The organism is Streptomyces sp. NPDC043908, assembly GCF_056435525.1.
The window spans coordinates 150573-207100 of the sequence record NZ_JBWKEI010000011.1; the positions used below are offsets into that span (position 1 = coordinate 150573).

Sequence of the window (56528 nt, forward strand, 5' to 3'; positions counted from 1 at the left end):
AAGGGGGGGGGGACATACCAGACCCACACAACCCCAAAAAAAAAAACACACCCTCGTCTCACCCCGCCCCGGCCAGGACTCGGGACGACCGGCGGTTCGCGGCCGTTCCTGGGGGGCGGGCCGGGTCCCTTACTGGTCGCGGCGGCGCAGATAGAGCATGAGACCGCCACCGGCCGCGGCGACGAGCGCGAGGCCGATCGCGATCTCGCCCATGTCGACGCCCTGCGAGGTGCCGCCGACGCCGCCCCGGGTACCGCGCGAGGGGGCGGTGGTGGTGCTGATGGTGGGCGTGGCGGTGGGCCGCAGGGTCGGGAAGCCGCCACCGGAGATGGTGAGATCGGTGGTTCCCCGCTCGCCGGCGCACATGAACGTCACGGTGTAGGTGGCACCGCGCCTGGCCTGGAAGTCGACCTGGGCCGTCGTGGAGCTGTTCGGCGAGATGGTCACCGTGTTGAAGACGCCGGAGGAGGCGGTGGCGGTGGAGGGGCACCCGGTGACGTTGAGCGTGACCGAACCGCCGGGAGCGACGGTGGACGGGGTCACGCTGAAGCCGAACGACGTGATGGTACTGCCGTGCGCGCCACCGCCGTCGGCGGCCAGAGCTGTCGCGGGGGCGGCGAGGGAGATCGCCGCGGCGCCGAGCAAGGTGGCGGATGCGATGCGTATCGCGCCCATGGACAATCCTCCGGGTCCCCGAGGAGCACCGCGGAACTGGTTTCCGCACCATGCGGGAAATGCACCTCGATGCCCGACACGCTAGGAGCGGGGGGCTCCGGTCGCGATCGGTGTCCGGCGAATGGGGCATGCGGTTCCCCCACCCGGCGGACCCCCCGGGGTGTCGCCGGGCGCCCGGCTCAGTCGAACAGGTGGGGGAAGAGGTCGTGGAAGGGGGCCGCGGTGGCCGAGAGGCCCCGGCCGAAGGGGGCGTCGAAGTCCCAGATCAGGAAGAGCAGGAAGGCGATGAGCACGCTGAAGAGCCCGGCGAGCAGGAGTTCGCGCCCGGTGCGGCGGATCTGGAGCGTGAAGATCAGGCCGACGGTGACCACGGCCCCGGTGATCAGCCCGAACCAGACGACCCCCGGCATCGTCGCCCCGGCGCCCTGCCCCCGTGTCGTGCGGGCCTCGTCGACGGCCGCCACCTGGTCGACCAGTGGCTGGTAGGCCTGCGCCTCGTGGTCGTTGGCGGGCTGGTAGGCCGTGACGTCCCGGCGCAGCCGGTCGAGCAGGACCGTCCCCCTGTCGCCGAGCTCGCCCTTGACCTCCATGTGGTGCCACTCGGCGTGGACGACGTAGGTGACGTAGGAGTCGACGTCGGCGCGGATGCGCTCGCGCACCGGGGCCGGGTAGACCTGGACGCGTTCGCTCACCTCGTGGAGCGCCTGCGCCTCCTGGCGGACGGTGTCCGAGGCCGCCCCGCGGGCTTCCCAGACGCCCGCGATGGCGAGACCGAGGACGATCGCGTACACCACTCCCATCATCATCGTCATGTACTCCATGACGTCGGGGGTCTGGGAGGGGTCGTCGTCCTCGCGGATGCGGCGGTGGTTGACGACGACGATGGTCAGCACGACGGCGCACGCGGCGGCCATCGCGATGGCGAGGACGATCCAGTCCTTCAAGGGGTACCTCCGGCGGGGGAGCGTGGGACGGCGCGGGCGCGCCGGGGGCCGACGGCTAGTGGGAGCGGGGGCGCAGGACCGCGACGGCGACCACCGCGGGCGCGGTGATCAGCAGGGTGAGCGTCACCGGGGAGAGCCCCTGCGAGGGCTTCTTCCGCGGCGGCCTGCGGTAGGCGGGCAGGGCGACCGGACGCGGCCGCGGCGGTGCGGCCGAGGGGCTCGGCGGTACGGGCGCGGGCGGCGGCGGGGGAGCGGGCGCGGGCGGCGGTGGCACCGCGGGCCGCACCGGCGCCGGCTTCGGGGGCGGCGGCGCGGGCGGCACCACCGGCGGAGGCACCGGCCGGGGCGGGGCCGGGGGCGGCGGCGGTGGAGCGGGCGGGGGTTCGGGCACCGGGGGCTTGGGCGCGGGCGGTTTCGGCGGCGGCGGTTTCGGTGTGGGGGGCGGAGGCGGGGGCGTGCAGACGCCGCCCCCCGCGACCGCGACCGCCCAGTCGTCCCCCGCGCCGCCCGAGACCGAGGCGTACGCGCAGGCGTCCGCGCGCGCGGACGGCGCGGGGCCGGCCAGCAGCAGGGCGAGGGCCGCGGCCGAGAGCAGCCGCTGGGCCAGGTGGGGTACGTGCACGCCGAGGATCATCCGGCCCCGCGCGCGGTTCGGCCATGAGACGGGCACGGATTCGCCTGATGGGGGGAGGTTGGCCCGCTTTGCGTTTGGAACCGCCCGGGGCGATTTAGCGCGGGCGGGAAAATTCTTTCGCAGGCGTTGAACGCCCGGGGGTCCCTGACGCGTACCTAGAGCCATGAAAGGCGCACCCCAGGCGCCACAACCAGCAGAGGATCAACGGGAGTTGACATGGCAACCTGGCGCAACGCCTCGCTCGCGGTGACGGCGGCGGCAGTACTGGCACTCACGGCGACGGCGTGCGGTCAGGACAAGGGAAGTGCCTCGCCCAAGGGCCAGTCGGTCGGCAACGCCGCCCCGGCGGCCGGCAGCGGCACCGGCTACGGATACGGGGACGGCGGCTACGGCTCGGCGTCCGGCTCCACCTCCCAGACGGCCGCCAAGGCGGCCGGGCAGCTCGCGGTGTGGGACAGCAAGGAACTCGGCAAGGTGGTCACCGACAGCGCGGGCTTCACGCTCTACCGCTTCGACAAGGACACCGCCAGTCCGCCCAAGTCGAATTGCGACGGCGACTGCGCGAAGCTGTGGCCGGCCGTGCCCGCGGGCAGTGCCGTCGCCCCTCCCGGCACCGACGCCGGCCTGATGGGCGAGGTCACCCGCACCGACGGCACCAAGCAGCTGACGATCGCGGGGTGGCCGATGTACCGGTACACCAAGGACACCAAGCCCGGCGACGCCACCGGGCAGGGGGTGGGCGGCACCTGGCACGCCGCGGCCCCCGACGGCAAGAAGGCGACGGCCTCGGCGGACAGCTCCGGCGCCGGGGAGCAGGCACCCAGTCTGCCGGGTCTGTCGGTCCGCGACGACGCCAAGCTCGGCAAGATCATCGTCGACGCCCGGGGGATGACCGTCTACCGGTTCAAGAAGGACTCCGCCTGGCCCATGAAGTCGGCCTGCACCGGTGACTGCCTCAAGAAGTGGCCGGTGGTCGCGCCCGTAGAGAAGAAGAACACCGAGGGCATCATCCAGAAGGGCTTCGTCACCTTCGACCGACCCGACGGCATCAAGCAGCAGTCCATCAACTGCTGGCCCGTCTACACCTACTCCGGCGACAGCAAGCCCGGCGACACCAACGGCCAGGGCGTGGGCGGCACCTGGTGGGCCGTGTCGCCCGAGGGGAAGCTGATCGCCACCGCCAAGTAAGCGCCCTCCCCAGGCCGTCGGCCCGTCACCGTGTCCCCCGCGCGGTGGCGGGTTCGACGTGTGTTCCGGCCGGACCGGGGCGTGTTCCGGACGATGTGACCGAACTTGTGTGTGACCAATAACGGATCGGCATTTTCCGTTTTTACTCGCCCTCCTGCCGGACGATCAGTAGCCTCAGCTCGAACACTGACCATGCACATGGCCATCACACGCCGCGGCGAGCTGTTGGAGACATAGATGGAGCGTCCTGCCTGGGCCCCTACGGGCATCGACATCTCGGTGCCGAGTGTGTCCCGCATCTACGACTACTACCTGGGCGGATCGCACAACTTCGAGGTGGACCGGGAAGCCGCGCGCAAGGCCATGGAGTTCATTCCGGGGCTGCCGAAGGTGATGCAGGCCAACCGTGCCTTCATGCGGCGGGCGGTCCGCTTCGCCCTGGACGAGGGCATCACGCAGTTCCTGGACATCGGCTCCGGCATACCGACCTTCGGCAACGTCCACGAGGTCGCCCAGAGCGCCGTCCCCGGCGCGCGGGTCGTCTACGTCGACCACGACCCGGTGGCCGTCGCGCACAGCAGGGCCGTCCTGGAGGGCAACGAGCAGGCGGCCGTGGTCGCCGCCGACCTGCGCAAGCCCCAGGACATCCTCTCCAGCCCCGAGGTCACGGACCTGCTCGACCTGGACCGGCCGGTCGCGCTGCTCCTGGTCGCCGTCCTGCACTTCGTGGAGGACGCCGACGACCCGCGCGCCGCCGTCGCGGAGCTGCGCGACGCGCTCGCCCCCGGCAGCATGCTGATCCTCACCCACGCCGCGTACGAGGGCATCCCGCTCAGCGAGGACCGGGCCGGCGGCGCGGTGGGCGTCTACCGCACCATCCGCAACCCGCTGGTCATGCGCACCAGCGAGGAGATCGCCACCTTCTTCGACGGCTTCGAGATGGTCGCGCCCGGTCTGGTGCAGATGCCCATGTGGCGTCCGGAGAACTCGCCGGAGCAGGAAGACCCGTACGCCTTCTCGGGGTTCGCCGGCGTGGGACGCATAGCGTGAGCACCCCGGCCCACGCGGACGGGCAGCCCGTCGATCCCGACGGTCCCGAGTCCCGGCTCAGACGGTTCGCCACGATCTGGAGCCGGGCCATCTTCCCGGTGACGGCCACGTCGCTGACCCGGCCCGAGTTCGAGCGCCATCTGCTGCCGCTGGCCCGCCGGCTCATCGAGGCGCTGCACCGCCGCCACTTCGACCCGGCGCCCGCGCAGGAGATCGGCGCCGCCCTGGTCGGCGCCCACTGCACCGACCCGGACGCGCTCAGCCGCACCCTCGGCGTGGTCGACTCCTACCTCGTCCTGTACTGCGGTACGGGTGGAGAGCTGCGGGCGGAGGAGGCGCGGGCCCGCTGCGCCCGCCTCCAGCACGCGCTGGCCGCCGGGTTCGCCCAGGCGCTGCGCGAACGCACCCTGCGCGAGCAGGAGGCCATCGCCCGCTCCGCGCTCAGCGCGCGCAGCGCCGCCGAGGAGGCCCTGCACACCACCGAGGCCCGGTTCCGCGCGATCTTCGAGGGCGCCGCGGTCGGCATCGGCATCGCCGACCTCGAAGGCCACGTCCTGGAGGTCAACGAGACCCTCACCCGGATGTTCGGCGGCGTCGAGGGGCAGATCCGCAGCCGCAACGTCAGCGAGTGGGTGCACCCCGAGGACGCGCCGCAGGTCTGGAAGCTGTACGAGGAGCTGGTCCGGGGCGAGCGCGACCACTACCGGGTCGAGAAGCCGTACTACCGGGGCGACGGCACCGTCCTGTGGACCAATCTCACGGTCTCCCTGCTGCGCGACGCCGAGGGCCGCCCGCAGTACCAGCTCGCCCTGCTGGAGGACACCACCGAGCGGCGGCTGCTGAACCTGCGGCTGCGCTACGAGGCCACCCATGACGCGCTGACCGGGCTGCCCAACCGCACCCTGTTCTTCGAGCGGCTCGACAAGGCGCTCTCGGCGGGCGAGGGCAAGCGCTTCGGGCTCTGCTACCTCGACCTCGACGGCTTCAAGGCGGTCAACGACAGCCTCGGCCACTCGGCGGGCGACCGGCTCCTGGTGGAGGTCGCCGACCGGCTCCAGAGCTGTGCGACCGGGCCCGGCGAGATGGTGGCGCGGCTCGGCGGCGACGAGTTCGTGGCCCTGACCACCGGCAGCGACACCCTGCGCGAGGTCGACGAGCTGGCCTCCCGCATCCTCCACGTGCTCTCCGCCCCGATCCGCCTGGAGGGCCGCGAGATCTCCGTGCGCGGCTCGATCGGCGTGGTGGAGGGCCCGGCGGGCGAGCGCGGCCCGGCGGAGGTGCTGCGCAGCGCGGACATCACCATGTACCGGGCGAAGGCCGCGGGCGGCAACCGCTTCGAGCGGGCCGACCCGGAGGCCGACGCCCGGGCGATCACCCGGCACGGGCTGACCAACGCGCTGCCGGCCGCGCTGGAGCGCGGGGAGTTCTTCATCGAGTACCAGCCGCTGGTGCACCTGGTCGACGGCAGTGTCCACGGGGCCGAGGCGCTGGTGCGCTGGTCGCATCCGCAGCACGGGGTGCTGGGCCCGGACCGCTTCATCCCGCTCGCCGAGCACACCGGTCTGATCGTGCCGCTGGGGCGCTGGGTGATGGCGGAGTCCGTACGCCAGGCCAGGTTCTGGCAGGAGCGCCACCCGGGCTCCCGGGCGCGCGGACCGCTGCGGGTGAACGTGAACCTGTCGCCCACCCAGCTGCACCACCCGGGCCTGGTGGCCGACACGGTGGAGGTGCTGGAGCGCTCCGGCCTGGAGCCGGGCGCGCTGTGCCTGGAGGTCACCGAGTCCGCGCTGATCGGCGCCGACGACGACCTGCTCAAGCCGCTGCGCCAGCTCGCGGACATGGGGGTGGACATCGCGCTCGACGATTTCGGCACCGGCTACTCCAACCTGGCGAACCTGCGCCGGCTCCCGGTGAGCGTGCTGAAGCTGGACCGTTCGTTCACCCAGTCCATGCAGCAGCACCCGGCCGACCCGGTCGACATCAAGATCGTCGAGGGGATCGTGGCGCTGGCCCACAGCCTGCACCTGGCCGTCACCGTCGAGGGGGTGGAGACCGGGGCGCAGGCCGAGCAACTGCGCGAGCTGGGCTGCGACACCGCCCAGGGCTGGTACTACGCGCGTCCGGGCGCCCCGGACCGCATCCACTCGCTGGCCCTCACCGACGCCGTCTGACCCCTGCCCGCCGGGGTCAGGTCCCCACCCCGAGCAGGACCTGCCGGAGTTCGCGCGCGGCGCGCGGCGGGTCCACGTCGCTGCGGTGGGCCAGCGCGATCGTGCGGCGCAGCCCCGGGCGGGCCAGCGGGGTGACCCGCAGGTCGCGGCCCGCCCGGGCGGCCACCATGCTCGGCACCACCGCGATGCCGAGCCCGGCCCGGACGAAGCCGAGCACGGCGTCCATCTCGCCGCCCTCGACCGTGAAGACCGGTTCGAAGCCCTCGGCGCGGCAGGCGGCGACGGTGAGTTCACGCAGGTCGTAGCCGTGCCGGAACATGACGAGCGGGGCGTCCCGCAGATCGCGGACGTGGACGCGGCCGTCGCTGCCGGGGGCCGGTTCGGTGGCGGCCGAGACGACCACCAGGTCCTCGTGGATGAGCTCGACGGTCCTGAGCGCCGGGGAGCCGGGCGGCAGGGGCAGCACCACCAGGGCGAGATCGAGGGCCCCGCGCGCCAGCTCCCGTACCAGGTCGTGCGAGCCGCCCTCCTCGATCAGGAGCTGGATGCCCGGATGGCGGTCGTGGAAGGCGCGCAGCACGTCCGGCAGCAGACCGGTGCACAGGCTCGGGGTGGCGCCGAGCCGGACCCGGCCGCGCCGCAGCTGGGCCAGCTCCTGCACCTCGATACGGGCGGTGTCGGCGTCGGCGAGGATGCGGCGGGCCAGCGGAAGCAGCGCCTCGCCCGCGTCCGTCAGGGCGATGTTGCCCCGGGCGCGGCTGAACAGTTCGGCGCCCAGCTCCTTCTCCAGCGCCCTGATCTGCTGGGAGAGCGAGGGCTGCGAGACGTGGACCCGCTCGGCGGCGCGGGTGAAGTGGCGGGTCTCGGCGACGGCCACGAAGTACAGGAGCTGCTGGAACTGCATGGGACCACGATAGGTCATGACTATCGGAATGAGCGTATCCATGTCTTGGACCTCTCGCTGTCGCGCCCCTAGCGTCTACGGCATGGCTCTGGCAACGCGGACGGACCGAAAACCGTCGCTGACGCGCACCGTGTGGGACTCGACCGTCGGCAAGAAGACGGTCATGGCCGTCAGCGGTCTGATCATGCTGACCTATCTGGCCGTCCACATGTTCGGCAACCTCAAGATCTTCTTCGGCGCCGGCGACTTCAACGGGTACGCGCACTGGCTGCGCACCGTCGGCGAGCCGTTCCTGCACTACGAGTGGGCGCTCTGGATCATCCGGGTGGTGCTGGTGGCCGCCGTCGTCGCGCACGCGGTCTGCGCCTACCAGCTGAGCCGGCGCGATCTGCGGGCGCGCCCCGACGGTTACGTCCACAAGCGCCGCCGCGCGAGCTACGCCACCCGCACGATGCGCTGGGGCGGCGTCATCCTCGGGCTGTTCATCGTCTGGCACATCCTGGACCTGACCACCGGGACCGCGCACCCCGGCGGCTTTCAGTCCGGGCACCCGTACCAGAACGTGGTCGACACCTTCTCCACCTGGTACGGCAACACCGTCTACATCGTGGCGATGCTCGCCCTGGGCCTGCACGTCCGGCACGGCCTGTGGAGCGCGGCCCAGACGCTGGGCGCCGGCAGCGCGGCCCGTGACCGGTTCCTCAAGACCCTGGCCAACGCCCTCGCGCTGGTGCTGACCGCCGGCTTCGTCGCCGTCCCCGTCGCCGTCATGACCGGAGTGGTGAGCTGAATGACCTCGCACACCGACCACACCGCCTACACCGACTACACGCTCGGTGACCCGATCGCCGACACCAAGGCGCCCCCGGGCCCCGTCGCCGAGCGCTGGGACACCCGCCGCTTCGAGGCGAAGCTCGTCAACCCGGCCAACCGCCGCAAGCACACCGTGATCGTCGTCGGCACCGGGCTCGCGGGCGGCTCGGCGGGCGCCACCCTGGCCGAACAGGGCTACCACGTGGTCCAGTTCTGCTTCCAGGACTCCCCGCGCCGCGCCCACTCCATCGCCGCGCAAGGAGGCATCAACGCCGCCAAGAACTACCGCAACGACGGCGACTCCGTCCGGCGCCTGTTCTACGACACCGTCAAGGGCGGCGACTTCCGGGCCCGGGAGTCCAACGTCCACCGCCTCGCGGAGATCTCCGTGGAGATCATCGACCAGTGCGTGGCCCAGGGCGTGCCCTTCGCGCGCGAGTACGGCGGGCTCCTCGACACCCGCTCCTTCGGCGGCGTCCAGGTCTCCCGCACCTTCTACGCGCGCGGCCAGACCGGCCAGCAACTGCTGCTCGGCGCCTACCAGGCGCTGTCGCGGCAGATCGCCGCGGGCAACGTCGAACTGCACGCCCGCACCGAGATGCTGGACCTGGTCGTGGTGGACGGCCGGGCGCGCGGCATCGTCGCCCGCGACCTGGTCACCGGCCGGATCGACACCTACTTCGCGGACGCGGTGGTGCTCGCCACCGGCGGCTACGGCAACGTCTTCCACCTCTCCACCAACGCCATGAACTCCAACGCCACCGCGGTGTGGCGGGCCCACCGGCGCGGTGCCTACTTCGCCAACCCCTGCTTCACCCAGATCCACCCCACCTGCATCCCGCGCACCGGCGAGCACCAGTCCAAGCTGACCCTGATGAGCGAGTCGCTGCGCAACGACGGCCGCATCTGGGTGCCGAAGGCCAAGGGCGACACCCGCCCGGCCGCGCGGATCCCCGAGGACGAGCGCGACTACTACCTGGAGCGGATCTACCCCTCCTTCGGCAACCTCGTCCCGCGCGACATCGCCTCGCGCGCCGCCAAGAACGTCTGCGACGAGGGACGCGGGGTGGGCCCCGGCGGCCAGGGCGTCTACCTCGACTTCGCGGACGCCATCGCGCGGATGGGACGGGACAAGGTCGAGGAGAAGTACGGCAACCTCTTCGAGATGTACGAGCGGATCACCGCCGAGAACCCGTACGAGGTGCCGATGCGGATCTACCCGGCCGTGCACTACACGATGGGCGGGCTGTGGGTCGACTACGACCTCCAGACCACCGTTCCCGGTCTGTTCGCGATCGGCGAGGCCAACTTCTCCGACCACGGCGCCAACCGGCTCGGCGCCTCGGCCCTGATGCAGGGCCTGGCCGACGGCTACTTCGTGCTCCCCGCCACCATCAACGACTACCTGGCGCGCCATCCGCACCTGGAGCCGGTCACCGACGAGCACCCGGCGGTCGCCGAGGCCGTCGCGGAGACCGAGGACCGGCTGCACCTGCTGCTCGCCGTCGGCGGCGACCGCACCCCGGACTCCTTCCACCGCGAACTGGGCGAACTCATCTGGGAGTACTGCGGGATGGCCCGCACCGAGGAGGGACTGCGCAAGGCCCTGGAGCGCATCCCGCGGATCCGGGAGGAGTTCTGGCGCCGCATCAAGGTCCCCGGCACGGGTGAGGAGTTCAACCAGTCCCTGGAGAAGGCCAACCGGGTCGTCGACTACCTGGAGCTCGCCGAGCTGATGTGCCTGGACGCGCTGCACCGCGCCGAGTCCTGCGGCGGCCACTTCCGCGAGGAGTCCCAGACCCCCGAGGGCGAGGCGGCCCGGCGCGACGAGGAATTCTCCTACGCCGCCGCCTGGGAGTTCTCCGAGACCGGCGCCGCCCCCGTCCTGCACAAGGAAGACCTCGTCTTCGAGTACGTCCACCCCACCCAGCGGAGCTACGCATGAAGCTCACCCTGCGCGTCTGGCGGCAGAAGAACGCCGACGCCGACGGAGCGATGTCCACCTACGAAGTGGACGGCATCTCGGCCGACATGTCCTTCCTGGAGATGCTCGACACGCTCAACGAGGAGCTCATCCTCTCCGGAGAGGACCCGGTCGCCTTCGACCACGACTGCCGCGAGGGCATCTGCGGCGCGTGCAGCCTGGTCATCAACGGCGACGCGCACGGGCCCGAGCGGACCACCACCTGCCAGCTGCACATGAGGGCCTTCCGCGACGGCGACACCATCGACGTCGAACCGTGGCGGGCGGCGGCCTTCCCGGTCGTCAAGGACCTGGTGGTGGACCGCTCGGCCTTCGACCGGATCATCCAGGCGGGCGGCTACATCAGCGCCCCGACGGGAGCCGCGCCCGAGGCGCACGCGACCCCGGTGCCCAAGCCGGACGCCGACTTCGCCTTCGAGCACGCCGAGTGCATCGGCTGCGGCGCCTGTGTGGCGGCCTGCCCCAACGGCTCGGCGATGCTCTTCACCTCGGCCAAGGTCAACCATCTGAACGTCCTGCCGCAGGGCGCGCCCGAGCGCGAGACCCGGGTGCTGGACATGGTGGAGCAGATGGACGCGGAGGGCTTCGGCGGCTGCACCCTCACCGGCGAGTGCGCCACCGCCTGCCCCAAGGGCATCCCGCTGCCCTCCATCGCGGCGATGAACAAGGAGTGGCTGCGCGCGACCAGGAAGGCGCGCCGGGCCGGCCGCTGAGGCGGGACGCGGCGAGTGGGCCCCGGGCCGTGGGTCCGGGGCCCACCCGCCGGTGTACGGACGGATCAGCCCGTCACGGTGATCTGCTGGGCCGGGTCGGTGGTGTCCGTGACGTCGTAGGTGGCGGAGAAGGTGGCCGTCTGGTCGCCGGTCGGGCAGAGGAATCCGCCCGTTCCGGTGGCCGCCACGGGCGCGTTGGCGATGGCGAGCCTGGACGGGGCCCCGTTGGTCCAGGTGCCGTTGACGCTGCTGGGGCCGCTGGGCGAGGCGGTGAGCGTACAGCTGGCCAGACCACTGGTCCTGATGACGACCCCGGCTTTGGGCATGGTGAGCCCGGCCGCGACGGGCGAGCCGTTCTGGGCCGAGATGCTCCAGGCGCCGTTGGTGGCGTTGCTGGTGACGGTCACCCCGACGCCGAAGATGCTGGTGGTGCAGCCGCTGAAGGTCGGCGGGCTGATGGTGGCGGAGACCGGCCCCGCGGCGTTGTGGTTGCCGGGGGCGGCGGGGACCTTGTTGGTGGCCGGTCCGGTGGGAGCGGAGACGGAGACCGTACAGGTCATGGTGGTGGTGCCGGCGGTGAAGACGGCCTTGCCGCTGAGCTTGGCGGTGAAGGAGTGTCCGGCCGGGTTCACGGTGGTGGGGCCGGGGGCGGCGGCGCCCGCGGCGGTGGTGGCGCCGAGGGCGAGGGCGGCCGCGGCGCCCAGGAGGGCGGCGGGCGCGCGGAATCTGCGGGTTGCCATGGGGGGCTCCTCGATCGAACGGCTTCGATGGTGTGGGGGTGCGAGGAGGAACGGGGGTGACGTCATACCCTGGTGAACTTGAGGGTAAGTCCGCTTTCCGGGACCGAACAGGCGCTCCTACGCCAGGAATTGACGGATCGTCAGCTTGCTGTCCGGGGCGGATCTGCTACTGATCGCGCCCCGGATCCCCGGCGGCCCCGTCAGCCGCCGAGCGCCCTCGCCAGATACGGGGCCGTGCGTCCCGCCCCCGCCGATGCGACCTCGCGCGGCGGGCCCGCCGCCACGATCCTGCCGCCCGCGTCGCCCCCGCCCGGCCCGAGATCGATCACCCAGTCCGCGCCCGCCACCACCGTCATGTCGTGCTCGACCACCACCACCGAGTGGCCCGCGTCGACGAGGCCGTGCAGCTGGCGCAGCAGCACCTCGACATCGGCCGGATGCAGCCCGGTCGTGGGCTCGTCCAGCAGATAGAGCGTGCGCTCCCGGCGTCCGCTTCCCCGGGCTCCCGGCTTCGCCCGGGCAGGGGAGGCCCCGCGGAGCTCGGAGGCCAGCTTGATGCGCTGGGCCTCTCCGCCGGACAGCTCGGTGGCGGGCTGCCCCAGGCGCAGATACCCCAGGCCCACGTCGAGCAGCGCGCGCAGACTCCGGGCCGCGGCCGGGGTGTCCGCGAAGAACTCCGCCGCCGCCTCCACCGTCAGGTCCAGCACCTGCGCGATGGTCAGTCCCCGGTGGGTGACCTCCAGCGTCCGCGGGTTGTACCGGGCCCCGTGGCAGTCCGGGCAGGGCGCGTACGTACTCGGCAGGAACAGCAGCTCCACCGAGACGAACCCCTCGCCCTGGCAGGTCTCGCAGCGCCCGCCGGGCACGTTGAAGGAGAACCGGCCCGCCTTGTAGCCGCGCGCCCGCGCCTCCTCGGTGGCGGTGAAGAGCCTGCGGACGACGTCGAAGAGGCCGGTGTAGGTGGCCAGGTTGGACCGGGGCGTCCGGCCGATCGGCTTCTGATCGACCGTCACCAGCCTCTCCACGCCCGGGAGCCGGTCGGTCACCTCGCCCAGCAGGGTGGACTTGCCCGAGCCCGACACACCCGTCACGGCCGTGAAGACGCCCAGCGGCAGCTCGGCCGTCAGGCCCCGCAGATTGTGCCGGGTCACCGGCCCGACCTTGAGCCACCCGGACGGCTCGCGCACCGCGCGGACCGGGGCGGGCCCGGTGTCGAAGAGGAAGCGCCGGGTCTGCGAATCGGCGACCTCCGCCAGCCCCTCCGGCGGCCCGCTGTGCAGCACCCGGCCGCCGTGCTCACCGGCGTACGGGCCCACGTCCACCAGCCAGTCGGCGTGCCGCATCACATCGAGGTGGTGCTCGACGACGAACACCGAGTTCCCGGCCGCCTTCAGCCGGTCCAGGACCGTGAGCAGGGCCTCGGTGTCGGCCGGGTGCAGCCCCGCCGACGGCTCGTCCAGCACGTACACCACCCCGAAGAGCCCCGACCGCAGCTGGGTGGCGAGCCGCAGCCGCTGCAACTCCCCGGCGGAGAGCGTGGGCGCGGTCCGGTCGAGGCTGAGGTAGCCGAGGCCGAGTTCGATGACCGGGCCGATCCGGCCGAGCAGGTCGGAGGTCAGCACCTCGGCCGTGGGGCCGCCGTCGGCCGAGCGCAGCAGCTCGGCGAGGGCGTCCAGGGGGAGCGCGGCCAGCTCCGCGATGGTCCGGCCGGCGAAGGTGACCGCGAGGGATTCCGGCCGCAGCCGGCTGCCGCCGCAGACGGGGCAGTCGGTCGCGGTCAGGAAGCGCTCGGCCTTGGCGCGCAGCGCCGCGCTCCTGCTCTCCGCGAACGTCTTCATCACATAGCGGTGCGCGCTCATGTACGTGCCCTGGTAGGGGCGCTGGATGCGGTTCGCCTCGCGCACCGGGTGCACGGTGACCACCGGCTGCTCGTCCGTGAACAGGATCCAGTGGCGGTCCCGCGCCGCCAGCTCGCGCCAGGGCCGGTCGACGTCGTGGCCGAGGGCGTCGAGGACGTCCCGCAGGTTCTTGCCCTGCCAGGCGCCCGGCCAGGCCGCGATCGCGCCCTCGCGGATGGACAGCGAGGGGTCGGGGACGAGCAGGTCCTCATCCGTCCGGTGGACCCGGCCCAGACCCTGGCACTCGGGACAGGCCCCGGCCGTCGTGTTGGGCGAGAAGGCGTCGGAGTCCAGGCGCGCGGCGCCCGCCGGGTAGGTGCCCGCGCGGGAGAACAGCATCCGCAGCGAGTTGGAGAGCGTGGTGACCGTGCCCACCGAGGAGCGCGAGGTCGGGGACGAGCGCCGCTGCTCCAGCGAGACGGCGGGCGGCAGCCCCGTGATCTCCGCGACCTTCGGCGCGCCCACCTGGTGGATGAGGCGCCGCGCGTAGGGCGCCACCGACTCGAAGTAGCGCCGCTGGGCCTCCGCGTAGATCGTCCCGAAGGCCAGCGAGGACTTCCCCGACCCGGAGACACCGGTGAAGACCGCCAGGGCGTCCCGGGGGACGGCCACGTCGACACCGCGCAGATTGTGCTCGCGGGCGCCGGTGACCCGGACGAAGAGGTCGTGGGCCTGGCCGGTCGGGTCCGTGGCGGGTCGCGCGGGGCTTCGCATACCGGAAATCCTAGGCGGACGCGCTGGTCAGACCCGCGACCCGGGCCAGTCGACGGTAGGAGTCCAGCAGGGCGGCGCGGTCGTACGTGCTCGTGGTGACCAGGTACTCGTCGGCCGCGCTGCGCGTCAGCAGCTTCTCCAGGGCGCTCTCGACCTCGTCCTCGGTGCCGTGGATCTGGCCGTGCAGGGCCTCCTCGAACAGGGCGCGCTCGCGCGCGGTCATCGTCAGCGTCCCGATCTCCTCGGCCGGGGAGAGCGGCGGGAACGCGCCCCGGGTGCGGGAGTACGCCGTGGACCACGCCTCGGACAGCAGGACGCGGTGGGCCTCCTCGGTCGTGGCCGCCACCGCGACCGTGCCGGAGAGCACCACGTACGGCCGCTCGCTCCAGGCGGAGGGCCGGAACGCCGCGCGGTAGTCGTCGATCACCCGCAGCATCGCGTCCTCACCGCGTACGGCGGCGATGACCAGCGGCAGCCCCGCCTCCGCGGCGAGCCGGGCGCCCTGGCCGGTGGCGAGCACGAACGCGGGGACGCGCAGGCCCTCGGCCGGGCGCGCGTGCACCTGCGGGTGGACCCGCTGCGTACCGTCGAAGTAGCCGAGCAGTTCCGTCAGCCGCTCCGGGAACGCGTCGGCGTCCTCCTTGCCGTGGCCCAGTGCCCTGCGGATGCCGTCGGTGAAGCCGACCGACCGGCCCAGGCCCATGTCGATCCGCCCGGGGAAGAGCGACTCCAGCACACCGAACTGCTCGGCCACCACCAGCGGTTGGTGGTTGGGGAGCATCACGCCGCCCGTGCCGACGCGGATGGTGGAGGTCGCGGCGGCGACGGCGGCGGCGAGCACGGTCGGCGCGGAGCCCGCGACCCCGGGCACGCTGTGGTGCTCGGAGACCCAGAAGCGGTGGTAGCCGAGCCGCTCGGCCTCGCGGGCGAAGGCCACGGTGTCCCGCAGGGCCCCGGGGCCGTCGTGCCCCGCGCGGATACGGGAGCGGTCCAGGACGGAGAAGCGCGTCGACGCGATCACTGAGCTCACACAGGCGTCAACGTCCTCGCGGCGCCAGGATTCCCTAGGGTGGGCGCATGACGCGGAACAGCAGGCCACTGGCCGTATTCGACCTCGACGGCACGCTCGCCGACAGCGGCCACCGCCAGCACTTCCTGGAGGGCGCCCGGCGCGACTGGAACGCCTTCTTCGCCGCCGCCCCGGCCGATCCGCCGCTGGCCCGGGGCATCGCGCTGTGCCTGGCGGCGGCCGAGGAGTGCGAGGTCGTCTACCTCACCGGCCGGCCCGAGCGCTGCCGCCGGGACACCCGGGCGTGGCTGGCCGCCCAGGGGCTGCCGGACGGGACGCTCCACATGCGGCCCGACGCCGACCGCAGGCCCGCCCGGACCACCAAGCTGGAGCTGCTGCGCCGGCTGGGGGCGGGACGCGAGGTGCGGATGCTGGTGGACGACGACGAGCTGGTGTGCGACGCCGCCGAACGGGCGGGCTTCCCCGTCGTACGGGCGCGCTGGGCGGTTCCCACCGAGACGCTGAAGGACGCGCAGGAGCGGGAGGGGCGGACCTGAGCGGCCGCGACCGCGCGGCCCGCCCCGGGTCCGGTCAGACCTCCTGGTCGTCGTCCAGCCGGAAGCCGACCTTCAGGCCCACCTGGTAGTGCTCGACCCGCCCGTCGGCGATCTGGCCGCGCACCTGGGTGACCTCGAACCAGTCCAGGTTGCGCAAGGTCTGCGCCGCGCGGGCGACGCCGTTGCGGATGGCCTGGTCGACGCCCTCCGGGGAGGTGCCGACGATCTCGGTGACGCGGTACGTGTGGTTGGACATGGAGGTGCACTCCTCTTCGTCGCGTCCCTCCACCGTGCCCCACCTCGCGCCGGTTCGCGAGACGTCGGCGCCGGAGTCGGTTGCGTAACGGGGCTTGACCCGCCCATTGGTACAGACCAAAATCGGCCGCACCCGAACTAGCCAACCGCCCCTTCCCCGGAAGAGCCGTCTGCGCTTTCCCCACGTCGGGTCATGACTGCCCGTGCCGTGACGCAGAAGGTGACCTCCGTGAAGAACCGCTTCCTCCATGCCCTCCTCCATGCCCCCGTCGTGTTCCTCACGGCCCTCGCGCTCGGCGGCTGCGGCGCGCTGCCGGGCGTCGGCGGGGACTCCACCACCACCGTCACCGTCTGGCTGATGAAGGACAGCGCCTCCGACGACTTCATCAAGCGGTTCACCGAGACCTTCGAGAAGGAGCACCGCTCGGTCCGGCTCGACGTACGGATCCAGGAGTGGACGGGTGTCGGGCAGAAGGTGAGCGCCGCCCTCAAGGCCGGTGAGGCGCCCGACGTCATCGAGGTCGGCAACACCCAGGTCTCCCAGTACGCGGCCAGCGGCGGACTGCTCGACCTCACCCTGGAGTCGCTGCGCGACTGGGGCAGCGCCGACTGGCTCCCGGGCCTGGCGGAGCCCGGCCGGGTCGACGGGGTGCAGTACGGCATCCCCTGGTACGCGGCGAACCGCGTCGTGATCTACCACAAGGACCTGTTCCGGGCGGCGGGCATCACCCGGGCCCCCCGGACCCGCGCCGAGTGGCTGAGCGACACCGAGAAGCTCAACACCGGCGCCACCCAGGGCATCTACCTCGCGGGACAGGACTGGTACACCCTCGCCGGGTTCGTCTGGGACGAGGGCGGCGAGCTGGCCCAGGAGAGCGCGGGGGAGTGGACCGGGACCCTGGACACACCCGCCGCCCTGCGCGGCATGGACTTCTACCGCAGGCTCCAGGCGCTGGGCAACGGCCCCAAGAACGCCGACGAGGCCACGCCCCCGCAGGCCGAGGTCTTCGCCAGGGGCGGTGTCGCCCAGATCATCGCCGTCCCCGGCACCGCCAAGGCCATCCAGAAGGCCAACCCCGCCCTCGCCGGCAAGCTCGGCTACTTCCCCGTCCCCGGCAAGACGGCCGCCGCGCCCGGCGCGGTCTTCACCGGCGGCTCGGACCTGATCGTGCCCAAGCGGTCCGCGCACCGCACCGAGGCCGTGGAGGTGGTCAAGGCGCTCGCGGGGGAGAAGTGGCAGCGGGACCTCGCCGCCGCCATGAGCTACGTACCGAACAAGCCCGCGCTCGCGGCCGCCGTGGAGAACCAGGCGGGCGCGGCCGCGATGGCGCGGGGCGCGGCCCGGGGCCGGGCCACGCCCAACTCGCCCCAGTGGGCCGCCGTCGAGGCCGACAACCCCATCAAGCCGTACATGACCGCCGTGCTCACGGGAGCCGACCCGAGGACGGCGGCCAGGACGGCCTCCAGGCGGATCAGCTCGCTGCTGTTCCCGTGACGGCGCCGCCGAGGACGGCGAGCGACAGCGCGAAGCGGCCGTCGGCGTCGGTCCACCAGTGGGTGGCCGTCAGCCCGGCGGCCGCGAGCTCCGCCCGTACCCCCTCGGGGCGGAACTTCGCCGAGATCTCGGTGCGCAGCTCCTCGCCCTCCTCGAAGCGGACCACGAGGTCCAGTTCGGGGATCTTCACGGTGAGGTCGGCGCGGGCCCGCAGCCGCATCTCGATCCACTCGCGGTCCGCGTCCCAGCGGGCCACGTGCGCGAAGTCGTCGAGGTCGAAGTCGGCGCCGAGTTCGCGGTCGATGACGGCGAGGACGTTCTTGTTGAACGCGGCCGTCACCCCCTCCCGGTCGTCGTAGGCCCGTACCAGGACCGACTCCTCCTTCACCAGGTCGGTGCCGAGCAGGAAGCTGTCGCCCGGCTCCATCGCCGCGGCCACCGAGGCCAGGAACCGCGCGCGCTCGGCCGGCAGGAGATTGCCGATCGTGCCGCCGAGGAAGACCACCAGCCGCGGTCCGGGCGTCGCGGGCAGGTCGAGCGGCCGGGTGAAGTCGGCGATGAGCGCGTGCACGGCGAGCGCCGGCCGCTCCTCGATCAGCGCCGCGGCGGCCCCGGTCAGCGCGCTCTCGCTGACGTCCACCGGGATGTACGTGAGCGGATCCGGCAGCGCGTCGAGCAGCAGCCGGGTCTTCTCCGATGAGCCGGAGCCCAGCTCGACCAGGGTGCGGGCCTCGGAGGCCGCCGCGATCTCGGCGGCCCGCTGGTCGAGGATCTCCCGCTCGGCGCGGGTGGGGTAGTAGTCGTCGAGCCGGGTGATCTCCTCGAACAGCTCGCTGCCCCGGGCGTCGTAGAACCACTTGGGCGGCAGGGTCTTGGGGTCCGCCGTCAGCCCGTGCAGCACGTCGGCGCGCAGCGCGGCCCCGGTGGCGTCCTCGGGCAGGGTGCGGGTCAGCTGGAACGGGCGGGACTGGTGCACGAGGAGGGCTCCTTGAGGGGGGTCAGGACAACATCGGTACGGGTCGCGGCCAGCAGCGTGCGGTCGGGGACCTCGTGCCAGTGCGGATCGTCGTCGTAGGGCTCCGAGGCGACGACCGTGCGCTCGCCCGGCCGGGCCAGGTACCACAGGGTGTCGCCCCAGGCGGTGGCGGCGATGCTCACGCCGTCGGTGAGCAGCAGGTTCAGCCGGGAGTCCGGGGCCGCGGCGGCGACCTCGGCCACCGTCTCGGCGAGCGCGCGGCCCATCTCGTCGCCCGCCCGCAGCCGGTGCAGCAGCAGGGCCCACACCAGCGCCGAGTCGCAGCGGGCCTCCAGCCGCAGCAGCTCCTCGGCGGGCAGGGCGGCGGCAAGGTCCGCGAGCGAGCCGGGCCAGCCCCGTACCGCCCCGTTGTGGCTGAACAGCCAGGGCCCGGCGGCATAGGGGGCGGAGGCGGCCTCGTTGTCCGGGCCCGGCTCGGTGGCGTCCCGTACCGCCGCGAGCAGCGCGCCGGTGCGCACCACACGGGCCAGGTCCGCGAACGAGGGGTCGGCCCAGATCGGCCCCGGCCGGCGGTAGCGGCCCGGTACGGGGTCGCCCTCGGCGTACCAGCCGACGCCGAAGCCGTCGGCGTTGACCGTGCCGTGCCGCTGCCGGCGCGGCGCCCAGGACTGGCGGTACAGCGCGTGCGGCGGGCTCACCAGCAGCTCACCGAGCGGAACGGGCGCACCCAGGAACGCTATGTGACGGCACATCAGGCATCCCTCGCGGTCCGGAACCCGGCGAAGATCTGCCGCCGCACCGGAAGGTCCCAGTTGCGGAAGGTGCCCCGGCAGGCCACCTGGTCCACGGCGAACGAGCCGCCGCGCAGCACCTTGTGGTCGGGCCCGAAGAACACCTCCGAGTACTCGCGGTAGGGGAAGGCCACGAAGCCCGGGTACGGCATGAAGTCGCTGGACGTCCACTCCCACACGTCCCCGATCAGCTGCCGCACGCCCAGCGGGGACGCGCCCGCCGGATAGGCGCCCGCGGGGGCCGGACGCAGATGGCGCTGGCCGAGGTTGGCGTGGTCGGAGGTGGGGTCGGCGTCGCCCCACGGGTAGCGGCGGGAGCGGCCGGAGGCCGGGTCGTACCGGGCCGCCTTCTCCCACTCCTCCTCGGTGGGCAGCCGCCGCCCGGCCCAGCGGGCGTAGGCGTCCGCCTCGTACCAGCTGACGTGGAGCACCGGCTCGTCCTGCGGTACGGGCTCGGTCACCCCGAACCGGCGGCGCAGCCACTGGCCGCCCTCCCGGTGCCAGAACAGCGGGGCGGTGAGCCCGTGCCGGCGCACCATGGCCCAGCCCTTCGGCTCCCACCAGCGCTCGTCGGTGTAACCGCCGTCCTCGATGAACCGCAGATAGGCGCCGCAGGTGACCGGGGTGGTGTCGAGGTGGAAGGCGGGGACGATGCGGTGGTGGGCGGGACGCTCGTTGTCCAGTGCCCAGGGCTCGGCGGAGGTGCCCATGGTGAACGGGCCGCCCGGGACCAGGACTTCCTCCGGCAGGTCCGCGGTGGAGCCGCCCGGCGGCTCGGGCGCGGAGAGCGCGGCCGGGCCTCTGCGGAGCTGATGGGTGATCAGCATGGTCTCGTCGTGCTGCTGTTCGTGCTGGGCGACCATCCCGAAGGCGAATCCCGCGTCGACGAGGCGGGGGCCGCCCTCCAGCGGGGTGGACTCCAGGACGTCCAGCGCCCGGCCGCGCACCTCCGCCGCGTACCGGCGCGCCTCGGCCGGGGAGAGCAGCGGCAGCGAGGGGCGGGCGGCGCGCGGGTGCTCGAAGGCGTCGTACAGCGAGTCGATCTCCGGGCGTATCGCGTCCCGCCCGGCGACGGCCCGCAGCAGCCACTGCTCCTCCTGGTTGCCGATGTGCGCCAGGTCCCAGACCAGCGGCGACATCAGGGGGGAGTGCTGGGCGGTGAGGTCGTGGTCGTCGACGCAGGAGGTGAGGGTGGCGGTGCGCGCCCGGGCGGCGGTGAGGGCCGTCAGGGCGCGCCGGCGCAGCGCCTCGGGGTCGGTGGCGTCCGCTCCGGTCGGTTCGGGGGCGGTCATGAGGAGGATTCCTTCCCGGGGGCGGGCGCGGACGGGAGGTCCGCGGGGGAGAGGCCCCGTACGACATGGCGGTCCGTGAAGGCGGCGACCGCCTCGTGGACCTCGGTGGTGGCGCCGAGCCGGGGCAGTGCCTCCAGCGCGGCGGCGAAGCAGGTCCCGGCGGCCTCCCGCAGCTCGGGGTCGGCGAGCCCCGCGCGCGCGGCGTCGGCCCAGAGCGGGTTGCGCGGCGCGGGCGCCGAACCGGCCCGCTCCGCCAGGGACTTGACCGCCCGGTAGGCGGTCTCGGCCGCCTCCTGGTCGTCGAAGAGCGCGGTGGTCACGGCGAGCGGGACGATCCAGCCGTCCTCGCCGGGCTGCGCGTCGATCATGCGCAGCTCCAGGTGCCCGCGCGGCCGCACCGGCGGGAAGAGCGTGGTCAGGTGGTAGTCGAGGTCCTCGCGGGTGGCCGGGCGCGGCTCCGCGGTGCGCAGCCACTGGCGGAAGGTGAGCCCCTCGGGCGCCTGCCACGCCGCGCCGTCGGAGCGCACGCACATCACCGGCGCGTCCAGGACGTGCGCGGCCCAGGCCGCCCGGGGCTCGGCGTCCAGCGGCGGCGCGAGCGCCCGTACCGGGTCGATGTCGGTCCACACCGCCTGCCGGGAGGAGCGCCAGCCGGTGGTTCTGCCCTCCTGGCGGGGGGAGTTGGCGAAGGCGGCGACCAGGACCGCGCCGAGGAGGTGGGCCATGCGCCAGCGGCGTCCGAAGCCGAGCGGGCCCGGCTCCTCGTACCCGGCGTCGAGGCAGACCTGGACGGAGGCGGAGGCGCACATCATGGCCCGTCCCGCCGGTCCCGTCCGGTCGAAGTGGGCTTCCATGGCGTCGTAGCGGGGATCGTGCAGGAAGCGGCGCGGCGACTGCCACGGCTCCTGGCCGAGTCCGGTGAGGGTGAGGTCCCTGGCGCGAAGAGCGGCCCGGACGGCGCGGAGATCGGCCGCCACGGAGTCGACGCACTCCATGAGGGAACCGGCGGGCAGCGAGCTGAGCTCCAGCTGGCCGCCGGGTTCGACGGTGAGTGCCGACCGCAGGGGCAGCGCCCTCAACGAGGCGTAGGCGGCGGCGAGTCGGTGGTGCGGAACGGGCAGACGTGGGTCGTGGAGATCATGGACCAGCCACTCCACTTCGACCCCGACGGCCCGAGGTGGACCGGTCTTGAAACAGATGCATCGAAGCAGATCGTCCGCTTCCGTTTCGGTGAACTGTCTGGTCAGCATGGTCGCTTCCCCCACGCGGGAACGTTTTCGGTGCACTGTCCCACCTAAGCCACTGCCGTCTTCTCGCACAAGAGTGCCCATCCGGACGGAAAGTATGTTGCGGGAGTGTTCTCCTGGCGTCAACGATGCTAAATATGAGTGCACGACTGCGCGACCTCGCGCGCCACACCGTGGAGATCACCGAAGCCGGAGCGTACGAGACGCCCGGCGGGTCCACGGTCACGATCGCCGCCCGGGTGGCGGCGGCCGTCGAAGGAACCCGTCTCTTCGGTCCCGGCCCGGTGCCCGTGACGCCCGGCACCGACGGCTCCAGCGTATGCGCGGTGACCGGCGAGAGCAGCCTGGAGGCGGCCCGGCGCCTGGTGGACGAGGGCCCCGGCGAGGTCGCCGTGCTGAACTTCGCCTCCGCGCGCAACCCCGGCGGCGGCTTCCTGAACGGGGCGCAGGCCCAGGAGGAGGCGCTGTGCCGCTCCTCCGCGCTGTACCCGACGCTGCTGCGGGCGCCCGAATTCTACGAGCACCACCGCGCCGACCGCGATGTCCTCTACACCGACCGGGTGATCCACTCGCCCGGGGTGCCGGTCTTCCGCGACGACCGGGGCCGCCTCCTCGACGAGCCGTTCCGGGTCGGCTTCCTGACCTGCCCCGCGCCCAACGCCGGAGTGATCCGCCAGCGGGCCCCGCAGGACGTGGACCGCATCGCCCCGGCCCTCGCCCGGCGCGCGGAGCGCGTCCTGGAGACCGCGGCCCACTGCGGCTACCGGCGGCTGGTGCTCGGCGCCTGGGGCTGCGGCGTCTTCCGCAACGACCCGGCGCAGGTGGCGGGCGCCTTCCACGCCCATCTCACGGGCGGCGGCCGCTTCGCCCGCCACTTCGACGAGGTGGTCTTCGCGGTCCTGGACCGCACGGCCGGCCGCGCGACCCTGCGGGCCTTCGAGGAGGTGTTCGCGGCGGCGTGACGGCCCCGCCGCGCCCGCCGGGGGTGAGCGCGGACCCCGCGATTGCGCTGGACGGCGCAGCGGAGGCGCGCCCCCGGGGCGGACGGCGGCCAGGCTCGGAGCATGATCGTCCGAGCCCTCGCGGCGCTGCTCTGCGCCGTCCTCGCCGTCCTCGCCGCGCCCCCGCCCCGCGCGGCCGCCGAACCCGCGCCGCCGCCCCGGTCCGTCTCCGCCTGGCTGCCGTACTGGGACCAGGAGGGCGCCTACCAGGACGCCCTGCGCCACGCGGCCCAGCTGCACACCGTCAGCCCGTTCTGGTACCAGGCGGTCGGCGCCGAGCGGATCGACGGGCATCCGGGCGCCGGCGCCCAGCGTGTCATCGACGGGCTGCACGCGGCCGGGATCGCGGTGGTGCCCACCGTCATGGAGACGATGAAACCCGGCGTCCTCGCCGCGATCCTCACCGACCCGGACCGCCGCGCCACCCACATCACGGCCCTGCTCACGGTGGTGGGCAGCCGCTCCTACGACGGCCTCGACATCGACTACGAGTCCATCGCCCCGACCGGCGACGCCGACTACCCCGCGGTGCGGGCGGCCTACGCCGCCTTCATCGGCGAGCTCTGCGCCCGTCTGCACGCCCTCGCCAAGAAGTGCGTCAGCACCGTCTCACCCCAGACCGCGACCACCGGCCGCGTCTGGGACTACGCGGCGCTCGGCCGGGCGGCCGACCGGGTGCGGATCATGGCGTACGACCGGCACTGGTCGGGCGGCAGCCCCGGCCCGCTGGCCGGCGTCGACTGGTACGAGGACATCCTGCGCCGCGCCACCGTGCTGATCCCGCCCGACCGGATCGAGATGGCGCTGCCCGCCTACGGCTGGGACTGGCCCGCCTCGGGCGGCGGCCGGGCCCGGCACGTCACCTGGCGCGAGGCCGAGGCCCTGCGCACGGCGAAGGGTGCGCCGTATCAGCTCGACCCCGTCTCGCAGACCCCGCACTTCAGCTACCAGGACGGGGACACGGCCCGCGAGGTCTGGTACCAGGACGCCCGGGGCGTCGAGGCCGATCTGCCGGTCCTGGCCCGCTACGGCGTCCGCACCACCTCCCTGTGGGCCCTGAACTTCGAGGACCCGGCCGTGTGGCCGGTGCTGGCGAGGACCTGAGAGCCGGTTCGAAGACAGGGCGTCCACCGGTCCCGGTTCAGCCCCTGACCGTGGCCGTCGGCGTGTTCCAGCCGGAGACGCGCAGCCACGGGGCGGATCCGTGCAGGTCGGCGGTCCGGTAGGTGGCGGTGAGGGTCGTCGTCTCACCGGGCCAGAGCGAGACCTGGTTGTCGGACCAGCGGACGGGCAGGACCGGGGCGCCCCCGGCGTCCACCAGGTGGACGTCGGTGAGCAGCGCCGGAGCCGCGCCCGTTCCGGTGCGGGTGAGGGTGACGGTGGTGGTCGACGTGCCGTCGTCGTGCGCCGTGGTGGCGCCGGTGGCGGTCACCGCCGCCTTCGCCATCGTGCTCAGGCCCTTGAGGTCGGCGTAGGCCGTGGTGGGGGTGTGGTACCAGTCGGTCTTCGCGTAGTCGAGGACGTCCGCCTTGGTGGAGAGCCAGTACACGTTGCGGCTCACCTCCCGCCCGGTGGCGTCGGTGAGCAGCAGCCGGGCGAGGTAGGTGGTGGAGAGGCCGTCGACCTTCGCCGGGACGGTGAGCGCCGTCGTCCGGGCCCCGTCGCCGCCCACGGCCACCCCCGTCGCCGTCCTGTCGTACTTCTGCTTCCCGTCGGTGGCGAAGAGCGTCACCCGCGCGGTGAGACCGGAGGCGGGCGCGTGCCGGTTGTTCACCACGGCGATGGTGCGGTCGTCGTAGGAGTACTGGACGTGCAGCGGTTCGTTGGCCTTCCTGGCGCCGAAGTACGCGCCGCCCTGGTCGAGGTAGCGGTCCACCAGCTGCCAGTGCAGGGAGGTCCAGCCGCTGTTGAACATCCAGTACACGACCCCGGTCGAGGGCTTGGCGGCGTCCTTGGCGTTGCGGGCGTACGCCTCGAACTGGGCGCGCGCGTTCTCGTACTGGGCGAGCTGGGCCTTGCGCACATAGTCGTCCAGGCCGGTCGGGGCGCCGTAGCGGCCGGTCAGGGCCGCGTCGTAGATGCCGAGGGTGGCGAAGACCGACGAGGGGGAGCGGTGGTACTGCTTGGCGGAGGGGTTCCTCCACAGTGTGTCCAGCTCGGCCGGTGACATCATGCGGCGCAGGGTGTCCAGGGTGGGGACGTCGGGCCCGGCGCTCGTCTCGGAGTTGAAGCCGGTGGCTCCGCCCTCCTGCTTGTTGTACCAGTAGGTGGGCGGCACCCAGTCGTAGGGGCCGCTCATCTTCATGCCCGAACGACCCGTGATCGGCGCGGAGTTGTCGGAGGCGGCGGCCACCACGGGGGTGGGCCAGTCGGCGGCCCGCAGCGCGTCCACGTAGGCCTTCTCGATCGTGGCGTCCGGGGCGAAGTCGCTGCCGATGAGGAAGGAGATCACGCTGGGGTGGCCGCGCAGCCGGGCCGCCTCGGCGGCCATCGACGCCTTCGCGACCGGGTAGTCCGCCGCGGTCCACTTCTCGCCCGCCTCACCGCCGTTGACCTGCCCCTCCCACTTGTCGCAGCACTCCCAGCCGGGCAGGGTGAGGATGCCGTAGCGGTCCGCCAGGTCGAAGAACTCGTCCGGTTCGATGTGCCCTTCGAGCCGGAGGGTGTTGAGGCCCAGATCGAGCGCGTACCTGAGCCGGTCCTCCGCATACGTGCGGTCCCAGCGCAGATACTCGTCCGGAGACCAGCCGCCGCCCTTGATGAGCAGCGGTCGGCCGTTGACCGAGTACTGGCGGGCGCCGTCCGCGTCGAGCGGCGCCTTCACGTCGCGGATGCCGAACGACTCGTGCGCGGTGTCGGAGAGGACGCCGGAGACCGAGGCGGACAGGTCCAGCGTGTGGAGCGCCTGCTCGCCCATCCCGGCCGGCCACCACACGCGCGGCTCGGTGAGCCGCAGCCGGGGGTACGCGGCGGGGGAGAAGGTGACCGCCCTGGTCTCGTGCGGGGCGAGGGTGACGTCCTGGCCGAAGGAGACCGCGCCGATCGTGCCGGAGACGGTCGCGGTCACCGTGTCCGCCGAGTCGTTGCGGGCCTGTGCCTTCACGGTCAGGTCGGCGGTCGCCAGCGAGGGCACGGCGAGACTGGTCACCACGTGCGCGTCGCGCAGCGCGACCGGGCCGCCCCGGCGCACCAGCACGTCCCGGACGATGCCCATGTTCTCGTCGGGCGGCGGCTGGAGCCAGTCGATCCACCCCATGGTGAGGTGTTTGCGCGGGTCGTTGGGCTGGACGCGGAAGGCGACGGTGTTGGTGCCGGACTTCACGGCGGAGGTGATGTCGAGCTCATGACGGGTGTAGGCCCCGGCGACCGCGCTCCGGTCCGCGACCTGGCGCCCGTTGACGAACACGTCGGCGGCCGAGACGACCCCGCTGAAGTCGAGGTACGTACGCGCGGAGGTGTCCGCGACGGTGAAGTCCGAGCGGTACCACCAGGGGACGGTGAAGTCCGCGGCGGGGATCTTCTTCTGGTTGGTGGAGTAGAAGGGGTCGGCGTACGTGCCGGCCGCGAGCAGCGCGGCGAGGACCGTGGACCGGGGGCCCGTTCGGTACCAGCCCGCCGCCGGGTAGCCGGGGCTGGAGACGGCCGCCGCGGAGTCGGCGACCCTGGCCGTGGACTGGATGGCGTACCCGGAGAGCGCCGTCGTGGTGGGGACGACCGCCGCGCGGGGAGCGGGAGTTGCCTCCTGGGCCCCCGAGAGGAGCGCCAGGGTGAGCGTCAGCGCGGCGGCCGCGGCGGTCCTGCGGCGGACGAGAGGGCGACGGTGGAACACGGTGGGCTCCCGGTATCCAGGTCGGGCATCAAAGTTAGGAATCCTTACTAACTCGCCCCGAAGGTAGAGATCTGAGGAAGCCATGTCAACGACCCGGGTGTCCGGAGCGGGTCCGTCGCTCGAAGGTCACGTCCCGGGCCGTGCCCAGCGCCGTCGCCACCGCGCCGAGCAGTACCGCGTCCTCGCCGAGCGAACTCGGCGCCACCTTCGGGCGCAGCGGGGTCAGGGTGCGCAGGGTCTGCCGGACCGTCCGCAGCAGCAGGTCCGCGCTGTGGCCCACACCCCCGCCCAGCACCACCAGATCCGGGTCGAGCACCGCGGCGACCGCCGCCACGGTGTGGGCCAGGCGCTCGCCCTCCAGCTCGACCGCCTTGACCGCCGCCGGGTCCCCGGCCCGTGCCGCGTCGAAGACGTCCTTCGCCGTGAGCGGCCCGGCCATGCCGTGCGAACGGGCCGCCGCCACCACCGCGTCCCCGGAGACCGCGTCCTCCAGGGTGTCCGGCTTCTGCCGCCCGGGCCAGGGCAGGAAGCCGATCTCGCCGGCGCCGCCGTGCGCCCCGGTGAAGAGCTGGCCCTCGCTGACCACGCCCATGCCGAGCCCGGTGCCGATCAGGACGTAGACGAAGAGGCGGCTGCCCGCCCCGACGCCGAAGGTGTACTCGCCCAGCGCCGCCAGGTTGGCGTCGTTGTGGACGGCCAGCGGCATCCCGAGCCCGTCCCGCATCCGGTCGAACAGGCCGGGCCGGCCCCAGCCGGGCAGGTGCTGGGCGTAGCGCACCCGCCGCTTCTCCGCGTCGTACACGCCCGGTGTGCCGACCACCGCCTGGGCGATCTTCTCCGTGTCCACGCCCGATCCCTCGACGAGCCGGTGCGCGGTGGAGACCACGAGGTCGGCCATGGTGCCCGAGGTGCGGGCCTGGTTGCGGACCTCCGAGCGGGCCACCACCGTGCCGTCCAGGTCCGCCAGCGCCACCCGCAGCCAGGCCCGCCCGATGTCGATGCCCAGCGCGTACCCCGCGGTCGGGTCCGGGGCGTAGAGCACCGCGGACCGGCCGCGCTCGGGGGTGTGCGTGCCGGCCTCGCGGACCAGGCCGGTGGCGGCGAGCGCGGCCAGCGCGCTGGAGACCGTGGGCTTGGACAGTCCGCTCTCGCGGGCGAGCTGGGCCCGGGACGAGGGGCCGCCCGCGCGCAGCCGGTCGAGCAGCAGCCGCTCGTTGCTGTTGCGCTGACGCTGGGGGTTCCAGGGCTGCTCACCCTCGTCGCTGCTGGTCATCCGCTCATTCTCACGTATCGCTCCCGACGGTTTCCCGGCGACCTCTTGACGTCATAAGTAAAGGTACTTAACTTGAGCACGCCCGACGCCGGGGCGCACCCCCGCACGGGCGAAGAGCCGTCGCCCGCAAGGCCGTTCCCCGCGTCCACCGAGCCCCGCGTCCACCGAACCCCAGGAGGGTCCCCGTGTCCGGAACACCGCCGCCGACCGGCGGCTTCGTCCGCCGTATCGGACTCTTCCAGGCAACCGCCATCAACATGAGCCAGATGTGCGGCATCGGTCCGTTCGTCACCATCCCGCTGATGGTCGCCGCCTTCGGCGGCCCGCAGGCCGTCCTCGGCTTCGTGGCCGGCGCGGTGCTCGCCCTCGCCGACGGGCTGATCTGGGCCGAACTCGGCGCCTCCATGCCCGGATCCGGGGGCAGTTACGTCTATCTGCGCCAGGCCTTCCAGTACCGCAGCGGACGGCTGATGCCGTTCCTGTTCGTGTGGACGGCGATGCTCTTCATCCCGCTCATCATGTCCACCGGCGTGGTGGGCTTCGTCCAGTACCTCGGCTACCTGGCACCCGGCCTCGGCGCTACCGGCGGCGACCTGGTCGGGCTCGGCGTGATCGCGCTGGTCGTGCTGCTGCTGTGGCGCGGCATCGAGCACATCGCGCGGATCACCACCGTCATGTGGGCCGTGATGATCGCCTCGGTGACCCTGGTCATCGCGGCCTCGGCCACGCACTTCAGCGCCGACCGCGCCTTCACCTACCCCTCGGGCGCCTTCGCGCTCACCAGTGACCACTTCTGGCTCGGCTTCGCCGCGGGTCTCACCATCGGCATCTACGACTACCTCGGCTACAACACCACCGCCTACATGGGCGCCGAGATCAAGAACCCGGGCCGCACCCTGCCGCGCTCCATCGTCTTCTCCATCCTCGGCATCATGGCGATCTACCTGCTGCTCCAGATCGGCACCCTCGGCGTCATCGACTGGCAGCGGATGACCGACCCCGGCGACATCGCCTCCACCTCGGTGGCCTCCGCCGTCCTGGAGAAGACCTGGGGCGAGGGCGCCGCCGACGTCATCACCGTCCTCATCCTCGTCACCGCCTTCGCCTCCGTCTTCACCGGGCTGCTCGGCGGCTCCCGGGTGCCCTACGACGCCGCCCGCGACCGCGTCTTCTTCCGCCCCTACGCCCGGCTCCACCCCCGCCACCGCTTCCCCACGCTGGGCCTGGCCACCATGGGCGCCGTCACCGCGGTCGGCTTCCTCATCGGCCGCCACACCGACCTCGCCACCCTCATCCAGCTGCTCACCACGGTGATGGTGCTGGTGCAGGCGCTCGCCCAGATCGCCGCCGTCACCGTGCTGCGCCGCCGCCAGCCGGGATTGCGCCGCCCGTACCGGATGTGGCTCCACCCGCTGCCCAGCCTGGTCGCGCTGGTCGGCTGGCTCGTCATCTACGGCTACGCCGACAAGAACGCCCCGGGCCGCCACCCCATCGAATGGTCGCTGGCCTGGGTGGCGCTGGGCTGTGTGGCGTTCGTGCTGTGGGCCCGCTTCGAGAAGGTGTGGCCGTTCGGCCCCCGCGAGGTGCGCGAGGAGTACCTGGAGGACCCGGCCAAGGACGACGCCGGCGCCTGAGACCCTGCCGGGTGGGCGAGTCGGCCCCGAGCGTCCTCGGACGGGGCCGCGCGCGGGCCGCGTCGTCGGGCCCGGGCCCCGGCTCCTGCCGGAGCCGCGCGGACCGCCGGGCAGGGCAAAAATCCGGCCACCGGCGGAGTGGCACCCTCCCCGCGCCGCTCCCGCGCCCCTACCGTCCCCCCATGCACCCCTCGCGCCTGGTCGTCCTCATCGTCCCCTCCCACGTGGAGTCCCGCGGCACCGCGTCCGTGGCCGACAGCGCCGTCCGCTCCGCCCTCGTCGAGGCGACGGGCGAGACCGGCGAGACGGGCTACCCGCGCTACGCGGGGCACGGCGTCGTCGCCGACGTGGACCCCGCCACCCGCACCGTCGAGGCGATCCTCGTGGACGGCGCGGAGCTGGACTACGGGCTCACCGCGCTCATCGCCCCCGAGTGACCGGGCACCGCCACCGGGCGGCCGCGGTGCGGCCGGGGCCGTCCTCCGAGGACCGTTGACAGCGCGCCGGGGCGGGCCGAGACTCGGCCTTGATCGTGAACCACAGTTCACCGGGCGAACAGCGTGGGCCGGGCCGAGGGCGTCGAACACCCCGCGGCACGGCCGACCGAGCAGCGGGAGAGAAGCGGATGAGCATCCGGGACGTCTACATCGTCGACGCCGTGCGCACCCCCATCGGCAAGTTCGGGGGAGCGCTCGCCGGGGTGCGGCCCGACGACCTGGCCGCGCACGTGGTGAAGTCGCTCGTCGCCCGCTCCCCCCAGCTCGACCCGGCCCGTATCGACGACGTGTACTTCGGCGACGCCAACGGCGCCGGCGAGGACAACCGCGATGTGGCCAGGATGGCCGTGCTGCTCGCCGGGCTGCCGGTGACGGTGCCCGGCGTCACCGTCAACCGCCTGTGCGGCTCGGGTCTGGAGGCCGTCATCCAGGCCGCCCGCGCCGTGGCGCTCGGTGACGCGCACATCGCGGTCGCGGGCGGGGTGGAGTCGATGTCCCGCGCCCCCTGGGTGATGCAGAAGCCGGAGCGCGCCTTCCCGGCCGGGCACCAGCAGCTCTGGTCGACCACGCTCGGCTGGCGGATGACCAACCCGAGGATGCCCGCCGAATGGACGGCCGGACTCGGCGAGGGCGCGGAACTGATCGCGGACCGCCACGGGCTGACCCGCGAGCAGCAGGACGCGTTCGCCCTCGACAGCCACCGCAAGGCCGCCGAGGCCTGGGCCAAGGGCCTGTACGACGACGAGGTGGTCCCGTACGAGGGCGTCGGGCTCGCCCGCGACGAGTGCGTCCGCGAGTCCTCCACCATGGAGGCGCTCGCCCGCCTCAAGCCCGCCTTCCGCGAAGGCGGTTCGGTGACCGCGGGCAACTCCTCACCGCTCAACGACGGCGCCGCGGCCCTGCTCCTGGTCGACGAGGAGGGCCTGCGCGCCACCGGCCGCGAGCCGCTGGCCCGGATCCGCACCTCCGCGGTCACCGGGATCGAGCCGCAGCTCTTCGGGCTCGGCCCCGTCGAGGCGGTGCGCACCGCGCTGGCCAAGGCGGGCCGGGGCCTGGGGGACCTGAGCGTCTTCGAGCTCAACGAGGCGTTCGCCGCCCAGGCGCTGGGGTGCCTGGCCGCGTGGCCGGAGCTGGATCCGGCCGTGGTCAACCCGCGCGGCGGCGCCATCGCCATCGGCCACCCGCTCGGCGCCTCGGGCGCCCGCCTCGCCGGGGCGGTCGCCCACCAACTGGCCGCCGCCGGCTCGGGCGTGGGGCTGGCCGCCCTCTGCATCGGCGTCGGCCAGGGGCTGGCGCTGGTCCTGGAGCGCTGAGGCGCCGCGGGGCGGGCACGGGTGGCGGACCGCCGCCTTCCGTCCCAACTCCCTTGCGGGAGCGCACGCCTGCCGGTGTGTCAGGTGGGGCGGGCGGGGGGACGTTTCCCCGGATGACCGGACTAGGATGCCGCACGGGACTTCCCCGTGATCATGGCCTCCCCTCGTTCCCCCGTGAGTCTGGAGATCCTTCATGACCCTGCTCGACCCCAAGACCTGGCAGGCGCGGACGCTGTCGGGGGGTGAGTACGAGGTCACCGAACCCGCCACCGGAGAAGGTCTCGGCACGCTCACCCTGGCCACCGCCGACGACCTCGCGGCCGCCGTCGCGGCGGGCCGGGCGGCCCAGCCCGGTTGGGCCCGCTCCCCGCACTTCGCCCGCGCCGCCGTGCTGCGCCGGGCGGGGGACCTGTTCACGGCGTACGCCGACGAGCTGCGCGAATGGCTCGTACGGGAGTCCGGCTCGATACCCGGCAAGGCGGACTTCGAGCTGCACGTGGCCGCCCAGGAGTGCTACGAGGCGGCGGCGCTCGCCTCCCGGCCGCTCGGTGAGGTGCTGCCGAGCGAGGAGCCCAGACTCAGCTTCACCCGGCGCGTGCCGGTCGGGGTGACCGGGGTCATCGCCCCGTTCAACGCCCCGCTCATCCTCTCCATCCGCTCGGTCGCGCCCGCCCTCGCGCTCGGCAACGCCGTCGTCCTCAAGCCGGATCCGCGCACGGCCGTCTGCGGCGGCCTCGCGCTCGCCGCAGTCTTCGAGGAGGCGGGGCTGGCCGAGGGGCTCCTGCACGTCCTGCCGGGCGGCGCCGAAATGGGGCGGGCTCTGGTCGCGGACCCCGGTGTCCCGGTCATCTCCTTCACCGGCTCGACCGCCGCCGGGCGCGCGGTCGGCGAGGCCGCCGGACGCCTGCTCAAGCGCGTCCACCTGGAGCTCGGCGGGAACTCCGCGCTGGTCGTCCTGGAGGACGCCGACCTCGAGGGCGCGGTGGCCCAGGCCTCCTGGGGCTCCTTCTTCCACCAGGGCCAGATCTGCATGACCACCGGCCGCCACCTCGTGCACGCCTCGCTCTACGAGGAGTACGTGGAGCGGCTCGCCGCCAGGGCCGACGCACTGGCCGTGGGCGACCCGTACCGCGATCAGGTCCACCTCGGCCCGCTCATCGACGAGGCCCAGCTCACCAAGGTCCACGACCTGGTGCGGGCCAGCACCGCGCGCGGTGCCCGGCTCGCCGCGGGCGGCACCCACCGCGCCCTGTTCTACCGGCCGACCGTCCTCGCGGACGTCGGCGACGCCACTCCGGCGTACGCGGAGGAGGTCTTCGGGCCGGTCGCGCCCGTCCGGTCCTTCCGCACCCTGGACGAGGCCGCGACGCTGGCCGCCGACGGCCCGTACGGGCTCTCCCTCGGCATCGTCACCCGTGACACCGCGCTCGGCCTGGAGCTCGCGGACCGGATCCCGACCGGGATTGCCCACATCAACGACCAGACGGTCAACGACGAGGCGGTCGCGCCCTTCGGCGGAGTCGCGGCGTCCGGAACCGGCGCGCGGTTCGGGGGCGCGGCGAACGTGGAGGCGTTCACGGAGCTGCGGTGGACGACGGTGCGGGGCTGCCCGGAGGGCCACCCGTTCTAGGGCGCGTCGTCGGCTGCGGGCCGGCGGGGGCTGCTCGCGCAGTGCCCCCGCCCCCGGGCACGGCACGCGGTACCGCCCCGATCACCCCCTCACACCGCACTCCTATGCTTGCGCGGTGCATTCAGTGATCAGCGGCTTCCTGCCCATCTGGGCGCTCACCGCCTGCGGCTGGGGCGCCGGGCGCGCCCATGTGCTCGGCGACCAGGCGCAGCACGTGCTCGGCCGGTTCGCGTTCACCTTCGCGATGCCGTCGCTGCTGTTCCTGACGATGGCGCGCTCGCATCCGGGCGACCTGGCCCGGCCGGGCGTGGCCGTCTTCGCGGCCAGCCTGGTCACGGTGTTCGCGGCCGGACTGCTGGTCAGCCGCTGGATGTTCCGCCGCAAACGCGGCGAGCAGGCGATAGGCGCGATGGCCGCCTCCTACGTCAACTCCGCCAACCTGGGCATCCCGGTCGCCGTGCACGTCCTGCACGACACCTCGTTCATCGTCGCCGCGGCGCTCTTCCAGATGCTCTTCATCACGCCGCTGATCCTCGTCCTGATCGAGCTGGACGTACGGCGGGCCGGGCGCGAGCGCTGGACGCGGATCCTCCAACTGCCCTTCCGCAACCCGGTGATCGGGGCGTCCGCGCTGGGTCTCGTCATCGCCGGGCTCGGGCTCGAGCTGCCCGCGGAGGTGGTCTCGCCGCTCCAGATCCTCGGCGGCGCCGCCGTCCCGTCGGCCCTGTTCGCCCTCGGGATGTCGCTGAACGCGCGCGCCCGGCCCGACGCCGATGGCCGGACCGAGCGGCTGATCCTGGTGGGGCTGAAGGTCGTGGCGCAGCCCCTGCTCGCCTACGCGCTCGGGCGCTGGCTCTTCGCCCTGGACGGGCACGCGCTGTTCGCGGTGGTGCTGTGCGCGGGGCTGCCCACCGCGCAGAACGCGTTCATCTTCGCGTCCGAGTACTCCCTGGACACCGAGCTGCCCAGGGACACCGTGCTGCTCTCGACGCTCCTGTCGATGGTGTCCCTGTCACTGATCGCCTGGCAGCTGGGCTGAGGCGCGGGCGGCCCCGGGCGGCCTACTTCCCCTTGTCGGCCTCCTCGACCGACTTGCGGACCTCGTCCATGTCGAGGGCGCGCGCCTGGCCGATCACGTCCTCAAGGGCGGCCTCGGGCAGCGCGCCGGGCTGCGAGAAGATCGCCACGTTCTCGCGGACGATCATCAGCGTGGGGATCGAACGGATCTCGAAGGCCGCCGCCAGCTCCTGCTGGGCCTCGGTGTCCACCTTGGCGAAGACCAGGTCCTCGTGGCGCTCGGACGCGGCCTCGTAGACCGGGCCGAACTGCCGGCAGGGACCGCACCAGGAGGCCCAGAAGTCGATCAGGACGAAGTCGTTGTCGGACACGACCTGGTCGAAGTTCTCCTTGGTCAGCTCCACAGTCGCCATCACGCACTCCCTCTTCCTGGCCTCACCGTGAAGCCGCCTCGCACAACGGCGGCCGCCGTCGTGGTATTCCGTGGATTCTCCGCTGACCCACCCCTGCCCCTGTGGCTTCGCGGTACTCCTCGCACCAGACTGTCCCCATGACCGAAGCCTTGGAATACGACGTGGTGGTGCTGGGAGCGGGACCGGTGGGCGAGAACGTCGCCGACCGGGTGCGGGCGGCGGGGCTGAGCTGCGCCGTGGTGGAGAGCGAACTGGTCGGAGGCGAGTGCTCGTACTGGGCGTGCATGCCCAGCAAGGCCCTGCTGCGGCCGGTGATCGCGCGGGCGGACGCGCGCAAGGTGCCGGGCCTGCGCGACAGCGTGGCGGGCCCGCTCGACGTGCCCGCCGTGCTCGCCCACCGCGACGAGTACACCTCGCACTGGCAGGACGAGGGGCAGGTGCGGTGGCTGGACGGCATCGGCGCCCACCTCTACCGCGGCCACGGGCGCCTCTACGGCACCCGCAAGGTCAGCGTCACCAGCCCCGAGGGCGAGCACCACGTGCTGACCGCCCGGCACGCGGTGGCCGTCTGCACCGGCAGCCGCGCCCTCCTGCCCGACCTCCCGGGCATCGCCGACGCCCGGCCCTGGACCAGCCGCGAGGCCACCAGCGCCCAGCAGGTGCCGGGCCGGCTCGTGGTCGTCGGCGGGGGAGTGGTCGGCGTCGAGATGGCGACGGCCTGGCAGGCGTTCGGCGCCCAGGTGACGGTCCTGGTGCGCGGCGAGGGGCTGCTGCCGAAGATGGAGCCGTTCGCGGGTGAGCTGGTCGCCGAGGCACTGAAGGAGGCGGGTGCCTCCGTCCGTACGCAGGTGAACGTCTCCGAGGTCGTCCGCGAGGGCGGCTCCGGCCCCGTCACGGTGGTCCTGGACGACGGCGGGCGCATCGAGGCCGACGAGATCCTCTTCGCCACCGGCCGCGCCCCGCGCACCGACGACATCGGCCTCGACACCATCGGCATGGAGCCCGGCTCCTGGCTGCCGGTCGACGACTCCTGCCGGGTGGCGGGGAGCGACTGGCTGTACGCGGTGGGCGACGTCAACCACCGCGCGCTTCTGACGCACCAGGGCAAGTACCAGGCGAGGGTCGCGGGCGCGGCGATCGCCGCGCGGGCGGCGAAGGTCCCCCTCCTGGAGACCGACCCGTGGGGCGCCCACGCGGCCACCGCCGACCGCGCCGCCGTCCCCCAGGTCGTCTTCACCGATCCCGAGGCCGCCTCGGCGGGCCTGACCCTGGCCGAGGCGGAGGCGGCCGGACACCGTGTCCGCGCCGTCGACCAGGACCTCGGCGGGGTCGCGGGCGCGGGTCTGTACGCGGACGGCTACCGGGGCCGCGCCCGGATGGTCGTGGACCTGGACCGCGAGGTCCTGCTCGGCGTCACCTTCGTCGGCCCCGGCGTGGGCGAGCTGATCCACGCGGCCACCGTCGCCATCGCCGCCGAGGTCCCGATCGGACGGCTGTGGCACGCGGTCCCGGCGTACCCGACGATCAGCGAGGTGTGGCTGCGGCTCCTGGAGGCGTACCGGGACCGGTAGCCGCACGGGTGGAGGCCGCCGTCAGCGCTCCTCGAAGACCAGGTTCTCCGGGAGTTCCGTCATCCGGACGGTCTGGTCGGCGACCTCCACGACCGTCGACAAGGTGGTGAACTGCCCCTTGGGGACGATCAGTACGCGGTCGGCGCGCTGGTCGAGGAAGGCCTTGAACCCGGCGAGCGAGGGGTCGCCGTCGCCCAGCACCAGATAGTCCGCCAGGCGCCGGAACAGCTTCGGCAGCACGACCGCGGCCCCGGTGAGCGAGCCCAGCCCGTCGATCTTGGCGCCGGTCGCGGTCAGGTCCACCGGCCACAGCCCGCCCGCGGCCGTGCGCGCCTCCCGCACCGCCTCCGTCATCACGGCGCGCAGATCGACGAACAGCTTGGTGTAGTACGTCGGATAGGCGAGCCCGTCCGCCAGTTGGGCGAGGTTGGCGGTCTGGCGCAGCAGCGCCTCGTCGACGAAGAGCTGACGCCCGCTGGGCCCCGGCGCGGGTCCCCGTCCCGCCAGCGCCACACAGCGCCCGTGCAGGTCGGCGCCCCGCGTGAGGATGAATCCCGGAGCCTGGGCGGGCTCGGACGCGGTGACCGTGCCGTGGGTGTCGCGCTCCACGCCCAGGAAGCCGAGCCAGGTGGTGAGCGCGCCCGCCGCCTCCTGCGCGAAGGGCGGCGGCTGGCTCAGCTCGCGGCCGTGCGCCGGGACGTAGTGCGTCTCCAGCGTGTCGATGCCGTCGAGGCGCAGCTGGGCGCCGCCGGAGCGGTTGCGCCGGACGCGGTGCGGCCCCGGCACCAGGTCCCAGTGGGCGGGATCGGCCGGGTGGAAGCGGACGGAGTCGCCGTCCGGGCGGGCACCGGTGATGCGGTACGAACCTTCGATCACGAGCATTCCCACGACGGCCTCCTCCGGGTGCGCACCGCGCACTCCCAGGATCCGCCGCCCGGGCGCCGTGCGCGCCCGTCCCGCGCGACAAGCCGCGATAAGTACGGTCCACCGGGCTCCGGCGCGTACACCGCCGTACGCCGTTGCGCGTACCGCCCCCGGTTCGCTCGCGCAGCTCGGCGTCAGTAATACTCACCCCATGACCTCACGCATTACCGGCGCCGCCGAGGAGACCGTGCGGATCCGGCGCGCGGCCGCCCGCGACGCCAAGCGGCTCACCCGGCTCGTACGGTCCTCCCGCGCCTACGAGGGCCCGTACGCGGCGATGGTCGCGGGCTACCGGGTGGGTCCCGACTACATCGAGACGCACGAGGTGCACGTGGCGGTCGGCGCCGACGACCGGCTGCTCGGCTTCTACGCCCTGCTGCTCGCCCCGGCCGAGCTGGACCTGATGTTCGTCGCCGACGACGCCCAGGGGCTCGGCATCGGACGCCGGCTCATCGCGCACATGACCGACCGGGCCCGGGCCGCCGGTCTCGACCGCGTCCGGGTGGTCTCGCACCCGCCCTCCCAAGGCTTCTACCGCAGCGTGGGCGCGCTCAGGACCGGCACGGCCCGCGCCAACCCGCCCGCGGTCCTGTGGGACCGCCCGGAGCTGGAGATCCCGGTCCCGTCGCTCTGAGCGGGCCCCGCGCGGCGCATGTGGAGCCGCCGGGCGGCCGTGGGCCGTGCCGTCGCGGCGCTTCCGTGCGCGAGGGGAGCCCGCTGCCCCGGCCGGGCCCCCTCGCGCCTGGCGTCGCGCCTTCAGGCGAGCGGCACCCCGACCTGGCTCCACGCCTTGGTGACGGCCTGGAGCTCGTCGCCGTCGCCGTACAGGCTGCGGGCGGTGGCGACCGTGAGGCGGCCGAAGTCGGAGAACTTGGCGTCGCTCGCCAGCTCCCCGCCGGTCAGCGTGGCGTACCAGATCTTCCCGGCCCGCTCCCAGGCGAAGCCGCCCAGGGCGGTCGCCGCCAGGTAGAACGCGTGGTTGGGGATGCCCGAGTTGATGTGCACCCCGCCGTTGTCCCGGCTGGTGCGCACGAAGTCCTCCATCGTGGCGGGCTGCGGGTCCTTGCCGAGCTGCGGATCGTCGTACGCGGTGCCCGGCGCCCTCATCGAGCGCAGCGCCTCGCCGTGGATGCCCGGGCCGAGCAGCCCGGCGCCGATGAGCCAGTCGGCCTGGTCGGCGGACTGCCCGAGCGCGTACTGCTTGATGAGCGAGCCGAAGACGTCGGAGAGCGACTCGTTGAGCGCGCCGGACTGCCCGAAGTACTCCAGGTTGGCGGTGTACTGCGTGACGCCGTGGGTGAGTTCGTGGCCGATGACGTCGACCGGGATGGTGAAGTCGAGGAAGAGCTCGCCGTCCCCGTCGCCGAACACCATCTGCTCGCCGTTCCAGAAGGCGTTGTCGTACTTCTCGCCGTAGTGGACGGTCGCGTCGAGCGGCAGTCCGCTGTCGTCGATGGAGTGCCGGCCGTACGCCTTGAGATACAGCTCGAAAGTGGCACCGAGCCCGGCGTGCGCCCGGTTGACGGTGGCGTCCTGCGACGGCGTGTCGCTCTCGGCGTGCACCTTCGTCCCGGGCAGCGTCTCGTGCCTCCGGGCGTCGTAGATCGTGCGGTCGGGCTTGTCGGACGGCGTGCCCGTCGAGGGGGCCATGCCACGCACGGTGGTGATCCGGCGCCGGGTGCGCTGGAGCGCGTCGTGCTCCAGGGTGCGGCGGGCTGGCTCGAACGTGGCGGGGTCCTCGGCCTGCGCGAGCTTGTCGAGGACATGGGGCGGGACGATCGTGCAGAACACGGTGTTGGTCTCCATGCCGAGCAATGTGGCACAGCGTGACCGCTTCGGTGATACCTGTAGTCGAGTTGGCTGAAAATAGGTGGCGGAGTCGGAACGCCCGCTTCTACGGAGGGTGACCGCGCCCGCCCGTCAACCGCCCGTCTACAGCCAGCCGTTGCGGCGGAACCCCCGGTGGATGGCGAGGCAGGTTACCGCCATGACCGCCAGGGCGAGGGGGTAGCCGTACTTCCAGTGCAGCTCCGGCATGTGGTCGAAGTTCATGCCGTAGATCCCGCACACCATCGTCGGCACGGCGATGATCGCCGCCCAGGCCGTGATCTTGCGCATGTCCTCGTTCTGGGCCACCGTCACCTGCGCCAGATGGGCCTGGAGGATCGAGTCCAGGAGCGCGTCGAACGAGCCGATCTGCTCGTTCACCCTGGCCAGATGGTCGAAGACGTCACGGAAGTACGGCTGGGTGTCCGGGCCGATGAGCGGCATCGGCTCGGTGGCGAGCGCCTTCAGCGGCCGGTAGAGCGGGGTCACCGCCCGCTTGAACTCCAGCAGTTCGCGCTTGAGCTGGTAGATGCGGCCCGCGTCGCCGCGCCCGGCGGTGTCGCTGAACACGGCGGTCTCCACCGCGTCCACGTCCGCCTGCATGGCGTCGATGACCACGAGGTAGTCGTCGACGACGTGGTCCGCTATCGCGTGCAGCACCGCCGCCGGGCCCTGGGCGAGCTGGTCGGGGGTCTTCTCCAGGGACTCGCGCAGCGGACCGAGCGAACCGTGCCTGCCGTGCCGGACGGTGACCACGAAGTCGGGCCCGGTGAACATCATCAGCTCACCGGTCTCGACGACCTCGCTGGTCGCGGTCAGCTCCTCGTGCTCGACGTAGCAGACGGTCTTGAACACCGCGAACAGCACGTCGTCGTAACTCTGCACCTGCGGGCGCTGATGGGCGCGGACCGCGTCCTCCACGGCCAGCGGGTGCAGCCCGAAGAGCTCGGCGATCCCGGCGAACTCCTCGGCGCTCGGCTCGTGCAGCCCGACCCACACGAACCCCTCCCCGGTCCCGCGCACCCGCCGTACGGCCTCCTCCACCGGGCAGTCGCCGGGCTGGCGCACCCCGTCGCGGTAGACCACGCAGTTCACCACGGCGCTGCCGAGCGGCGAGCGGGCCGGGTGGCTCAGGTCCACCGTGCGGCGGTAGGCACGGCGGACCGCCCTGCGGAGGTTGCGGATCATGGGCACGGCTGGGCACTCCTTCGGCGGATCGGCGGCCAGTGTGCCATGTACGGCTCACGGACCGGCCATCGTGCCGAGAGCGCAGGTCACGGCTGTGCGGCGACGTCCCCGTCGAAGGCGGCGGCGAGCCGCAGATAGCGAGCCGCGTCCCCGGGCCGGCCCTGGCGCTCCAGGGTGCGGCCGAGCATGAGCGTCGCGTACTGCTCGACCGGGTCGCGCTCCAGGACGGTACGCAGCTCCGCCTCCGCCTTCTTCAGCTGGGCGGAGTGGTAGTAGGCGCGGGCGAGCAGCAGCCGCGGGGCGACCTGCTCGGGCACCTCGTCGACGATGCCGGTGAGGATGCCCACGGCCGTGACGTACTCCTTGGCCGCGAAGAACCGCTGGGCGCGGTCCCAGCGCTCGGCGGTGGTCCCGAACTCGTAGTAGCTGCCGGCCACGACACGTCCTTCCTGGGCTGCCGGGCGGGGGCCCGGTCCTGCTGGTACGACGGCGCCAACGCCCCGCAATGGTTGAAAATTCCACCACCCATGGTCCTCCGGCGCGTGGGAGGCTGCCACCGGGTACCCCGACAGGAATAGGTTGACCGGCATGAGCAATCTCGATCGTCAGGCCACGCTCTCCGTGTGCGGCGGGCGCGGCTTCGTCGTCGCCGAGCCGGTGCGCGAGCTGCTGTCGCCGCGCACCGTCCGGCTCGGCGAGTCCACCGAGGTCCGCCGGCTGCTGCCGAACCTCGGCCGCCGCATGGTGGGCGCCTGGGCGTTCGTCGACCACTACGGCCCGGACGACATCGCCGACGAACCCGGTATGCGGGTGCCGCCGCACCCGCACATGGGTCTCCAGACGGTGAGCTGGCTGCACGAGGGCGAGGTGCTGCACCGCGACAGCCTGGGCAGCCTCCAGACCGTCCGCCCGCGCGAGCTCGGCCTGATGACCTCGGGGCGGGCGATCAGCCACTCCGAGGAGAGCCCCCGCGAGCACGCGCGCCTGCTGCACGGCGCCCAGCTCTGGGTCGCCCTGCCCGACGCCCACCGCCACACCGAACCGCACTTCCAGCACCACGCGGACCTGCCCACGGTCACCGCGCCCGGTCTGCGGGCCACGGTGATCCTGGGCGAGATCGACGGCGCGGCCTCGCCGGGCACCGTCTACTCGCCGCTGGTCGGCGCCGACCTGTCCCTCACCGCGGGCGCGGAGCTGGGTCTGCCACTGGACCCCGACTTCGAGTACGCGGTCCTGTCGATGTCCGGCGAGGCGCGCGTGGACGGCGTCCCGGTCCTGCCCGGCTCGATGCTCTACCTCGGCTGCGGCCGCACCGAACTCCCCCTGCACGCGCTCTCCGACGCCTCCCTGATGCTCCTGGGCGGCGAGCCGTTCGAGGAGGAGATCGTGATGTGGTGGAACTTCATCGGCCGCTCCTCCGAGGAGATCGCGCGGGCGCGCGCCCAGTGGACCGACGGCAGCCGCTTCGGGACGGTCAAGGGCTACGACGGAGCCCCGCTCCCGGCGCCGGAGCTCCCGCCGGGCCCCTTGAAGCCGCGGGGACGGGTGCGCTGAACCCGGCCGGATGCCCGGCCGGCAGGGGCAGGAACCGGCCGTCCGGGGGCGGTTCGGGTGAACGCGTTGTCGGCCGGGGCGGTGGCGGGGGAGACTGCTCCCGATGCCGTCGGGGGGCGGCACCGGGCAGTTCCGAGGGGCGGGGGACCTTGACGGCGGCGGGTGGCGGGGAGTTGACCGGCCGGACGGCGCCCAAGGCGCTGCCTTCGGCGCTGCGCGCGCGGTTCGCGCTGATCGCGGCCCTCGCAGCGCTGGTGGTCGCCGCGCTCGGAATCCTGTACGCGGGCCACGGCGAGCCCGGCGGCGTGGACCGCAGGCTCGTCGCGCCGACGGCGGACAGCGTCGGACCGCCGTGGCGGCGTGCCGCTCTGGCCCTGGACTTCCTGGGGGAGCCCACCGGATCGGCCCTGCTGCTCGCGGCCCTCGTCACGGTCTTCCTGCTGCTGCGGCGTCCTCGCGCGGCGGTGCTCGTCGTCGCCGCAGCGGGCGCGACGGTCACCACGGCGACGCTCCTCAAGCACCTGGTGGGACGCACCATCCACGGCGACGGCAACCTGTCCTACCCCAGCGGGCACACCGCCTTCGCGACCGCCCTCGCCCTCGTGGTGGCGCTGCCCGCGGCCGGTCGCCCAGGACTCGGCAGGACGGCCGCCACGTCCCTCGTGCTCGCCGCGGCGCTGGCCGCCGGAGCCGTGATGGGCTGGGCGCAGGTGGCCCTCGGCGCGCACTACCCGACCGACGTCCTCGGCGGCTGGTGCACCGCGCTCGCGGTGGTACCGGCGACCGCGTGGCTGCTCGACCGCGCGGCCGACCGGGGACCGGACGCCGGCCGGAGGACCGACGCCGGTCGGGAGCAAGCCCGCTGACGTACCGTCAGGCCAGGCGCCGGAACACCGGCTTCACCGGCCGCCCCGCGAGCCAGGGGTCCGGATCGGCGGCGTCCAGCGCCTTGCGGTACACCGCACACGCCTGCGCCACCACGTCGACGGTGCGGTCGATGTCGGCCTCGTCGAGGGCGCTGCTCACCACGAACGACGGGGCCAGCACCCCGCCCGCGAGCAGTTGGCGCAGGAACAGGGTGCGGTACCGCTGCGACGGCTGCCCGTTCTCGTCGAGGGTGGCGAAGACCAGGTTGCTGGCCCGGCCCCGGACGACGACGTGGTCACCGACGCCCGCGCCGGCCGCGGCGGCGCGGACACCGGCGGCCAGCCGCTCGCCGAGGGCGTGCAGCCGCGCGGTGACGCCCTCCTCGGTGTAGGTGGTCTGCACGGCCATCGCGGCGGCCAGCGCGTGCGTCTCCGCGCCGTGCGTGGTCGACAGCAGGAACACCCGCTCGCCGGAGTGCCGCAGCCCGCCGCGCTCCATCAGGTCGCGGCGCCCGGCCAACGCGGAGACGGCGAACCCGTTGCCCAGCGCCTTGCCGAAGGTGGAGAGGTCGGGGACGACGCCGTACAGGCCCTGCGCGCCCGCCTCGGACCAGCGGAAACCGGTGATCATCTCGTCGAAGACCAGGACGCAGCCGTGCCGGTCGGCCAGTTCGCGCAGGCCCGCCAGATACCCGGGCGGCGGCTCGGTGTGGGCGGCGGGTTCGAGGATGAGGCAGGCGACCTCGCCCCGGTACCGGTCCAGCAGCTCCTCGGTTGCGGCCAGGTCCCCGTAGGGGAACCCGACCGTGAGGTCGGTGGTCGCCGCCGGGACACCGGCGGACATCGGCGTGGTGCCGATGAACCAGTCGTCGACGGAGAAGAACGGGTGGTCGGAGCAGAGCGCCACCCGCTGGCGCCCGGTGGCGGCGCGGGCGAGCCGTACCGCCGCGGTGGTGGCGTCGGATCCGTTCTTGGCGAACTTCACCATCTCGGCGGTGGGCACCGTGGCCAGGAACCGTTCGGCGGCCTCCACCTCCACGATGGACGGCCGGACGAAGTTGCTGCCGCGGTCGAGTTCCCGCCGTACCGCCTCGATCACGCGGGGGTGGGCGTGGCCGAGGCTGACCGAGCGCAGGCCGGACCCGTACTCGATGTAGCGGTTCCCGTCGACGTCCCACACATGGGCGCCCCGGCCGTGGCTGATGACCGGGGCCAGGTTCTCGGGGTACTGGTCGTCGCCCTTGGCGTAGGTGTGCGCGCCGCCGGGGATCATCGCGTGCAGTCGCTCGTTCGCCAGCCGCGAGCGCGGCAGACGGAACTCTCCCGGGGCTTCGGTGTCTTGGGTTGCCAACCGACCTCACCTCTCGATGGACTTCAGGACCTCCGCCAGGCCCGGCGCCGCCCGGTCCCGCTGGGACATCGACGTGGCCGGCAGGGGCCAGTCAATCGCAAGTTCCGGGTCGTCGAAGGCGATCGTCACGTCTTCGGCCGGATCATGCGGGCGGTCGATCCGATAGGAGGTGTCGGCGGTCTCGGTCAGCGCCTGGAAACCGTGCGCGCACCCCGCCGGGATGTACAGGGTCACCTGGGTCTCCCCGGACAGCTCGAACGAGGCCTGGTTGCGGTACGTCGGCGAAGCCGGCCGCAGGTCCACGACGACGTCGAAGATCCGCCCGTACGAACACCGCACCAGCTTGGCCTCGCCCTCTCCCGAGCGCAGGTGCAGGCCGCGCAGCACACCCCGGACCGAGCGGGAGAGGCTGTCCTGGACGAAGGCGTCCGGGTCCAGGCCCACCGAGCGGACCACGTCCGCGTCGAAGGTGCGGCAGAAGAAGCCGCGTTCGTCGGCGTACGGCGTCGGTTCGAAGAGGAACGCGCCCGCGATCTCGGGGACTTCGGTCACCTTCATGGAGCCTCCTGGCGGGCACGGGGCCGCGCACGGCCGGTCGTCGGGAACAGGGCCGCGGTCAACGCGTCGAACTGGTCCTTGAGTTGGCGGGCGGCGACACGGTTCCGCTCGGCGAGGGTCCGGCGCAGCTCCGCCGCGTTCTTCTCCAGCTCACGGAACTGCTCGACCAGCCGGTCCGTGTCGACCTCGCGGGCCGGATGGCGGTACGGGCCCAGACCCATCCGGGCCATGAGCGCGTCGCTCTTCGCCGCGTAGCTGAGGGCGAGCGTCGGTGTGCCCGCCTTCAGCGCGCAGATCAGGTTGTGGTAGCGGGTCGCCACCACCGTGTCGGCCGCCGCCGCCTCCTTCATCAGGTCGGCCAGCGAGGCCGTCTCGGCGACGGTGACCAGCGGCGAGTCCACCGCCTCCAGGATCGCGGCGACCACCGGCCGGTCGACCTCGTCGCCGGTGAGCAGCCGCACCGGCCTGCCGTCGTCGACCAGCGCCCGGACGAACCCGGTCACCCCGTCGAGGTAGCGCCGGTGGATCTCCTCGGCCCGGGCGCGGTCGTCGTCGCCGCCGTGGAAGGCCATCACACCGACGCAGACCGTGCCCGCCGGTCCCGGGGGCGCGCTCGCCGGTGGCGTCGGCAGGGCGAACGCGAGGTCCGGGCAGACCCCGTCGCGCGTGGTGTCCACACCCATCGCCCTCATCGCGTCGCGGGACGGGGCGTCCCGGTACGAGCGGTACGCGGCCAGCCGCGCCGACCAGCGCACCAGCGTCCGGGTCGCCCGGTTGCCGATCGGGGCGGCCCCCACACCGACCAGCGCCACCCGGGTGCCGGAGAGCCGGCCGCTCGCGCAGAGCAGGAACAGCGCGTACGGGAAGCCCCACGGCCGCAGTGGCAGGGTGGCCTCCAGGACGCCCATGCCCGGCACCATCACCACGTCGTGCCGGCGCACCCAGGCGGCGGTGCGGAAGACGTCGACGAACTTGCCCAGTCCCTTGCCCGCGACGGCGCCCGCGCGGGACGCGGTCCGGTACTCCCCGCGGTACCAGTGCAGCCGCGTCGCGGGGATCCCGTACCGGGCGGTGACGGCCTCCGGGCCGCCGCACAGCGCGTCCACGGCGGCCTCCGGGTGCTCGGCGCGCAGATATCCGAGCAGGGCCTCCAGCGACCCGTCGTTGCCGAGGTTGCCCGAGCCCAGTAAGCCGAACACCCCGACACGGACGGCGCTCACGCCCCCCTCCCCTCGCGGCCCGGCACCAGGGCGTCCACGGAGACGGTGAGCCGGTCCGGGTCGACCGGCGCGCGGTCCTCCACCCGCTCGCCGGCGCCCGGCCGCGCCCGGCTGGCCATCCACGCGGCGAGATGGCGGTAGCAGGCCCGCCGGTCGGCCGAGGAGAGCGGGGCCCGCCGGATCGCCGCGACGAAGCCGGCGACGTACTCGGCGAGCAGCCGGGGCGTCGGATGCAGCGGGCCCGCCCGGCGCGGGTCGAGGTTGACGCAGCGGGAGCGCTTGGTGGGGTTGGCCCGCTCGGCGCGGGCGGGGTGGTCGCGCCGGAAGTACAGCAGCTCCGGCACCTGGTGGAAGGGTCCGTGCAGGGCGATCTCGGCGACGAACGTGCGGTCCGCGTGGTGGTAGCTGTCGAGCGGCTTCACCCGGCGCAGCACGTCGGCCCGCAGCACCCCGTAGAAGTCGTCGCCGCCGGGCTCGAACAGCAGGCTGCGGAAGCGCTCCGGCGCGTGCGGCGAGTCGGTGGCGAGGGTGTACTCGTACGGGACCTTCACCTGCCCGTCGCCGTCGATGACCGCCTGGCCGGTGTGCGCCAAAATCATCTCCGGCCGCTCGTCCAGCGCCTGGACGCAGCGCAGCAGCAGGTCGCGGGCGTACAGGTCGTCGTGCGAGGCCCACTTGAACAGTTCGCCCCGGGACAGGGCGAACACCCGGTTGTGGTTGGGCGTCGCGCCGATGTTGCGGGGCAGCCGCGTGTACCGGACGCGCGAGTCCTTCGCCGCGTACCGGCGGCAGATGTCCTCGGTCCCGTCCGTCGAGGCGTTGTCCGAGACGACCAGCTCGAAGTCCTCGTAACTCTGGCCGAGCAGCGCGTCGAACGACTCGGCCAGGTACTCCTCGCCGTTGTACACGGGCAGGCCGATGCTCAGCCGGGGACGGTCGCTCATGAGGTCCTCACTTCGGGGATGGGGTGGTGAAGGTGCTCGCGCAGGGCGGACCGCAACTGGAGCCACCACACGGCCGAGCTGCAGCCGGTCGCGACGGCGACGCCCCAGGCCGAGCCGACCGTGCCGGCCGCGGCCGCCCCGCCGAGCCCGCCGCCGACGTAGCAGGCGGACGCGAACAGCTGGCAGCGCAGGCTGCGCCGGGCCGCGGCGAGCGCGCGCAGCCCGGCCGCGGCCCCCGTGCCGAGCCCGGCGCCCGCGACACCGAGGGTGACCGGAACGATGAGCTGGGAGGAGGAGTGCCAGACGTCGCCGAGGACGAGCCCGCCGAGCCGGTCCGGCATCAACAGCAGCGCCCCGCCCCACAGCAGCGCGGCGGCGGCCTGACCGCCGCCCAGCAGGAGGCAGAAGGTGCCCAGGCGGTGCGGGGCCCGCCGCAGCACCCGCGCCGCCTCCGCGACGGTGACCAGCGACAGGCCCATCAGCACGGCGAGGAACGGGCCGAGCAGCAGCTCCGCGCCCCGGACCGCGCCCACCGCGCCGACTCCGACGATCGCGCCGAGCCCGTACGCCCGCAGCTGGTTGGCGCCGCTGAGGCTGACGTTCTCGACCAGGTAGCGGTAGCCGAGGTCGCGCTGCTCGCGCAGCCACCCGCGTGCCTCGCCCAGCCGGGGCCGGATGCCGCACTGGACGCAGCCGTACGCCGCGGCCACCGTGGCGGACGCGCCCCAGGCGAGGACGAAGGCGGCCACGGTGCCCCGGTGGGCCGCCACAACCATCGCCGGGACGAGCGCGACGCCCCACACGACGTCGTTGACGAACGCCTTGCGCCCGGTGCCCGCGGCGAAGAACGAGTACCGCCAGGCGTCCTGGAGCAGCAGCCCCGGCAGCATGAGGCCGAGACAGGCGAACGCGGGCCCCACCCGGCCGCCGAGGGCGAGGCCGACCGCCGCGCACGCCGTACCGAGGGCGGCGCCGACGGCGAGCGCGGTACCCGAGGACCGGGCCACCGCCCCGCGCCAGGCGGCCTCCGGCACCCCGCTGAAGCGCACCACGAGCGGATCGGTGGCAAGGCCCCGGGAGACGTTGAGCACCACGCCGTAGGTCACCCACGCCAGGCTGAACACACCGAACGCGGTCACCCCCAGCGAGCGCGCCACATAGATCCCCACCGCGAAGTTGCTCACGCTGGAGGCCGCCTGGTCGGCCAGGCCCCAGGACAGCCGGCCGACCAGCGCCCGCCGGGCGGATCCGGCCGGTGCCGCCGCCTTCTCCCCCTCGGTGGTCATCGGAGTCATTCCTTGATCAGCTCGGCGCCGCGCAGCGCGTCGGCAGCGTCGGCGACGGCCTCGAAGGGCAGCCCGGACCGCTCGGCGACGTCCAGCAGGGAGTGCTCGCCGTCGGAGAGGCTCAGCACCCACAGCATCGCCATCTCGGTCTGCTTGGCGTCGCTGCGGCCCCCGAGCGAGTCGTACAGCCCGCGCCGCCCCAACTGCGGCTCGCCGTAGGGGCTGAGGTTGACGTACCGCCGGTCGCGGTCCAGGACGGCGAACGCCTCGCGGCAGACGGCGAGGGTGTCCTCCATCGCCTCCGGGGAGACGAAGTCCGGGTTGTCCGCCGAGGTGTGGTACTCGGGATAGCGCGCGTACGGCGTCCGGCTGAGCGAGCCCACACCGAGGTCGAACCCGGGCGAGCAGTACTGCCGCTCGTCATAGCCGTACGGGGTGAACTCGGTGATCCGGTGCGGCCGTTGGGAGGCGGTCAGCACGTGCCGCATCGCCCGGTCGATCCCCGCGTCACCGCGCCTGCTCCGCTTGTACGTCAACGGGCCCCGGTCGCCGGCGCAGGCCAGCACCAGCCCGTGCTTGACCCGCTCCCGCACCCGTTCCGCGTTGCGCGCCAGCCACGTGATGGCACCAATGGTGCCGGGCGCGAAGATGAACCGGTAGGTGTGGTACGGCGTCCGCTGAGCCAGCACGCGGGCCAGGAACACCGCCACCGCGATGCCGGCCAGGTTGTCGTTGGCCAGCGACGGGTGGCAGACGTGGCAGGAGACGATCACCTCGTCGGCGACCTGTCCGGGCACCACGTGCTCGGCGTAGGTGAGGTGGCCGTCGGCGAGCGTGGAGTCGACGCACACCTCGTACTCGCCGTCCGGCAAGGCGTCCAGGGTCTCCTGCGCCAGGCAGAACCCCCAGGCCGGCTTGTAGTAACTGGTGCGGTAGGGCACCCAGGACGGGTTCTCCGGCAGGGTGTGCAGATGGTCGCGCAGCTCGGCCAGGGGCATGGTCGCGGACACCGGCACGCTGTAGCCCAGCACGTGCAGGCTGGACGCGGCGAAGTCGACGACCCGCCGGCCGGTGGCGTCGGCGATGTAGGCGTCCCGGATGTTCCACTCCTGCGGCACCGTCCAGTCGAGCACCCGCGTCCCGGTCGGCACCTCGTGCACCTGGAGCGGAACGTACTCGCCGACGATGTCCAGGGTGGCGCGCACCCCGTCGCCGGTGATGCTCCGGCACAGCGGGTACAGCCGCTCCACCAGGGCGTGCATCTCCCTGCCCGTCCCGGTCACCCGCGCCGCCGCAGGGTGTCGTCGACCGTGCCCGCCCCGGACGCCGCGCGCAGCACGGCGAGACGGGTGAAGCGCTGCTCGAAGGCCTCCCGGGTCAGTCCGTGCGCACGGTAGGCGTCGGCGAGTTCGAGGGCGCCCCGCTTCACCGTCCACGCGCAGTCGAAGCCGGGGACCGCCGCGCGGAACCGGGAGAAGTCGACCCGGTACGAGCGCGGATCGGCGCCGTTCTCCCCGGTGATGTTCACCTTCGCTCCCGGCACCGCCTCGGCGACCTGGTCGGCGATCTCGGCGACCGTGACGTTGTTGACCTCGCTGCCGATGTTGAACGCCCGGTCGTGCACCGCCTCCCGGGGCGCGGCCAGCGCGGCCGTGAAGGCGCGGGCGATGTCGGCCGCGTGCACCAGCGGGCGCCAGGGGGTGCCGTCGGAGAGCACCAGCACCTCGCCGGAGAGCAGGGCGTGGCCCACCAGGTTGTTGAGCACGATGTCGGCGCGCAGCCGGGGCGAATAGCCGAAGGCGGTGGCGTTGCGCAGGTACACCGGGCTGAAGTCGCCGTCGGCCAGGTCGTGCAGATCGTCCTCGACCCGCACCTTGGACTCCGCGTACGGCGTCACCGGGCGCAGCGGGGCGTCCTCGGCCACCAGGCCGCCGCCACCGGCGGCGCCGTAGACCGAGCAGGTCGAGGCGTACAGGAAGCGCCGCACACCGGCCTCGCGGGCCAGCCGGGCGAGGCGTACCGACGCGTGGTGGTTGATGTCGTAGGTGAGCTGCGGCGCCAGCGCGCCCAGCGGGTCGTTGGAGAGCGCGGCCAGGTGGATCACGGCGTCCACCCCGGCCACATGCTCGGCCGTGACGTCCCGCAGGTCCACCCGGTGCCCGGGCGGGTCCTCGGGCCGCGGGCCCAGCACGCAGTCGGCGAACAGGCCCGCGTCGAGGCCGACGACCTCGTGTCCGGCGGCGGCGAGGACCGGGGCCATCACGGTCCCCAGGTAGCCCTGGTGTCCGGTCAGCAGTACACGCACAGTTCATTCCCCCAGGTCGAGCATGAGTTTGGTGACGGCGAACGCCTCGGCGTAGCGGGCGTGGCATTCGATGCCGCGGATACGAGCGAGGCCGAGGAAGGCCTCCTGGTCGTACCACGGCCGGTGCCGCTGCGAGGGGTAGTGCTCCTGGAGCAGCCGCACCTTCTGTTCGGCGGTCTCCGGCGACAGCGGCTGGTACGCCGCCATCCGGCCCAGGTCGCCGTCCCACTTGACGATCTCGTAGCCGAGCACGAGGTGGTCGCGGAAGGCGGTGGGTATCAGCCGCGCCAGACCGCGGTGGTCCTGGTGCGCGTCCTCGGCGCGCGGGGCCAGCACGAGATCCGGGTCGGTGCGCCCGCGCAGCTCCTCGACCGCGGCCTTGGCCTCGTCCCAGTGCACGGGCAGCCGACCGTCGGGGAGTTTCAGCACGGTCAGCCGCAGGTCGGCGCCGGGGCAGAAGGCGGCGAGCGCGGACCGCTCCTCCCGCTCCCGCTCTCCGCCCCCGCCGGACAGCACCAGCGCGTCGACGCGGACGCCCGGCCGCGCGCGGCACAGCGTCAGCAGTGTGCCGCCGGCGCCGATGGCGATGTCGTCGCAGTGCGCGCCCACCGCGGCGATCCGGTCCGGGCGCCCGGCGCTGAGCCGGATCACGCCCTCGCCCCCGCGCCGTCCCGCTCCCACACGGCCCACGGGCGCTCGCCCCGGGCGTAGGCGTCGTCGAGCGCGGCCCGCTCCTTGACGGTGTCGGTCGGTTTCCAGAAGCCGCGGTGCCGGTGCGCCACCAGGCGGCCCTGCTTGGCCAGCCGGGCGCAGCCGTCCCCGACCAGGTCGCCGTTCTCCGGTATGTGGTCGAAGATCTCCTGGCGGAGCACGAAGTAGCCGCCGTTCTCCCACAGCGGCAGTTCGCTCACCGCGGTGATGCCCCCCACCAGGCCGTCCTCGCCCAGCTCCACGCAGTGGAAGGAGGACTGCGGCGGCACCACCATCATCGACGCGCCCGCGTCGCGCCGGGAGAACCGGTCGATCATCTCCGGCAGCGGGGCGTCGGTGAGCACGTCGGCGTAGTTGGCGAGGAACATCTCCTCGCCCTCCAGGTGGTGGCGGACCCGGCGCAGCCGCTCCCCGATCGGCGACTCGACCCCGGTCTGCACGAACGTGATCGTCCAGGAGGCGATGTCGGTGGACAGCAGCTCGGTCTTCCCGTGCCGCAGTACGAAGTCGTTGGAGGTCGTCTCCTCGTAGTTGAGGAAGAAGTCCTTGATGTGGTGGGCCCCGTACCCCAGGCACAGGATGAACTCGGTGTGCCCGAAGTGCGCGTAGTAGCGCATGACGTGCCAGATCAGCGGCCGCGGGCCGACCATCGCCATCGGCTTGGGCACGTCGTCGGAGGATCCGTTGCGCATCCGCATCCCATAACCGCCGCAGAACAGGACGACCTTCATGCTGTGACCTCGACAATGCTCAGTTCCGGTATGGGGAAGACCAGCCGGCCGCCCCAGTCGTGCACGAAGGACAACTGCTCGGTCAGCTCGGCCCGCAGGTTCCACGGCAGGACGAGGACGTAGTCCGGCCGGTCGGCGGCGATCCGCTCGGGCGGCAGGATCGGGATCCGGGTGCCCGGTGTGAACCTGCCGTGCTTGTACGGGTTGCGGTCGACGGTGTACGCGAGCAGGTCGGGCCGGATGCCGCAGTGGTTGAGCAGGGTGTTGCCCTTGCCCGGGGCGCCGTAGCCGACGACCTTCTCACCGCGCTCGGCCGCTTCGATCAGGAACCTGAGCAGATCCCGGCGCACCTTGGCCACCCGGGCGGAGAACTCGGCGTACCCGGACGGCTCCTGGAGCCCGGCCGCCCGCTCCCGCTCCAGCACCTCGGCCACCGTGCGGCTCGGCTCGCCCGCCGCCTCGGCGGGCCGCGCCCACAGCCGGATGGACCCGCCGTGGGTGGGCAGCAGCTCGACGTCCACCAGCGCGAGCCCGCCACTGGCCAGCGCCCGGACCGCGGACGCCACCGTGTAGTACTGGAAGTGCTCGTGGTAGATCGTGTCGTACTGGTTCTCCTCGATCAGGGTCAGCAGGTGCTGCACCTCGATGGAGACCCAGCCGTCGTCGGCGACCAGGGCGCGCAGCCCCCGGGTGAAGCCGACCACGTCGGGGATGTGCGCGTACACGTTGTTGGCGACGACCAGGTCCGCCGGGCCGTGCTCGGCGCGGACGGCCGAGCCGGTGGCCGGGTCGAGGAACTCCGTGAGCGTGGGCACGCCCGCGTCCCGCGCCGCCGCGCCGACGTTCACCGACGGCTCGATGCCCAGGCAGCGGATCCCCCGCTCCACCACGTGCTTCAGCAGATACCCGTCGTTGCTGGCGACCTCCACCACGAAGGCGTCCGGCCCCAGCCCCACCCGCCGTACGGCGTCCTCGACGTACCCGCGCGCGTGCTCCACCCAGGACGTCGAGTACGAGGAGAAGTACGCGTACTCCTTGAACGTCTCCTCCGGCGTGATCAGCGGAGGGATCTGCGCGAGCCAGCAGTCCGTGCAGACCCGCAGGTGCAGCGGGTACGCCGGCTCCGGCAGGTCCAGTTGGTCCGCGGCGAGGAAGCTCTCGCACGGCGGCGTCGCCCCCAGGTCGACGACGCTCGCCATCGCTTCCGAGCCGCAGAGTCGGCATCGTGTCATCTGCTGTCCCCATCCCCCCGGTCCGCGCGGGTCTCCCCGCCGCGCACCAGCTCCGACCGCCCCGCGATCGCGGTGCGGTACCCCTCCACCAGGCGCTCCAGCCCGACGGCCGGGCTGAACCCCTGCTCATAACGGAGCCGGGCCGCCCGGCCCAGCTCCCGGCTGCGGTCCGGCGCGTCCGTGATCCGGTGCAAACAGGACGCGAGCGAGGCGGCCTCGCCCGGCCGGTGCAGCAGACCGGTCACCCCGTCCTCGACGAGCTCGACGAAGGCGCCGTGACCGGCGGCGACGGCCGGGACCCCGGCCGCCATCGCCTCCACCACCACCAGGCCGAACGCCTCCAGCCACGTCGAGGGCGCCACCACCGCGACCGCCCGCGCGATGGCCCGCCGGCACTGCGCCGGGTCGTAGAGACCGACGTGGCGCACGTCGTCGCGGCCCGCCGCCCAGGCGCTCACCTCCGGCTCCAGCGGCCCCGCACCGGCGATGACGAGCGGCACACCCACCCCGCCCTCCGCGGCGAGCGCGTCCCACGCGGCCATGAGCAGCCGTACGCCCTTGGCCTCGGCGAGCCGGCCGAGATAGAGCAGATGCTCACCGGCGCCCGTGCGGCGGACGTCCGGCTCCGGCACGAAGTTGTGCTTCACCGCCAGCCGTTCGGACGGCATGCCGGCCCGGACCAGGACGTCGCGCTGTGCCGCGGAGATGCAGAAGAACCGCTCCACACCGGACCACCAGCGCCGCCGGTTGACCGACAGGCTGACCGCGAGCGGCACCGTGGCGAGCCGGGAGCCCCGGTAGCAGCCGTGCCGGACGGCGGGCAGCGGCGTCCCCCCGACGCACTCCGTGCACGGCCGGCCGTCCCGTTGCAGCGTGCCGGGCGGGCACACCTGGGTGTAGTTGTGCAGCGTGGCGACGGCCGGCACCCCGGCGTCGGCGCAGGCGGCGAGGACCGCGGGCGACAGCAGCGGGAAGACGTTGTGGACGTGGACGATGTCCGGCCGCCCCGCGCGGAGCCGGGCCGCGAGCTCGGTGCGGACCGCCGGGTTCCACGGCACGAGCAGGGGCAGCGCGGCCTTGCCCGGCAGGGACCGGGCGGCGATGTCGTCGCTGCGCCGCTCGAAGACCTCGACCCGGTGGCCCGCCGTGCGCAGCAGCTCCACCTCCTGGTCGACGACGTTGTTCTCCCCGCTCGGCTGCGCCGAGGAGTAGCGGTTGTGCACCACGAGCACGTGCATGGGTGGGGTCACCTCCGGTCCCGGGCCCAGCGCGGGACAGGTCGTCGGGGAATCGCGGGCGCCGGGAGGGACGCGGGCGCGGCGAGGAGCGAGGCGGCCAGGGCCAGATGCAGCAGATACGGCGAGGCGTCGCCCAGGCCCGCCTCGGTGTACGAGGCGATCGCGCAGTAGCTGATCAGGAAGATCGCGCAGGCCCGCTGCAACGACGGCGGCCGCAGCAGCGCGACGCCGCCGAGCACGAGGATGACGGCCGCGACGAGGGTGATGCCGATCAGCCCCTGCTCGTTGTAGACGGCCAGCCAGCTGTTGTCGATCGGCAGCCCGCCGAACGACTTGTCGCCCAGGCCCACGCCGAACACCTTCTCCGACGTCGACCGGGGCGCCGACAGGAGCGCGTCCCACACCTTGGCCCGGCCGGTGAGGCTGGAGAAGTTCTCCTTGCTCTGGCCGCGCAGGAACCACGCCTGGAGCACCGGGCCGAGCGCCGCCGCGGCCACCACGGCGCACAGCACCGCCCAGGTGAAGAACCGGCGGGCCGCGGCGCTGGTCAGGACGAGCGAGCCGATCGCCAGCGTCAGCCCGATGAACAGGCCGAGCGTGGCCGTCCGGGTGTGGGTCAGCGCCAGCAGGACCAGGGACGGCACGATGACGACCGCCGCGCTGGTCCGGTCGGTCCGGCGGCCCATCAGGAGCAGCACGGTGAGCCCGATGATCACCGCGGCGTACTGGCCGATCTGCGGCGGGGTGAGCGGCCACACCGCGCCGACCAGACGTCCGCCGTAGAGGCCGGGCAGGGCCGCGCCGGGGGAGACGACCAGACCGGCGGCCACCGACCCGAGCACCGCGAAGTACATCCGGATGTGATGCCGTACGAACGTCACACCCCCGTCCCACCAGCGGCCGAGCAGCCACAGCGTGGCGACGAAGAGCGCCAGCCGGGCGCACCGGAACAGCGCGCCGAACCCGGACTCCAGATGCGCGCTGGAGATCACGCTCGGCACCAGCAGCAGGGTGAGCAGGAACAGGAAGGCGCTGGGCCGGACGCGCAGTCGGAGGTTGAGGGCGAGCGCCAGCGCGAACGCGGCGACCAGCGCGCCCATGGTGACCAGCTGGATGAGGGAGCGCGGCAGCGGGACGATGGTCTTCGCGCCCGCGGAGCCGAGCGTGTTGAGGATCAGCAGCCCCCAGACCGTGCCGACGAGCTTCGGCGTGTGGTCGGTCTCCATCTCAACCACCGTCCCGCATACGGAAGGTGCTGCCCGCGTCCTGCTGGTACGGCGGGGCCTGCCACTGTCCGGAGTCCAGCACCCGGCTCGGGTCGTGGGCGACGAACTTCCACGGTCCGACGTAGACGTTGTCGTGCCAGCGGTTGCGCTGCTTGAGAGTGATCGCCTCGGCCACCTGCTCGCCCTGGTAGGGCGACCAGTCGGGGTAGGTGCCGTAGTTGGCCAGTACCGCCATGCGGTCGCACTTCACCGTGCAGTCGACGACCGAGGTGTCCAGCAGGAAGCGGTTGTTGTGGATGTCCACCCGCTGGGTCTTCCACCGGCAGTCGGCGTAGAGCGGCGCGTCGGCGATCGCCGGGCGCGCACAGCGGTCGGAGTGCGGCACCAGCAGCGTGCAGTCGCCGGAGGAGGTGTTGGCGGGGCTGTTGCAGAACCGGTCGGCGTTCTCCCACAGGGTGATCCCGGACCAGTTGTTCTCCAGGACGTTCCCGGCGATCTCGATCTTGTCCGTACGGGCGTGGATCCGCGGTTCGCCGCCCGACTCGGACAGGTAGACCGTCGCGAACGGGAAGGTGTCGCCGCGCTCGACGTACTTGCGGCCCTCCACCCAGTTGTTCCGCAGGAACGAGTTGTTCCGGATGACCGCGTTGTAGCTGGTCTCGTAGATCAGCGCGGCACCGTCGTTGGCCTCCAGGACGTTGCCCTCGATGCGGAAGTCGTTGTTGTTGGTGTCCGCCCACAGCCCGGTCCCGCGGTTGTCGTGCACCCAGTTGCCGCGCACGTCGGCGCCGTTGACGGCCCAGAACTTCACGCCTCCCGTGCAGCCGCAGCCCGGCCGGCGCCGCTCCCAGTCGTCGGTGTTGTTGCCCGCGATCTCGTTGCCCTCGACCACCAGACCGCCGAGCCGGGCGCCGTCCTTGTACGCGTTCATTCCGTACTGGCCGTTGCCGCGCAGACAACTGGCGCGTACCTGCTGGCGGGCACCGGCCATCAGCCCGGCGCCCGAGTTGTGCTGGATCGTCGTGTGCTCCACCACCCACCCGTCGGCCGAGTCGTGGTTGACCACGCCCTCGTTCTGCGGCGCGACGAAACCCTCGACGGTCAGATGGCGCAGGGAGACGTCCCGGGCGGGGCCGCCG

Annotated in this window: 51 protein-coding genes (1 of these 51 only partly in view); 19 read left to right on the forward strand and 32 right to left on the reverse strand. The window is 73.1% G+C overall.

Annotation, left to right across the window (positions count from 1 at the left end; all coding sequences use genetic code 11):
- Positions 1-129: 129 nt before the first annotated feature.
- The 3 genes from AC069K_RS24245 to AC069K_RS24255 all read right to left on the reverse strand — a co-directional run bounded on the left by AC069K_RS24245 (position 130) and on the right by AC069K_RS24255 (position 2241).
- Positions 130-675: a hypothetical protein gene (locus tag AC069K_RS24245; protein WP_365101918.1), complete on the reverse strand. Its 546-nt coding sequence runs from the start codon at positions 673-675 to the stop codon at positions 130-132.
- A gap of 179 nt (positions 676-854) precedes the next feature.
- A complete protein-coding gene (locus AC069K_RS24250) occupies positions 855-1619 on the reverse strand; it encodes a bestrophin-like domain (RefSeq protein WP_478619706.1) in 765 nt (254 codons plus the stop codon).
- Positions 1620-1674: 55 nt separating this feature from the next.
- Positions 1675-2241, reverse strand: coding sequence for a hypothetical protein (locus AC069K_RS24255; protein ID WP_478619709.1), 567 nt, complete (start codon positions 2239-2241; stop codon positions 1675-1677).
- A 228-nt stretch (positions 2242-2469) separates the two neighbouring features.
- On the opposite strand from AC069K_RS24255, the gene AC069K_RS24260 reads away from it, so the two are divergent.
- From AC069K_RS24260 to AC069K_RS24270, 3 genes are all read left to right on the forward strand, one after another.
- On the forward strand, positions 2470-3441 hold the full coding sequence (locus AC069K_RS24260; protein ID WP_478619712.1) for an SCO0930 family lipoprotein: 972 nt from the start codon (positions 2470-2472) through the stop codon (positions 3439-3441).
- Between the two features lie 237 nt (positions 3442-3678).
- A complete protein-coding gene (locus tag AC069K_RS24265; protein WP_365101907.1) occupies positions 3679-4491 on the forward strand; it encodes an SAM-dependent methyltransferase in 813 nt (270 codons plus the stop codon).
- On the forward strand, positions 4488-6662 hold the full coding sequence (locus tag AC069K_RS24270) for a putative bifunctional diguanylate cyclase/phosphodiesterase (protein WP_478619715.1): 2175 nt from the start codon (positions 4488-4490) through the stop codon (positions 6660-6662). The genes AC069K_RS24265 and AC069K_RS24270 overlap by 4 nt, the downstream gene beginning before the upstream one ends.
- Positions 6663-6678: 16 nt before the next feature.
- On the opposite strand, the gene AC069K_RS24275 is transcribed toward AC069K_RS24270, so the two are convergent.
- Positions 6679-7566, reverse strand: coding sequence for a LysR family transcriptional regulator (locus AC069K_RS24275; protein WP_358834533.1), 888 nt, complete (start codon positions 7564-7566; stop codon positions 6679-6681).
- Positions 7567-7648: 82 nt separating this feature from the next.
- Here AC069K_RS24275 and AC069K_RS24280 point away from each other — a divergent pair, with 82 nt between their 5' ends.
- Genes AC069K_RS24280 through AC069K_RS24290 form a run of 3 tightly spaced genes read left to right on the forward strand, consistent with a single transcriptional unit; the run spans position 7649 to position 11076 of the window.
- Positions 7649-8356 (forward strand): succinate dehydrogenase, encoded by a 708-nt coding sequence (locus AC069K_RS24280; RefSeq protein ID WP_358834534.1) that lies wholly within the window; start codon positions 7649-7651, stop codon positions 8354-8356.
- The gene (locus AC069K_RS24285; protein WP_478619721.1) at positions 8357-10324 is read left to right on the forward strand and encodes a fumarate reductase/succinate dehydrogenase flavoprotein subunit; all 1968 of its coding nucleotides are present in this window, start codon (positions 8357-8359) and stop codon (positions 10322-10324) included.
- A complete protein-coding gene (locus tag AC069K_RS24290; RefSeq protein WP_358834536.1) occupies positions 10321-11076 on the forward strand; it encodes a succinate dehydrogenase/fumarate reductase iron-sulfur subunit in 756 nt (251 codons plus the stop codon). Before AC069K_RS24285 ends, AC069K_RS24290 begins: the two co-directional genes overlap by 4 nt.
- Positions 11077-11141: 65 nt before the next feature.
- On the opposite strand, the gene AC069K_RS24295 is transcribed toward AC069K_RS24290, so the two are convergent.
- From AC069K_RS24295 to AC069K_RS24305, 3 genes are all read right to left on the reverse strand, one after another.
- A complete protein-coding gene (locus tag AC069K_RS24295; RefSeq protein WP_478619725.1) occupies positions 11142-11816 on the reverse strand; it encodes a hypothetical protein in 675 nt (224 codons plus the stop codon).
- Between the two features lie 200 nt (positions 11817-12016).
- Positions 12017-14428: an ATP-binding cassette domain-containing protein gene (locus AC069K_RS24300; RefSeq protein ID WP_478619728.1), complete on the reverse strand. Its 2412-nt coding sequence runs from the start codon at positions 14426-14428 to the stop codon at positions 12017-12019.
- A 10-nt stretch (positions 14429-14438) separates the two neighbouring features.
- Positions 14439-15458 (reverse strand): LLM class flavin-dependent oxidoreductase, encoded by a 1020-nt coding sequence (locus AC069K_RS24305; protein WP_478619731.1) that lies wholly within the window; start codon positions 15456-15458, stop codon positions 14439-14441.
- Between the two features lie 47 nt (positions 15459-15505).
- Between AC069K_RS24305 and AC069K_RS24310 the strand changes: the two genes are divergently transcribed.
- Positions 15506-15994, forward strand: coding sequence for a phosphatase domain-containing protein (locus AC069K_RS24310; RefSeq protein ID WP_358834540.1), 489 nt, complete (start codon positions 15506-15508; stop codon positions 15992-15994).
- Positions 15995-16028: 34 nt separating this feature from the next.
- Here AC069K_RS24310 and AC069K_RS24315 read toward each other — a convergent pair whose 3' ends face one another.
- A complete protein-coding gene (locus AC069K_RS24315) occupies positions 16029-16250 on the reverse strand; it encodes a dodecin (RefSeq protein WP_358834541.1) in 222 nt (73 codons plus the stop codon).
- A gap of 228 nt (positions 16251-16478) precedes the next feature.
- Between AC069K_RS24315 and AC069K_RS24320 the strand changes: the two genes are divergently transcribed.
- On the forward strand, positions 16479-17744 hold the full coding sequence (locus AC069K_RS24320; RefSeq protein ID WP_478620043.1) for an extracellular solute-binding protein: 1266 nt from the start codon (positions 16479-16481) through the stop codon (positions 17742-17744).
- Here the strand turns inward: AC069K_RS24320 and egtD are convergent.
- From egtD to egtA, 4 genes are read right to left on the reverse strand one after another with little or no spacing between them, the layout of a single operon-like run.
- A complete protein-coding gene (egtD, locus tag AC069K_RS24325; RefSeq protein WP_478619736.1) occupies positions 17722-18720 on the reverse strand; it encodes an L-histidine N(alpha)-methyltransferase in 999 nt (332 codons plus the stop codon). The genes AC069K_RS24320 and egtD overlap by 23 nt on opposite strands.
- Entirely contained in the window at positions 18693-19472 is a 780-nt protein-coding gene (egtC, locus tag AC069K_RS24330; RefSeq protein ID WP_365101878.1) for an ergothioneine biosynthesis protein EgtC, read from the reverse strand. The genes egtD and egtC overlap by 28 nt, the downstream gene beginning before the upstream one ends.
- Positions 19472-20803 (reverse strand): ergothioneine biosynthesis protein EgtB, encoded by a 1332-nt coding sequence (egtB, locus tag AC069K_RS24335; RefSeq protein WP_478619739.1) that lies wholly within the window; start codon positions 20801-20803, stop codon positions 19472-19474. Before egtB ends, egtC begins: the two co-directional genes overlap by 1 nt.
- Positions 20800-22053 carry an ergothioneine biosynthesis glutamate--cysteine ligase EgtA gene (gene egtA, locus AC069K_RS24340; RefSeq protein WP_478619742.1) on the reverse strand — a complete coding sequence of 418 codons (1254 nt, stop codon included), beginning with the start codon at positions 22051-22053 and terminating at the stop codon, positions 20800-20802. The genes egtB and egtA overlap by 4 nt, the downstream gene beginning before the upstream one ends.
- A gap of 134 nt (positions 22054-22187) precedes the next feature.
- Here egtA and AC069K_RS24345 point away from each other — a divergent pair, with 134 nt between their 5' ends.
- Both AC069K_RS24345 and AC069K_RS24350 read left to right on the forward strand, forming a co-directional pair.
- Positions 22188-23012: a TIGR02452 family protein gene (locus AC069K_RS24345; RefSeq protein WP_478619745.1), complete on the forward strand. Its 825-nt coding sequence runs from the start codon at positions 22188-22190 to the stop codon at positions 23010-23012.
- A gap of 102 nt (positions 23013-23114) precedes the next feature.
- A complete protein-coding gene (locus AC069K_RS24350) occupies positions 23115-24155 on the forward strand; it encodes a glycosyl hydrolase family 18 protein (RefSeq protein ID WP_478619748.1) in 1041 nt (346 codons plus the stop codon).
- 37 nt (positions 24156-24192) lie between these two features.
- Here AC069K_RS24350 and AC069K_RS24355 read toward each other — a convergent pair whose 3' ends face one another.
- The gene (locus AC069K_RS24355; RefSeq protein WP_478619751.1) at positions 24193-26880 is read right to left on the reverse strand and encodes a glycoside hydrolase family 2 protein; all 2688 of its coding nucleotides are present in this window, start codon (positions 26878-26880) and stop codon (positions 24193-24195) included.
- A gap of 85 nt (positions 26881-26965) precedes the next feature.
- Positions 26966-28153 carry an ROK family protein gene (locus tag AC069K_RS24360; protein WP_365101864.1) on the reverse strand — a complete coding sequence of 396 codons (1188 nt, stop codon included), beginning with the start codon at positions 28151-28153 and terminating at the stop codon, positions 26966-26968.
- A 185-nt stretch (positions 28154-28338) separates the two neighbouring features.
- On the opposite strand from AC069K_RS24360, the gene AC069K_RS24365 reads away from it, so the two are divergent.
- From AC069K_RS24365 to AC069K_RS24385, 5 genes are all read left to right on the forward strand, one after another.
- On the forward strand, positions 28339-29787 hold the full coding sequence (locus AC069K_RS24365) for an APC family permease (RefSeq protein ID WP_478619755.1): 1449 nt from the start codon (positions 28339-28341) through the stop codon (positions 29785-29787).
- Positions 29788-29969: 182 nt separating this feature from the next.
- Complete coding sequence (locus AC069K_RS24370; RefSeq protein WP_365101859.1) at positions 29970-30224, forward strand: hypothetical protein; 255 nt, start codon at positions 29970-29972, stop codon at positions 30222-30224.
- A 188-nt stretch (positions 30225-30412) separates the two neighbouring features.
- Positions 30413-31597, forward strand: coding sequence for a thiolase family protein (locus AC069K_RS24375; protein ID WP_358831306.1), 1185 nt, complete (start codon positions 30413-30415; stop codon positions 31595-31597).
- Between the two features lie 193 nt (positions 31598-31790).
- A complete protein-coding gene (locus tag AC069K_RS24380) occupies positions 31791-33227 on the forward strand; it encodes a benzaldehyde dehydrogenase (RefSeq protein WP_478619760.1) in 1437 nt (478 codons plus the stop codon).
- A gap of 115 nt (positions 33228-33342) precedes the next feature.
- Positions 33343-34266: an AEC family transporter gene (locus tag AC069K_RS24385; RefSeq protein ID WP_478619763.1), complete on the forward strand. Its 924-nt coding sequence runs from the start codon at positions 33343-33345 to the stop codon at positions 34264-34266.
- Between the two features lie 22 nt (positions 34267-34288).
- On the opposite strand, the gene trxA is transcribed toward AC069K_RS24385, so the two are convergent.
- Positions 34289-34657, reverse strand: coding sequence for a thioredoxin (gene trxA / locus AC069K_RS24390; RefSeq protein ID WP_358831303.1), 369 nt, complete (start codon positions 34655-34657; stop codon positions 34289-34291).
- Between the two features lie 137 nt (positions 34658-34794).
- Between trxA and AC069K_RS24395 the strand changes: the two genes are divergently transcribed.
- Positions 34795-36228: a dihydrolipoyl dehydrogenase family protein gene (locus AC069K_RS24395; protein WP_478619766.1), complete on the forward strand. Its 1434-nt coding sequence runs from the start codon at positions 34795-34797 to the stop codon at positions 36226-36228.
- A gap of 21 nt (positions 36229-36249) precedes the next feature.
- Here AC069K_RS24395 and AC069K_RS24400 read toward each other — a convergent pair whose 3' ends face one another.
- The gene (locus AC069K_RS24400; protein ID WP_478620046.1) at positions 36250-37110 is read right to left on the reverse strand and encodes a nuclease; all 861 of its coding nucleotides are present in this window, start codon (positions 37108-37110) and stop codon (positions 36250-36252) included.
- A 193-nt stretch (positions 37111-37303) separates the two neighbouring features.
- Here AC069K_RS24400 and AC069K_RS24405 point away from each other — a divergent pair, with 193 nt between their 5' ends.
- On the forward strand, positions 37304-37786 hold the full coding sequence (locus AC069K_RS24405; RefSeq protein WP_478619769.1) for a GNAT family N-acetyltransferase: 483 nt from the start codon (positions 37304-37306) through the stop codon (positions 37784-37786).
- Positions 37787-37908: 122 nt separating this feature from the next.
- Here AC069K_RS24405 and AC069K_RS24410 read toward each other — a convergent pair whose 3' ends face one another.
- The 3 genes from AC069K_RS24410 to AC069K_RS24420 all read right to left on the reverse strand — a co-directional run bounded on the left by AC069K_RS24410 (position 37909) and on the right by AC069K_RS24420 (position 40604).
- Positions 37909-38958, reverse strand: coding sequence for a M4 family metallopeptidase (locus AC069K_RS24410; protein WP_478619771.1), 1050 nt, complete (start codon positions 38956-38958; stop codon positions 37909-37911).
- Positions 38959-39084: 126 nt separating this feature from the next.
- Complete coding sequence (corA, locus tag AC069K_RS24415) at positions 39085-40167, reverse strand: magnesium/cobalt transporter CorA (protein ID WP_478620049.1); 1083 nt, start codon at positions 40165-40167, stop codon at positions 39085-39087.
- A gap of 86 nt (positions 40168-40253) precedes the next feature.
- Positions 40254-40604 carry a tetratricopeptide repeat protein gene (locus tag AC069K_RS24420; RefSeq protein ID WP_365101839.1) on the reverse strand — a complete coding sequence of 117 codons (351 nt, stop codon included), beginning with the start codon at positions 40602-40604 and terminating at the stop codon, positions 40254-40256.
- Between the two features lie 151 nt (positions 40605-40755).
- Here AC069K_RS24420 and AC069K_RS24425 point away from each other — a divergent pair, with 151 nt between their 5' ends.
- Entirely contained in the window at positions 40756-41721 is a 966-nt protein-coding gene (locus AC069K_RS24425; RefSeq protein WP_478619774.1) for a pirin family protein, read from the forward strand.
- A gap of 173 nt (positions 41722-41894) precedes the next feature.
- A complete protein-coding gene (locus tag AC069K_RS24430; RefSeq protein WP_478620052.1) occupies positions 41895-42587 on the forward strand; it encodes a phosphatase PAP2 family protein in 693 nt (230 codons plus the stop codon).
- A 7-nt stretch (positions 42588-42594) separates the two neighbouring features.
- Here AC069K_RS24430 and AC069K_RS24435 read toward each other — a convergent pair whose 3' ends face one another.
- The 13 genes in view from AC069K_RS24435 to AC069K_RS24495 are tightly spaced (at most 17 nt apart) and all read right to left on the reverse strand, a layout consistent with a single transcriptional unit that may run on beyond the window.
- Complete coding sequence (locus AC069K_RS24435; protein WP_478619777.1) at positions 42595-43938, reverse strand: glutamate-1-semialdehyde 2,1-aminomutase; 1344 nt, start codon at positions 43936-43938, stop codon at positions 42595-42597.
- Between the two features lie 6 nt (positions 43939-43944).
- A complete protein-coding gene (rfbC, locus tag AC069K_RS24440; protein ID WP_365101831.1) occupies positions 43945-44496 on the reverse strand; it encodes a dTDP-4-dehydrorhamnose 3,5-epimerase in 552 nt (183 codons plus the stop codon).
- Positions 44493-45716 (reverse strand): polysaccharide pyruvyl transferase family protein, encoded by a 1224-nt coding sequence (locus AC069K_RS24445; protein ID WP_478619780.1) that lies wholly within the window; start codon positions 45714-45716, stop codon positions 44493-44495. The genes rfbC and AC069K_RS24445 overlap by 4 nt, the downstream gene beginning before the upstream one ends.
- The gene (locus AC069K_RS24450) at positions 45713-46660 is read right to left on the reverse strand and encodes a glycosyltransferase family 2 protein (RefSeq protein WP_365101826.1); all 948 of its coding nucleotides are present in this window, start codon (positions 46658-46660) and stop codon (positions 45713-45715) included. Before AC069K_RS24450 ends, AC069K_RS24445 begins: the two co-directional genes overlap by 4 nt.
- Positions 46657-47946, reverse strand: coding sequence for a hypothetical protein (locus AC069K_RS24455; RefSeq protein ID WP_478619783.1), 1290 nt, complete (start codon positions 47944-47946; stop codon positions 46657-46659). The genes AC069K_RS24450 and AC069K_RS24455 overlap by 4 nt, the downstream gene beginning before the upstream one ends.
- A gap of 5 nt (positions 47947-47951) precedes the next feature.
- Complete coding sequence (locus AC069K_RS24460) at positions 47952-49208, reverse strand: DUF4910 domain-containing protein (protein WP_478620055.1); 1257 nt, start codon at positions 49206-49208, stop codon at positions 47952-47954.
- Positions 49209-49225: 17 nt separating this feature from the next.
- Entirely contained in the window at positions 49226-50251 is a 1026-nt protein-coding gene (locus AC069K_RS24465) for an NAD-dependent epimerase/dehydratase family protein (protein ID WP_358831291.1), read from the reverse strand.
- A gap of 3 nt (positions 50252-50254) precedes the next feature.
- Positions 50255-50902: a PIG-L deacetylase family protein gene (locus AC069K_RS24470; protein ID WP_478619786.1), complete on the reverse strand. Its 648-nt coding sequence runs from the start codon at positions 50900-50902 to the stop codon at positions 50255-50257.
- Positions 50899-51693, reverse strand: coding sequence for a glycosyltransferase family protein (locus AC069K_RS24475; RefSeq protein WP_478619789.1), 795 nt, complete (start codon positions 51691-51693; stop codon positions 50899-50901). The genes AC069K_RS24470 and AC069K_RS24475 overlap by 4 nt, the downstream gene beginning before the upstream one ends.
- On the reverse strand, positions 51690-52925 hold the full coding sequence (locus AC069K_RS24480) for a class I SAM-dependent methyltransferase (protein ID WP_478619791.1): 1236 nt from the start codon (positions 52923-52925) through the stop codon (positions 51690-51692). Before AC069K_RS24480 ends, AC069K_RS24475 begins: the two co-directional genes overlap by 4 nt.
- Complete coding sequence (locus tag AC069K_RS24485) at positions 52922-54163, reverse strand: glycosyltransferase (protein ID WP_478619793.1); 1242 nt, start codon at positions 54161-54163, stop codon at positions 52922-52924. Before AC069K_RS24485 ends, AC069K_RS24480 begins: the two co-directional genes overlap by 4 nt.
- A gap of 8 nt (positions 54164-54171) precedes the next feature.
- The gene (locus AC069K_RS24490; RefSeq protein ID WP_478619796.1) at positions 54172-55389 is read right to left on the reverse strand and encodes an O-antigen ligase domain-containing protein; all 1218 of its coding nucleotides are present in this window, start codon (positions 55387-55389) and stop codon (positions 54172-54174) included.
- A gap of 1 nt (position 55390) precedes the next feature.
- Positions 55391-56528, reverse strand: the 3' portion of a protein-coding gene (locus AC069K_RS24495; protein ID WP_478619799.1) for a right-handed parallel beta-helix repeat-containing protein. Its footprint extends 392 nt past the window's final position; the window shows 1138 of its 1530 coding nt (coding positions 393-1530); the start codon falls outside the window, past its right edge — the gene reads right to left on this strand; it ends in the stop codon at positions 55391-55393.

What these genes read in the sequence shown, in the direction of transcription:
- AC069K_RS24245 (WP_365101918.1), bottom strand. Translation starts at nt 675, where the DNA reads ATGGGCGCGATACGCATCGCATCCGCCACCTTGCTCGGCGCCGCGGCG.
- AC069K_RS24260 (WP_478619712.1), top strand. Translation starts at nt 2,470, where the DNA reads ATGGCAACCTGGCGCAACGCCTCGCTCGCGGTGACGGCGGCGGCAGTA.
- AC069K_RS24265 (WP_365101907.1), top strand. Translation starts at nt 3,679, where the DNA reads ATGGAGCGTCCTGCCTGGGCCCCTACGGGCATCGACATCTCGGTGCCG.
- AC069K_RS24275 (WP_358834533.1), bottom strand. Translation starts at nt 7,566, where the DNA reads ATGCAGTTCCAGCAGCTCCTGTACTTCGTGGCCGTCGCCGAGACCCGC.
- AC069K_RS24280 (WP_358834534.1), top strand. Translation starts at nt 7,649, where the DNA reads ATGGCTCTGGCAACGCGGACGGACCGAAAACCGTCGCTGACGCGCACC.
- AC069K_RS24285 (WP_478619721.1), top strand. Translation starts at nt 8,357, where the DNA reads ATGACCTCGCACACCGACCACACCGCCTACACCGACTACACGCTCGGT.
- AC069K_RS24290 (WP_358834536.1), top strand. Translation starts at nt 10,321, where the DNA reads ATGAAGCTCACCCTGCGCGTCTGGCGGCAGAAGAACGCCGACGCCGAC.
- AC069K_RS24295 (WP_478619725.1), bottom strand. Translation starts at nt 11,816, where the DNA reads ATGGCAACCCGCAGATTCCGCGCGCCCGCCGCCCTCCTGGGCGCCGCG.
- AC069K_RS24300 (WP_478619728.1), bottom strand. Translation starts at nt 14,428, where the DNA reads ATGCGAAGCCCCGCGCGACCCGCCACGGACCCGACCGGCCAGGCCCAC.
- AC069K_RS24310 (WP_358834540.1), top strand. Translation starts at nt 15,506, where the DNA reads ATGACGCGGAACAGCAGGCCACTGGCCGTATTCGACCTCGACGGCACG.
- AC069K_RS24315 (WP_358834541.1), bottom strand. Translation starts at nt 16,250, where the DNA reads ATGTCCAACCACACGTACCGCGTCACCGAGATCGTCGGCACCTCCCCG.
- egtC (WP_365101878.1), bottom strand. Translation starts at nt 19,472, where the DNA reads ATGTGCCGTCACATAGCGTTCCTGGGTGCGCCCGTTCCGCTCGGTGAG.
- egtB (WP_478619739.1), bottom strand. Translation starts at nt 20,803, where the DNA reads ATGACCGCCCCCGAACCGACCGGAGCGGACGCCACCGACCCCGAGGCG.
- egtA (WP_478619742.1), bottom strand. Translation starts at nt 22,053, where the DNA reads ATGCTGACCAGACAGTTCACCGAAACGGAAGCGGACGATCTGCTTCGA.
- AC069K_RS24345 (WP_478619745.1), top strand. Translation starts at nt 22,188, where the DNA reads ATGAGTGCACGACTGCGCGACCTCGCGCGCCACACCGTGGAGATCACC.
- AC069K_RS24350 (WP_478619748.1), top strand. Translation starts at nt 23,115, where the DNA reads ATGATCGTCCGAGCCCTCGCGGCGCTGCTCTGCGCCGTCCTCGCCGTC.
- AC069K_RS24360 (WP_365101864.1), bottom strand. Translation starts at nt 28,153, where the DNA reads ATGACCAGCAGCGACGAGGGTGAGCAGCCCTGGAACCCCCAGCGTCAG.
- AC069K_RS24370 (WP_365101859.1), top strand. Translation starts at nt 29,970, where the DNA reads ATGCACCCCTCGCGCCTGGTCGTCCTCATCGTCCCCTCCCACGTGGAG.
- AC069K_RS24375 (WP_358831306.1), top strand. Translation starts at nt 30,413, where the DNA reads ATGAGCATCCGGGACGTCTACATCGTCGACGCCGTGCGCACCCCCATC.
- AC069K_RS24380 (WP_478619760.1), top strand. Translation starts at nt 31,791, where the DNA reads ATGACCCTGCTCGACCCCAAGACCTGGCAGGCGCGGACGCTGTCGGGG.
- trxA (WP_358831303.1), bottom strand. Translation starts at nt 34,657, where the DNA reads ATGGCGACTGTGGAGCTGACCAAGGAGAACTTCGACCAGGTCGTGTCC.
- AC069K_RS24395 (WP_478619766.1), top strand. Translation starts at nt 34,795, where the DNA reads ATGACCGAAGCCTTGGAATACGACGTGGTGGTGCTGGGAGCGGGACCG.
- AC069K_RS24400 (WP_478620046.1), bottom strand. Translation starts at nt 37,110, where the DNA reads ATGCTCGTGATCGAAGGTTCGTACCGCATCACCGGTGCCCGCCCGGAC.
- AC069K_RS24405 (WP_478619769.1), top strand. Translation starts at nt 37,304, where the DNA reads ATGACCTCACGCATTACCGGCGCCGCCGAGGAGACCGTGCGGATCCGG.
- AC069K_RS24410 (WP_478619771.1), bottom strand. Translation starts at nt 38,958, where the DNA reads ATGGAGACCAACACCGTGTTCTGCACGATCGTCCCGCCCCATGTCCTC.
- corA (WP_478620049.1), bottom strand. Translation starts at nt 40,167, where the DNA reads ATGATCCGCAACCTCCGCAGGGCGGTCCGCCGTGCCTACCGCCGCACG.
- AC069K_RS24425 (WP_478619774.1), top strand. Translation starts at nt 40,756, where the DNA reads ATGAGCAATCTCGATCGTCAGGCCACGCTCTCCGTGTGCGGCGGGCGC.
- rfbC (WP_365101831.1), bottom strand. Translation starts at nt 44,496, where the DNA reads ATGAAGGTGACCGAAGTCCCCGAGATCGCGGGCGCGTTCCTCTTCGAA.
- AC069K_RS24450 (WP_365101826.1), bottom strand. Translation starts at nt 46,660, where the DNA reads ATGAGCGACCGTCCCCGGCTGAGCATCGGCCTGCCCGTGTACAACGGC.
- AC069K_RS24455 (WP_478619783.1), bottom strand. Translation starts at nt 47,946, where the DNA reads ATGACCACCGAGGGGGAGAAGGCGGCGGCACCGGCCGGATCCGCCCGG.
- AC069K_RS24460 (WP_478620055.1), bottom strand. Translation starts at nt 49,208, where the DNA reads ATGCACGCCCTGGTGGAGCGGCTGTACCCGCTGTGCCGGAGCATCACC.
- AC069K_RS24475 (WP_478619789.1), bottom strand. Translation starts at nt 51,693, where the DNA reads ATGAAGGTCGTCCTGTTCTGCGGCGGTTATGGGATGCGGATGCGCAAC.
- AC069K_RS24480 (WP_478619791.1), bottom strand. Translation starts at nt 52,925, where the DNA reads ATGACACGATGCCGACTCTGCGGCTCGGAAGCGATGGCGAGCGTCGTC.
- AC069K_RS24485 (WP_478619793.1), bottom strand. Translation starts at nt 54,163, where the DNA reads ATGCACGTGCTCGTGGTGCACAACCGCTACTCCTCGGCGCAGCCGAGC.
- AC069K_RS24490 (WP_478619796.1), bottom strand. Translation starts at nt 55,389, where the DNA reads ATGGAGACCGACCACACGCCGAAGCTCGTCGGCACGGTCTGGGGGCTG.